This window comes from Shewanella insulae, assembly GCF_009831655.1.
In the GTDB taxonomy this organism is placed as follows: Bacteria; Pseudomonadota; Gammaproteobacteria; order Enterobacterales; family Shewanellaceae; genus Shewanella; species Shewanella insulae.
Genome location: NZ_WRPA01000008.1, coordinates 1 through 57,671 on the forward strand (window position 1 = coordinate 1; position 57,671 = coordinate 57,671).

General features: G+C 51.5%; 48 protein-coding genes (1 of these 48 running past the window's edge). 34 read left to right on the top strand and 14 right to left on the bottom strand.

All coding sequences use genetic code 11. The features are described from left to right. The first annotated feature begins 467 nt into the window (after positions 1 to 467). Together GNT65_RS10085 and GNT65_RS10090 are read left to right on the top strand one after the other, a co-directional pair. The gene (locus tag GNT65_RS10085; RefSeq protein WP_160795816.1) at positions 468 to 719 is read left to right on the top strand and encodes a hypothetical protein; all 252 of its coding nucleotides are present in this window, start codon (positions 468 to 470) and stop codon (positions 717 to 719) included. A gap of 54 nt (positions 720 to 773) precedes the next feature. Further along, positions 774 to 1,409 carry a hypothetical protein gene (locus tag GNT65_RS10090; protein WP_160795818.1) on the top strand — a complete coding sequence of 212 codons (636 nt, stop codon included), beginning with the start codon at positions 774 to 776 and terminating at the stop codon, positions 1,407 to 1,409. A 1,064-nt stretch (positions 1,410 to 2,473) separates the two neighbouring features. Here the strand turns inward: GNT65_RS10090 and GNT65_RS10095 are convergent. Genes GNT65_RS10095 through dinG form a run of 6 tightly spaced genes read right to left on the bottom strand, consistent with a single transcriptional unit; the run spans position 2,474 to position 7,940 of the window. Beyond that, the gene (locus GNT65_RS10095) at positions 2,474 to 2,752 is read right to left on the bottom strand and encodes a late competence development ComFB family protein (RefSeq protein ID WP_160795820.1); all 279 of its coding nucleotides are present in this window, start codon (positions 2,750 to 2,752) and stop codon (positions 2,474 to 2,476) included. Positions 2,753 to 2,802: 50 nt separating this feature from the next. Continuing rightward, on the bottom strand, positions 2,803 to 3,705 hold the full coding sequence (locus tag GNT65_RS10100; RefSeq protein WP_160795822.1) for a histone deacetylase family protein: 903 nt from the start codon (positions 3,703 to 3,705) through the stop codon (positions 2,803 to 2,805). Between the two features lie 7 nt (positions 3,706 to 3,712). Next, entirely contained in the window at positions 3,713 to 4,402 is a 690-nt protein-coding gene (locus GNT65_RS10105) for a DUF2057 domain-containing protein (protein ID WP_160795824.1), read from the bottom strand. 9 nt (positions 4,403 to 4,411) lie between these two features. Further along, positions 4,412 to 5,074, bottom strand: coding sequence for a primosomal replication protein (locus GNT65_RS10110; RefSeq protein ID WP_160795826.1), 663 nt, complete (start codon positions 5,072 to 5,074; stop codon positions 4,412 to 4,414). Beyond that, positions 5,071 to 5,844, bottom strand: a complete 774-nt coding sequence (locus GNT65_RS10115; RefSeq protein ID WP_160795828.1) for a sulfite exporter TauE/SafE family protein — start codon at positions 5,842 to 5,844, stop codon at positions 5,071 to 5,073. The genes GNT65_RS10110 and GNT65_RS10115 overlap by 4 nt, the downstream gene beginning before the upstream one ends. A 23-nt stretch (positions 5,845 to 5,867) precedes the next feature. Continuing rightward, positions 5,868 to 7,940 (bottom strand): ATP-dependent DNA helicase DinG, encoded by a 2,073-nt coding sequence (gene dinG / locus GNT65_RS10120; protein ID WP_160795830.1) that lies wholly within the window; start codon positions 7,938 to 7,940, stop codon positions 5,868 to 5,870. 138 nt (positions 7,941 to 8,078) lie between these two features. Here dinG and GNT65_RS10125 point away from each other — a divergent pair, with 138 nt between their 5' ends. From GNT65_RS10125 to GNT65_RS10170, 10 genes are all read left to right on the top strand, one after another. Then, positions 8,079 to 10,490 (top strand): DNA polymerase II, encoded by a 2,412-nt coding sequence (locus GNT65_RS10125; RefSeq protein WP_244952150.1) that lies wholly within the window; start codon positions 8,079 to 8,081, stop codon positions 10,488 to 10,490. Positions 10,491 to 10,724: 234 nt separating this feature from the next. Continuing rightward, on the top strand, positions 10,725 to 11,936 hold the full coding sequence (locus tag GNT65_RS10130) for a porin (protein ID WP_160795832.1): 1,212 nt from the start codon (positions 10,725 to 10,727) through the stop codon (positions 11,934 to 11,936). Between the two features lie 826 nt (positions 11,937 to 12,762). Continuing rightward, positions 12,763 to 15,393 carry a TonB-dependent receptor gene (locus tag GNT65_RS10135; protein WP_160795834.1) on the top strand — a complete coding sequence of 877 codons (2,631 nt, stop codon included), beginning with the start codon at positions 12,763 to 12,765 and terminating at the stop codon, positions 15,391 to 15,393. A 110-nt stretch (positions 15,394 to 15,503) separates the two neighbouring features. Next, a complete protein-coding gene (locus GNT65_RS10140; protein ID WP_244952151.1) occupies positions 15,504 to 16,478 on the top strand; it encodes a class I SAM-dependent methyltransferase in 975 nt (324 codons plus the stop codon). 488 nt (positions 16,479 to 16,966) lie between these two features. Next, entirely contained in the window at positions 16,967 to 17,749 is a 783-nt protein-coding gene (locus tag GNT65_RS10145) for a DUF3450 domain-containing protein (RefSeq protein WP_160795838.1), read from the top strand. Further along, the gene (locus GNT65_RS10150; protein ID WP_160795840.1) at positions 17,749 to 19,104 is read left to right on the top strand and encodes a MotA/TolQ/ExbB proton channel family protein; all 1,356 of its coding nucleotides are present in this window, start codon (positions 17,749 to 17,751) and stop codon (positions 19,102 to 19,104) included. The genes GNT65_RS10145 and GNT65_RS10150 overlap by 1 nt, the downstream gene beginning before the upstream one ends. Then, positions 19,104 to 19,631, top strand: coding sequence for a MotA/TolQ/ExbB proton channel family protein (locus GNT65_RS10155; RefSeq protein WP_081953751.1), 528 nt, complete (start codon positions 19,104 to 19,106; stop codon positions 19,629 to 19,631). Before GNT65_RS10150 ends, GNT65_RS10155 begins: the two co-directional genes overlap by 1 nt. Before the next feature lie 14 nt (positions 19,632 to 19,645). Further along, positions 19,646 to 20,050 carry an ExbD/TolR family protein gene (locus tag GNT65_RS10160; protein ID WP_033537693.1) on the top strand — a complete coding sequence of 135 codons (405 nt, stop codon included), beginning with the start codon at positions 19,646 to 19,648 and terminating at the stop codon, positions 20,048 to 20,050. A 1-nt stretch (position 20,051) separates the two neighbouring features. Continuing rightward, the gene (locus tag GNT65_RS10165; RefSeq protein ID WP_160795842.1) at positions 20,052 to 20,669 is read left to right on the top strand and encodes an energy transducer TonB; all 618 of its coding nucleotides are present in this window, start codon (positions 20,052 to 20,054) and stop codon (positions 20,667 to 20,669) included. 2 nt (positions 20,670 to 20,671) lie between these two features. Next, positions 20,672 to 21,919 (top strand): tetratricopeptide repeat protein, encoded by a 1,248-nt coding sequence (locus GNT65_RS10170; protein WP_160795844.1) that lies wholly within the window; start codon positions 20,672 to 20,674, stop codon positions 21,917 to 21,919. 55 nt (positions 21,920 to 21,974) lie between these two features. Here GNT65_RS10170 and GNT65_RS10175 read toward each other — a convergent pair whose 3' ends face one another. Further along, positions 21,975 to 22,484: a diguanylate cyclase domain-containing protein gene (locus GNT65_RS10175; protein WP_160795846.1), complete on the bottom strand. Its 510-nt coding sequence runs from the start codon at positions 22,482 to 22,484 to the stop codon at positions 21,975 to 21,977. Positions 22,485 to 22,563: 79 nt separating this feature from the next. Between GNT65_RS10175 and GNT65_RS10180 the strand changes: the two genes are divergently transcribed. The 6 genes from GNT65_RS10180 to GNT65_RS10205 all read left to right on the top strand — a co-directional run bounded on the left by GNT65_RS10180 (position 22,564) and on the right by GNT65_RS10205 (position 28,107). Beyond that, a complete protein-coding gene (locus GNT65_RS10180) occupies positions 22,564 to 24,405 on the top strand; it encodes a DUF885 domain-containing protein (protein ID WP_160795848.1) in 1,842 nt (613 codons plus the stop codon). Between the two features lie 91 nt (positions 24,406 to 24,496). Further along, positions 24,497 to 24,775, top strand: coding sequence for a peptidylprolyl isomerase (locus tag GNT65_RS10185; RefSeq protein WP_160795850.1), 279 nt, complete (start codon positions 24,497 to 24,499; stop codon positions 24,773 to 24,775). Positions 24,776 to 24,782: 7 nt separating this feature from the next. Next, complete coding sequence (locus GNT65_RS10190) at positions 24,783 to 25,328, top strand: GNAT family N-acetyltransferase (RefSeq protein ID WP_160796098.1); 546 nt, start codon at positions 24,783 to 24,785, stop codon at positions 25,326 to 25,328. Positions 25,329 to 25,376: 48 nt separating this feature from the next. Next, entirely contained in the window at positions 25,377 to 25,607 is a 231-nt protein-coding gene (locus GNT65_RS10195; protein ID WP_160795852.1) for an RNA-binding S4 domain-containing protein, read from the top strand. A gap of 33 nt (positions 25,608 to 25,640) precedes the next feature. Next, a complete protein-coding gene (locus GNT65_RS10200) occupies positions 25,641 to 26,027 on the top strand; it encodes a ribonuclease E inhibitor RraB (RefSeq protein WP_011866264.1) in 387 nt (128 codons plus the stop codon). 109 nt (positions 26,028 to 26,136) lie between these two features. Continuing rightward, positions 26,137 to 28,107, top strand: a complete 1,971-nt coding sequence (locus GNT65_RS10205) for an NERD domain-containing protein kinase family protein (protein WP_160795854.1) — start codon at positions 26,137 to 26,139, stop codon at positions 28,105 to 28,107. 3 nt (positions 28,108 to 28,110) lie between these two features. On the opposite strand, the gene gcvA is transcribed toward GNT65_RS10205, so the two are convergent. Beyond that, positions 28,111 to 29,034 (bottom strand): transcriptional regulator GcvA, encoded by a 924-nt coding sequence (gene gcvA / locus GNT65_RS10210; RefSeq protein WP_160795856.1) that lies wholly within the window; start codon positions 29,032 to 29,034, stop codon positions 28,111 to 28,113. A gap of 110 nt (positions 29,035 to 29,144) precedes the next feature. On the opposite strand from gcvA, the gene GNT65_RS10215 reads away from it, so the two are divergent. The 10 genes from GNT65_RS10215 to GNT65_RS10260 all read left to right on the top strand — a co-directional run bounded on the left by GNT65_RS10215 (position 29,145) and on the right by GNT65_RS10260 (position 45,367). After that, complete coding sequence (locus tag GNT65_RS10215) at positions 29,145 to 29,909, top strand: TSUP family transporter (RefSeq protein ID WP_160795858.1); 765 nt, start codon at positions 29,145 to 29,147, stop codon at positions 29,907 to 29,909. Between the two features lie 353 nt (positions 29,910 to 30,262). Next, on the top strand, positions 30,263 to 32,413 hold the full coding sequence (locus GNT65_RS10220; protein WP_160795860.1) for a hypothetical protein: 2,151 nt from the start codon (positions 30,263 to 30,265) through the stop codon (positions 32,411 to 32,413). 9 nt (positions 32,414 to 32,422) lie between these two features. After that, on the top strand, positions 32,423 to 34,246 hold the full coding sequence (locus tag GNT65_RS10225) for a toxin-antitoxin system YwqK family antitoxin (RefSeq protein ID WP_160795862.1): 1,824 nt from the start codon (positions 32,423 to 32,425) through the stop codon (positions 34,244 to 34,246). Positions 34,247 to 34,344: 98 nt separating this feature from the next. Continuing rightward, the gene (locus GNT65_RS10230) at positions 34,345 to 36,663 is read left to right on the top strand and encodes a toxin-antitoxin system YwqK family antitoxin (RefSeq protein WP_160795864.1); all 2,319 of its coding nucleotides are present in this window, start codon (positions 34,345 to 34,347) and stop codon (positions 36,661 to 36,663) included. 38 nt (positions 36,664 to 36,701) lie between these two features. Further along, positions 36,702 to 37,796, top strand: a complete 1,095-nt coding sequence (locus GNT65_RS10235; protein ID WP_160795866.1) for a toxin-antitoxin system YwqK family antitoxin — start codon at positions 36,702 to 36,704, stop codon at positions 37,794 to 37,796. A gap of 147 nt (positions 37,797 to 37,943) precedes the next feature. Further along, positions 37,944 to 38,237: a hypothetical protein gene (locus GNT65_RS10240; RefSeq protein WP_160795868.1), complete on the top strand. Its 294-nt coding sequence runs from the start codon at positions 37,944 to 37,946 to the stop codon at positions 38,235 to 38,237. 235 nt (positions 38,238 to 38,472) lie between these two features. Next, the gene (gene yghU / locus GNT65_RS10245) at positions 38,473 to 39,327 is read left to right on the top strand and encodes a glutathione-dependent disulfide-bond oxidoreductase (protein ID WP_160795870.1); all 855 of its coding nucleotides are present in this window, start codon (positions 38,473 to 38,475) and stop codon (positions 39,325 to 39,327) included. 342 nt (positions 39,328 to 39,669) lie between these two features. Continuing rightward, positions 39,670 to 40,812: an exonuclease SbcCD subunit D gene (locus GNT65_RS10250; protein ID WP_160795872.1), complete on the top strand. Its 1,143-nt coding sequence runs from the start codon at positions 39,670 to 39,672 to the stop codon at positions 40,810 to 40,812. Continuing rightward, a complete protein-coding gene (locus tag GNT65_RS10255; protein ID WP_160795874.1) occupies positions 40,809 to 43,865 on the top strand; it encodes an AAA family ATPase in 3,057 nt (1,018 codons plus the stop codon). The genes GNT65_RS10250 and GNT65_RS10255 overlap by 4 nt, the downstream gene beginning before the upstream one ends. A 245-nt stretch (positions 43,866 to 44,110) precedes the next feature. Beyond that, positions 44,111 to 45,367: a peptidoglycan DD-metalloendopeptidase family protein gene (locus tag GNT65_RS10260; protein WP_160796100.1), complete on the top strand. Its 1,257-nt coding sequence runs from the start codon at positions 44,111 to 44,113 to the stop codon at positions 45,365 to 45,367. A gap of 228 nt (positions 45,368 to 45,595) precedes the next feature. Here the strand turns inward: GNT65_RS10260 and GNT65_RS10265 are convergent, their stop codons facing one another. The 3 genes from GNT65_RS10265 to GNT65_RS10275 all read right to left on the bottom strand — a co-directional run bounded on the left by GNT65_RS10265 (position 45,596) and on the right by GNT65_RS10275 (position 48,212). Then, entirely contained in the window at positions 45,596 to 46,102 is a 507-nt protein-coding gene (locus GNT65_RS10265; protein ID WP_160795876.1) for a M48 metallopeptidase family protein, read from the bottom strand. A 75-nt stretch (positions 46,103 to 46,177) separates the two neighbouring features. Beyond that, positions 46,178 to 46,618, bottom strand: coding sequence for a DUF3010 family protein (locus GNT65_RS10270; RefSeq protein ID WP_160795878.1), 441 nt, complete (start codon positions 46,616 to 46,618; stop codon positions 46,178 to 46,180). A 250-nt stretch (positions 46,619 to 46,868) separates the two neighbouring features. Continuing rightward, positions 46,869 to 48,212: a DEAD/DEAH box helicase gene (locus GNT65_RS10275; protein WP_160795880.1), complete on the bottom strand. Its 1,344-nt coding sequence runs from the start codon at positions 48,210 to 48,212 to the stop codon at positions 46,869 to 46,871. Positions 48,213 to 48,454: 242 nt separating this feature from the next. Between GNT65_RS10275 and rssA the strand changes: the two genes are divergently transcribed. The 6 genes from rssA (at position 48,455) to ribA (ending at position 54,544) form a co-directional block, all read left to right on the top strand. Next, the gene (rssA, locus tag GNT65_RS10280; protein ID WP_160795882.1) at positions 48,455 to 49,402 is read left to right on the top strand and encodes a patatin-like phospholipase RssA; all 948 of its coding nucleotides are present in this window, start codon (positions 48,455 to 48,457) and stop codon (positions 49,400 to 49,402) included. An 85-nt stretch (positions 49,403 to 49,487) separates the two neighbouring features. Then, a complete protein-coding gene (locus GNT65_RS10285) occupies positions 49,488 to 50,210 on the top strand; it encodes a hypothetical protein (protein WP_160795884.1) in 723 nt (240 codons plus the stop codon). Positions 50,211 to 50,460: 250 nt separating this feature from the next. Beyond that, on the top strand, positions 50,461 to 52,578 hold the full coding sequence (gene nrdD / locus GNT65_RS10290; RefSeq protein ID WP_160795886.1) for an anaerobic ribonucleoside-triphosphate reductase: 2,118 nt from the start codon (positions 50,461 to 50,463) through the stop codon (positions 52,576 to 52,578). Positions 52,579 to 52,701: 123 nt separating this feature from the next. After that, on the top strand, positions 52,702 to 53,181 hold the full coding sequence (nrdG, locus tag GNT65_RS10295; RefSeq protein WP_160795888.1) for an anaerobic ribonucleoside-triphosphate reductase-activating protein: 480 nt from the start codon (positions 52,702 to 52,704) through the stop codon (positions 53,179 to 53,181). Positions 53,182 to 53,332: 151 nt separating this feature from the next. Then, positions 53,333 to 53,689: a YibL family ribosome-associated protein gene (locus GNT65_RS10300; protein WP_160795890.1), complete on the top strand. Its 357-nt coding sequence runs from the start codon at positions 53,333 to 53,335 to the stop codon at positions 53,687 to 53,689. 237 nt (positions 53,690 to 53,926) lie between these two features. Continuing rightward, a complete protein-coding gene (ribA, locus tag GNT65_RS10305; protein WP_160795892.1) occupies positions 53,927 to 54,544 on the top strand; it encodes a GTP cyclohydrolase II in 618 nt (205 codons plus the stop codon). Positions 54,545 to 54,694: 150 nt separating this feature from the next. Here ribA and GNT65_RS10310 read toward each other — a convergent pair whose 3' ends face one another. The 3 genes from GNT65_RS10310 to GNT65_RS10320 all read right to left on the bottom strand — a co-directional run. Continuing rightward, complete coding sequence (locus GNT65_RS10310) at positions 54,695 to 55,168, bottom strand: hypothetical protein (RefSeq protein ID WP_160795894.1); 474 nt, start codon at positions 55,166 to 55,168, stop codon at positions 54,695 to 54,697. A gap of 148 nt (positions 55,169 to 55,316) precedes the next feature. Further along, positions 55,317 to 55,667, bottom strand: coding sequence for a VF530 family protein (locus GNT65_RS10315; protein WP_160795896.1), 351 nt, complete (start codon positions 55,665 to 55,667; stop codon positions 55,317 to 55,319). Positions 55,668 to 55,768: 101 nt separating this feature from the next. Next, positions 55,769 to 57,671, bottom strand: the 3' portion of a protein-coding gene (locus GNT65_RS10320) for a S8 family serine peptidase (protein WP_160795898.1). 509 nt of this gene lie beyond the right edge of the window; only the last 1,903 of its 2,412 coding nucleotides appear in the window; its start codon lies beyond the right edge, outside the window; it ends in the stop codon at positions 55,769 to 55,771.

The following is a 57,671-nucleotide window of genomic DNA, read 5'->3' on the forward strand; positions in this document are numbered from 1 at the left end:
TTGGGGAAAGAAGTTCGGCGAAGGAAAAACTATCGAATAACAGCGCAGCATTTACGCTGGGCAATGCATGAATACATCAAGTTGGTTCACACTGCTGGGAGACCTGAATTATGAGGGGATCCCCCAGTGTCTTGCTTAGTTGTGCCTTTCAGGTGGCGATGGCTTTAATTAATAAGGTTGGCGTTCCACAATTAATCACAGGTCGATTGTAATATTTTCAGTAAGTTGTTTTATTGCGTGGCTTGGCACGGTAGATTAATGAGTCTGTGGAAGATGTAGATTTGATTATTAGCTACAAATCTAGTTAAGTTAAATTAGGAGGTGAAAAGCTTAAGGGTATGATTTTATTGTTTTAATGTTTGAATTACTGTCTGATAAAATTCAAATCGCAAAAGGGTTGCATAATACCCAGATATTTGCTAGTGTCGTTGGTTAAAAAATGGACTGACAAATTAAATGGAGTTTTTATGAGAGCTAGTATTAGTTTAATCGTATTTTTGTTGTTATTTTCCTATTCAAAAAATTCTTCTAGCCAAGAATTTGAAACTATTTATAATGATTTTATTACACAGGGGAGCTCAAAGGTAGACTTGGTTTGTACCAGTTCTACTTGCGATATTGACTACGAAATAATAAAGTATTTGAAAATAAGGAATTTATTTGATAATGATGATTTTATCTTTAACTTATATTCTGGTGGGGTAATTGTTGATACATAGTCACTAGGCGTTTTTATTAGCGAGAATACAAGCGGGGAATATGTTGATATAAACTTGAAGGTTTCAGGAGGAACTGTTGGCGGTGCACCAATAATGGAAGGGGGGCCAACTCCTGATTACGATATAATGGATGCGCCTTTAAATTGTAATGAAGACCCTGATTTCACATGTGAAGACTGGGACAAAACTATTCAAACTGCAAGGTTGTTAAACTATTTGAATAACTTGGATGGCTTTCAGATGGTTGTAGATCAGTCGCTCCTCGATACTAATTATCGAATCAAAATGTTTGTTGCCAATTCTATTTTAGCTGTACCAAGCGCTAGGATGGTTGCCATTATTGCTACATTAGGAAAAGATTTAGCAATGAGACTGATTTTACAATCAGTAATTACAGCAACTTTTGCTGATGTGATAGGTGAAGCATTGAATCAAGATAGTTTAGAAATAGGAGATATTATTGTTATTAGTGGAAATGGTGAAGTTAGTATAATTAAAGCTGGTGCCCCAGGAAGTTCTAATGATGATACAGAAAGCACTGGTACTGGAGGAGGTAGTTCTGGTGGAACAACTGGTTCAGGCGGTGCGCTAGTTGGAGGGGCTACTAACGGTTCAAATACGGGAACTGGTTCAAGAAGGGTTTGCACAGGTACTCAAGATAACATGAGATGTTTTACAGTTTATTATTAAAATTAACAGGTTTAAGAAAGGTATGGTTATACGTGTCTTGTCAGAAATATATCTAGAGCTGATTGCAATTGCTATTATCTTAGTGTGTTTGGTTATTAGAGGGTTTGAACTATTTAATATAAATGTGTTTATCCTTTTTCTTCTGACAATTGCTTTCTCTATATCTGGATATTTTTTTGAGAAGTGCAGTAAACCATTCCCCTTTATTTATCTTGTGGGGGCGTTCTTGTTTTTAATGTTAAACCTTTATCTAGGATTGGATGTAATACTTCTTGCCATTCTTCTTTCAGTGGTTTCGTTATTGGTCTTAAAAGTTAAAAATTTAATCGGCTGGTAAGTTATATAAATTGGCTAGATGTCGTTTGATTCTGAATTTTTGATGTGAAGGTGTAGTAAAGTATCGTGCTGCGTAAAAAATCACATATTAAAATATAAATGAAAAAGTTGACATGTTGAACATTATAGTTAGTTGAAAAATCCTGAACTGGCCTCAACATCGTTGAGGCCGAATTTTTATGTCTGAATTTTCTATAGAGTTACAAGTTACCGCCGAATTTTGCCAAGAGCACCATCTCATTGGATTAGGCAAACGTATTCCTTTAGAATGGTTACTAGAGGCTGATGATAAACAAACGGGCAGAGTTTATGTCCCTAAGTATAGGTTTTGCCTAGAAAACGCTATTTTCTATGGCTATATCAACAGATGGTAACTTTTCATTTGGAGCCTGTATAAAAATTACGACTGTCAGCTATATGTACAGAAAGCTCATTTAGTTTCGGTCGTCTAAACGGCAGCTTTAGGTAAACTCAGGAGATCCAAGTCTGACCGCCAAGCACCATTTAGTAAGAGACTTTATTACTCGTGTTATATAGAAAATTAGCAAGTGCCAGTATTTAAGTATGATACTTTATTTTTCTTAAGCTCTAAATTTCAACGAATAATCAGCGCTTGTGCATCGATTGGGATGACTATTTATTACTCGCCTTCAACCAGAGACAGATTCGAAGCTGCAGCATGTACATATGACGACAACCCACGAAGATTGTCTAGTCTTTCCCCTAGGTTATTCCGTCTGAGTCTGCTCTTCTGGCAGTTTTGACTTTAAGAAGGCGCGCGATTTTTCCAGTGCAGTCTGGATCTCTTCCTTCATCTGCTTGAGTTCGTTGTAGTCCTCGAAGAAGTAGGTATCGACTAAGTGGCGGATATAGCGCACCGGCAGTTGGTTTAGGGTCACGCAGCAGAGATCGGCAAGATAATCTTCGGGTAGCTCGTCAAACAATCCTTCATCAGACAGTATCTCCATCAACAACACTTCGTAATAATTGCGAATTTCCAGTTGCATAGCTTCTCCCTCGGGTTCCGTTGCGGTTTAACTAAGCATAATCTAGTTTGCTACCATATGGCATGAGCGGCAATAAAAACTTGTGCGTGTCGTTCGGCGAGTACTTCTATCGACTTGCTGTAACCCCCGCCAACGACGCAGGCGATGGGAATGTCGGCCGCCTTGGCACTGGATAATACATGCCTGTCCCTTTGGTAGATCCCTTCTGTGGTGATATTCAGGTGGCCTAACCTGTCATCTTGGTGCACATCGACCCCCGCGTCATAGATAATCAAGTCTGGTTGATAGAGTCGGATGGCGAGATCTAAGGTTTGGGCAACGGCCTCGAGATAATCCTCATCACCTACGCCACGGCTTAATTCCAGATCGAGATCTGAGGTCTGCTTACGGGCGGGGAAGTTTTCCTGGCAGTGGATGGAGCAGGTATAGATCTCGTCATGAGCCCGACCCATGGCGGCGGTACCGTCGCCCTGATGCACGTCACAGTCGAAGATGAGTACTGTATCGATTCCCTCAAGGGTCTGGGCGTGTAGGGCGGCTGAGATCAGGTCGTTGAATACGCAGTAGCCGCTACCAAATTGATAGTGGGCATGGTGATAACCGCCGCTCAGTTGCAGCGCTACGCCGTGCTTGACCGCAAGCTCACAGGCCAGATGGCTGCCGCCGACGGAGTATAGTGTCCGTTGAGCCAATCGCTGACTCAGGGGGAAACCCAGTCGGCGCACCGCCTTGTCCGGCAGGCGCTGCTCGATAAACTGCATGACGTAGTCGGGACAATGGAGCGATTTCAGCCATTCGAGGCTGACCGCCTGGGGCGCGTGAAATGCACTTGGGTCGACAATCTGCTTATCCAGCAGGTATTGGTAGAGCGCCTGGTATTTAGTAATGGGAAATCTGTGGTGTTGGGGTAACGCCAGCTGTGAGTAGCTGGCGTGGTAGACGAGTGGCACCATCTAGGGTTTACAGCTGTTTGATTGCCCAGCTCATAAACTCTTTACGTGCCTTCTCGTCGGCATGCAACCACCAGTATTGCAACATCTGCTGAGCATGATCGGCATCGCTCGCATTTGGATTGGCAGGTAGCGTAGCGGGGAGGGTAACGGCTTCGACAGTACTCGCTTGTTGTGCAGGAGCAGTTGCATTGGCGGCGACGGTTGTGCCCGTTGCGGCCGCAGCGGCGGTTTCGATATCCGGGCCCGAGTTGCCGTTAAACAGCTTGCTGACGAAGCTGTCTTCTGTGATGTCAGTCTGTGTCACCTTGTAGTTAACGACGCCGCCATCGACGCGGCTGATCATTACGGCTGGAGATTTAGCGAATGACTTGGGCTTCTTGATGATCTCGCCTTCTGCGGGCTGCAGGCGATAGTCATAATCGCCATCAACCGCCAGAGTCACGATGAAGGGTGATGATTTTACAAAGCTTTCGCTGTCGCTAAAGTCGTCCTGCACCATGTCGTGGTAACGGATAGCGATTTTATGTGTGCCTTGGCTTAATTCAAGATCAGATTTGTGATTAAACAGACTGCCTTCTATCTTCTTGCCATCAAGGGCAAGGTATTCAAATGCCATGGGGATAGTGAGGTTGGCAGCCATTGCCGATGAGGCACCAAGCAGAGCGATTAAAGCGGTGATTGGCTTGATTGATTTCATTGTTGCTCCTTAACGATTCTGATGCTTGTATGGGCGTTCGAACGCCTGAATACGATCTTCTATATAGCTGATAGCTTGTCGGCACTTGCCTAAGCGGCGATGGACCAAAAGTATTTCATTTTGCAGTGCAATTTTGTCAGCACTATGACAGTTTTCAAGCTTAGATTGCAAATGCGCAATTTTTTGTTCAAAGGTGTGAACCCAGTTCATATGTTTGTTCAATTCTTCATAGAGCTGGTGGCTGTTATTCATCACGCTAGCCGCGATCCAATTAAATCCGCTCTGGGCATGGCTCTTTTGTCGCCGTTTGCGCGCATGGGCGATGCGAGACGCCTTCTGTTGCTCAGCCGATTTCACCCCGAGTGTCGTGGTATTCAGGGCGCGCCTCAGGGCGGTAAATCTGTCCTGAATGCCTTCGCAGGCCAGGGCGACGGTTGTCGATGAGATGTTACCCTGAAGCAGCTTCTCGAGCTGAGTGATCTTCTTACTGAGCTGATTAATGCAGGGGCCGAGCTGAGCTCCCGCCTGATTAAACAGATTGTCATTAAATCGCTCGGTATCTTGCAGCAGCTTACGCTGACCCTTAGGCAATTGGCTGTCGTGTTGTAGCACCTCTTGCTCTAACTGTTTGAGTTGGACTCGCAGGCGATGGATAAGTTCATTTGTCTTCATGCCCAGGCTCCCCAGGCCAGATTGATGGCGATGAGTATCACTATGTTAATAAACAAGGGGCGAATGAAAGGCACGCCAAACTTAATGGCGGTGCGGGCGCCGATGAATGAGCCAAGCATCATGCACAGTCCCATCGACAGTCCGACTATCAGATTCACCTGGCCTAATGCCAGAAAAACACTCAGTGAGGTGAGATTGCTGATCAGCGTCATGGCTCTCGCTAGCCCGCAACTGTTAAGCACTGGGAGTTTATATTGGGACACGCTGCTGATGGTCCAGAAGGCGCCGGTTGCTGGGCCGGCAAATCCGTCGTAAAAGCCGAGCGGTAGTCCTTGGCGCCACTGCTTGAACTTAGAAGGCGCCTTTGTTGGCGGCTCATAGCTGGGGCAGCCCATGGCGTTAGGCTTGAGCAGGGTATAGAGGGCCACGGCGATGATAAATAGCGGCAGCCACTTCTCCAGCCATTGGTTGTCGATAAGATACACCACAAAGGTGCCTATGACCGCACCTATGAAGGTGGCGATGGAGGCGTGATACCAAAATCTAGGCGTGAAAAACTGCTTGCGATAATAGGTAAAGGCCGCCATGGAGGAGCCGAAGCTGGCCGCCAGCTTGTTGGTACCCAGTGCCGTGTGGGGCGGAATGCCTAGGGTGAGCAGGGCCGGGATCGACAGCAGGCCACCGCCACCGGCGACGGCATCGATAAAACCTGCGATAAAGCCGGTCGCAGCAAGAATCGCCCAGCTACCTGGGTCGAGTAATAGATCCAATGGTTATCCTATTCAGTGACTGTCTATTCGATGACTTGACGAAAGGGAGGCAGGGCATCCAGTAGGGACTTGCCGTAGCGTTTGGTTACTAAGCGGCGATCCAATATGGTGATCCTGCCATAATCCTCTTCTTTACGCAGTAATCTACCACAACTTTGGATCAGTTTACGCGAAGCATCTGGGATCGTCAGCTGCAAGAAGGGATTTCCCCCTTTTGCCTTAATGTATTCCGCGTGCGCCTGTTCCACCGGCGAGGTGGGGACGGCAAAGGGTAGTTTTGTGATAATAAGGTTCGTCAGGTAGTCACCGGGTAGGTCGAGACCCTCGGAGAAACTGCCGGTACCGAAGATGATGCTGACCTCGCCGTTATCGCAGCGCTGCTTGTGATCTTGTAGCAGCTGCTGACGGGAGGCTTCCCCTTGGATAAGCAGCGGCGACTTAATCTTACTTCTGAGTAGGTCGGCTACCTTTTCCATCTGCCAGTAGGAGGCAAACAGTACCAGGGTGGCCGTCTCGCCATCGATAAGGGTGAGGATCTGTTCAGCCAGCTCATCGGTATAGCGATCGTCCGTGGGTTCGGTGCGCATCTTGGGCAGATAGAGGGTGGCGTTCTGCTGGAAGTCGAAGGGGCTGTCCATGGCCAGATAGCGACTGCCATCGTTGATGGAGAGCCCCACCTGATGGGTAAAGTGATTGAAGTTGTTCAGTGCCCTCAGGGTCGCGCTACAGAGCACTACGCCGGCGGCCTTCTCCCACAGCAGGGTTTCGAGCATATAACCCACCTCAATCGGCGAGACACTAAACAGATAGTCGCTCTGTTTGCCCACAAGGTGTTCGACCCAGCGGGCCATGGGCGCGCCCTTGGCGCTGTCTTCCTTGGCCATCATCTTCCACAGCTTCTGCAGATTCTCCAGACGCTGTAACATGAAGCCTGTCTCACTCAGTAGCTGCTCCGATTGATGCTTAGGCAGTTCACCATCCTTAATCGCCTCGTTGAGTAGCGCCAGCATCTTGTTAAATTGCTTGAGTGCGCTACTGGATGCGGTAGCCAGGTTTTCCGCCAGCATGGTCAAGGCCGCGGGCAGCTTGCCGTGTTCGAAGCGGATTCGCCGCTCCGGGTTATCAAACTTCGCCGCCTGGCCGTCGCAATATTGGGCAACGCTGGTGAGCAGGCTGGTGAGATCGTTGATGTGATCTAACATGGCCTGGGCGGGGGCGATGATATGGTTGCTCTTGAGCTGATTCTGCAGCTTGGCACTGGTTTTGCCGACCTTTTCCAGCCAGTCGATGGCGCCTCTAAGGGTCGCCTGGGCGCTGGAGAAGTCTCTGGCCACCATGGGCAGGTGATGGGCCTCGTCGATCACATAATAGAGCTCTTCCGGGTCTGGTAGAATCACCCCGCCGCCCAGTTCGAGATCGGCAAACAGTAGGCTATGGTTGGCAATTAGCACATCCCAGCTGTCGACATCTTCACGGGCCTTATGGAAGGGGCAGTGTCTGTGGCTGGCGAGTTGCCTGTGACAGCTATGTTTATCGCAGGCTATCTGGTGCCACAGGTGATCGGGCAGCTGCTGAGATAGAGTGTCCCGCTCACCGTTCCAGCGACCCTCGTGAAAATCTTTCAGCAGGCCTTGCAAAAGCTCGACCTGGCTATGATCCGGCTTTGTCTGCCACATGGCCATCTGGGTGCCGTCATCGCCGCCGATCAGCATTTCAAGCTTGGAGAGACAGACATAGCGCTGACGTCCCTTTACTAGGCCGAAGGTGAAGTTAAGCCCCGATTGCTTGGAGAAGAAGGGCAGGTCCTTATTGAGCAGTTGCTCCTGCAAGGCAACCGTGGCGGTGGCGATACAGACCTTCTTCTTACTCGCTAACGCCAGCGGAATCGAACCTAAGATATAAGCCAGCGACTTGCCTATGCCTGTACCTGCCTCGACCACTATGATGCGTCTATGCTTGTCATATTCACCGGCGAGTGTCTTGGAGATCTCGGCGACGATATAATTTTGTTCCCGGCGCGATCTAAAGTTAGGCAGGGCGGCGGCAATCTCTTTGTAAATCGTTCGGATCTGGGTTTTAACGTCGGCAGATAACATGAAGGCTTAGTGCTGGCAAATAATGCTGTACATAATAACAGTGATTACATAGCCTAAGAAGAGTTGAAACGAGGAATTCACGACTTATTTGTTTTCGTGTTACCTAATTTATTGAAAATAATCGGATAATAGCCAGGCTTGCATGATTTAAACACCCCGCTGGTGAGCGTAAAAGGGCGGATCTTAACCCGTCACCACCAAGGCAGCGAATTACATTATTATCTTAGTACGGCTGATGGGCCGGCTCGGGTCATTGTGCCCAATGGCGAGCGCATCTGCTTCTGTCGCACTCAGGATGAGTTGCGGCTGTTCGAGGGTAACCAAGAGAGTGGAGTTCGCAGCGAGGCGCTTAACCTAACCACCTTCAACGATGAGCCGGTCAGCGCACTCTATTTCGCCAATAATCAGAGTTTTCGCCATTTAAGCCGTGTGGCCACAGATAAGGGGATTGCCCTCTATGAGTCTGAGCTGAGGGCCGAGCAGCGTTATCTCATCGAGCGTTATATGGCCTTAGATGTGGAGTTTATTGGCTGCTGGCAGAATCAAGCCGAGGAAACACCGACGCTCATCGCACAGCGAGGCAGACGCAGTGAGCTAGATGTTGAGCTAGACCTTAAGCTGGCTGTGGTCTCGCTGGATTTCGAATGTGCGATGGATGGCGAGCTTTTTAGTGCTGGCCTGTACGGGCAATCGGCCAGCGGTGAGCCCTATCAGCAGGTGATCATGGTGGGGGAGGCGTGTGATTCGTCGCCTGAGTATCTCGAGCTTGTGCCCAATGAGACGGCGCTGATTAAGGCGCTACTGGACTGGTTTAAGCTGCGTGACCCCGACATCATCATAGGCTGGGCGGTGGTGACCTTCGACTTGGCGCTCTTGTATCGTAGGGCCAAGGCGCTCAATATCCCGCTGACACTGGGTAGGCTGGGCACTCAGCTTTCCTGGCGCGTCGATAACAAATATCGACCCGAGACCTTAATCTTGCCTGGCCGAGTGGTGCTCGATGGCATCGATTGGCTCAAGGCAGCCTTCTATCAGTTCGAGAGTTTTAGCCTGGAGTCTGTCGCAAGAGAGCTACTGGGTGAAGGGAAGGCGATTCATGATGTGACTCACCGCGCCGAGGAGATAGCGACCCTGTTTCGAGAAGATAAGGCGGCGCTGGCCCACTACAATATTACCGATTGTCGCCTGGTGTGGGAGGTCTTTGTTAAAACGGATCTGCTGGCCTTCGTGATGGAACGTTCCCGTCTAACCGGCTTAGAGCTTGGCCGGGTTGGCGCCTCGGTGGCGGCGTTTAATAACCTCTATCTTCCCCATCTGCACCGCGCTGGCTATGTTGCTCCCAGCGTGCCGGTCAGCGATGGCATAGAGAGCCCCGGTGGCTATGTGATGGACTCCAAACCCGGCCTGTACCAACACATATTAGTGCTCGACTTTAAGAGCCTCTATCCCTCGATCATCAGAACCTTTTTAATCGATCCCAAGGGGCTGGTGGAAGGATTAAAAGAAGGGGCTAATGCTGGGGCGAAGGGAGAAAGTGAAGGCAGCGATACCGTGCCCGGTTTTTTGGGCGCCCAGTTTAGTCGCAACTCTCCCATTCTTCCTGAGCTAATCGCCAGCCTGTCCGATAAACGAGAAGAGGCGAAGCGCGAAGCCAATGCCCCCCTGTCGCAGGCGATAAAAATCATCATGAATTCCCTATACGGCGTGCTGGGTTCTCGCGGCTGTGTGTTTCACGATGCGCGCCTGGCAAGCTCTATTACCCTTAGGGGGCATGAGATCATGAAGCAGACCAAGCAATGGATAGAGGCGCAGGGCTTGAGCGTTATCTATGGTGATACCGACTCTACCTTTGTGCATATCTCATCGCCCGAGCGCGTCGGCGATATCGATGCCTTTGCCAGGGAGCTGGTCGCGTCGATCAACGAGAAATGGCGCCTCAAGCTCAAACAAGAATTTCAGTTAGACTGTTACCTTGAGCTGGAATATGAGCGTCACTTCGAGCAGTTCTTCATGCCAACCTTGCGCGGCTCCACCGAGGGCTCCAAGAAGCGGTATGTTGGCGCCTATCTGCAGGCGGATCAAAGTCTCAAGCTGGTGTTCAAGGGGATGGAGCAGGTGAGGAGCGACTGGAGTCCCCTGGCTCGGGAGGTACAAGCCGAGCTCTATTATCGTCTGTTTGCCAAACAGGATGTGCTCGGCTATTTAAAGCAAATTGTGGATGCGCTGCAGAAGGGAGAGTTAGATGACAAACTGCTCTTCTCCAAACGTCTCAGGCGCAACATTGAAGACTATACCGCCAAGTCATCACCTCATGTGAAGGCGGCAACCCTCTGGTGCCAGCGAAGCGGTGACAACAGCCATGGAAAACGGGGTGAGAAGATAAGCTATCTGATGACGCAACATGGCGCCGAACCCGTGCAACATATTCTTGGGAAGATCGATTACCAATATTACTTGGATAAACAGATCGCCCCCATTTCTGATCCTATACTTTCAATTTTAAACACTAGTTTCAATGATCTTGTGGCTAAGCAAATGTCGTTAATTTAGTTGTTTTCAGGTTGATGAGCTGAGCTGTAGTTGTTAACACTTGGTGTAATGTCTGTAGTTTGTGGGGCTTTGTAGTTAACTTGGTGAAAAATAGCTCGCTGAATGTGATATTCGTCTTTGAGGGAATGCTAATCTTTTGCTAGTCTTTAGCTGAAATTGGAACGAAATAAAACAACGGAATGTCGCATTAAAAAGATAAAGCAAACTGAACATAACAAAAGGTTAGACTAACAGATGAAGAAGAGTGTAATAGCAACAGCGTTAGCGGCTGTCATTTTTGTCCCCGCTGCATCCGCTATCGAGATCTATAAAGACGATAAGAATGCGGTAGAAATTGGTGGTTTTATTGATGCCCGTGTTATTAACACTCAAGGTTCAACTGAAGTGGTAAATGGCGCGTCACGGATCAATTTCGGCTTTACTCGTGAGATGAGTGACGGCTGGAAGGCCTTCACAAAGCTAGAATGGGGGGTTAACCCGTTTGGTAATAGTGAGATCGTGTACAGCAGTGAAAGTAATTTCGAATCTAAGAGCGGTGACTTTCTCAACAACCGCCTAGGTTATGTCGGTATTGCCCATGACCTCTATGGTAGTTTGACCATAGGTAAGCAGTGGGGTGCTTGGTATGACGTGGTTTACAACACTAACTATGGCTTCGTATGGGACGGTAACGCTGCCGGTGTATATACCTATAACAAGGCCGATGGTGCGGTAAATGGTGTGGGTCGTGGTGACAAGGTCGTTCAGTACCGTAACAGTGTCGGCGATCTCAGCTTTGCGGTTCAGGCGCAGTTAAAGCACGATACCTTCTATACCTGTGAAGCAGACCCTAACTTGCCAACAGATTGTAAAGAGCGTTGGGATAGCCAAGACCCTGTCTTAGATTCGGAAGAAGTTAAGTACGACTACACCTATGGCGCGTCGGCGACCTATCAGGTTAACGACAAGCTTTCTGTCTCTGCCGGTATCAACCGTGGTGAGTTCGACGTGACCTTCAGAAAGACCTCTGAGCAGATCACCGCCATCGATGTGATTTACGGTATGGGCGTGACCTGGGGTAACTGGGATGCCGACGGTTTCTATGGCGCGGCTAACTTCAACAAGAACGAGAACCACGATACCGATAATCTGGGTCGTCTGATCAAGGATTCATACGGTGTCGAAACTCTGTTCTCGTACAAGTTTGATAACGGTTTCCGTCCCTTTGTTTCTTACAACGTCTTAGATGCGGGTAAGGACTATGTGATCCAACCAAACAACGTCGATCCTAACTCTTCGTTCAAGCGTCAGTTCGTAGTTGTCGGACTGCACTATGTGTGGGATGCCAACACAGTTCTTTATGTTGAAGGCCGTAAAGACTTCAGTAAGTTTGAAGGTGCGGACGCTGAAGCGCAGGCTAAGTTTGAAGAAGACGGCGTAGCCATAGGTATTCGTTACACACTGTAATACAGCTTGTAATGACGACTGAAAGTCTGATCAATTTAAAGAAAAGCGCCTATTGGGCGCTTTTTATTTACCTATCTAAAATGCACAATCTGATCTGTTTGATGACGAGTGATATTTCTGCCTTAAGGTCATCTATTTATTCTGCTTAAGTGGTTATGTACGTGAGCATTCAAGCGTATATCAAGAGTCGAAGTTAGGTCTCATTGCCTGACTTAAGCCTAGTCTCAGTCTGTTCTCAGAATAAAATTAGTCCGAAGTGAGTCTGATACTAACTATCCCTGTTGCAACCGAATTCTGGTCTTATGTGAGAGAGTTTGTGATTTCCTCTCTATTGACTGACTAATTTGTAACCAATTCTTTACGTGTAATTGCCGATTTCACTCCATATGCAAAGTGATTCTTCAATTAAGCCTCTTTGTTACAACTACAACAATTTAACATCTTGTCGTCTTTTAGCTTGATGAAACACTAATTAATCAACTGGCTAATTTAGCCTTAGTTATATGAAGCCTGATTTCAAATTTAGAGTATCCTTTTGTTTTAACTAGATAATACCTTTGGCTCTCAGGGGCTGTTTTACCTGGCTGGGGAAATTTAGCCTTAAATTTGTCGATTAGTCATAGCTAACAAAAATCTGACTTATTGTGACGGGCGTCTACAAAATGAGCGATCGTCAATTAAATCTGTGAAAATAGTGATGCTATTGTTGATTAAATGTTTCACATGTGGTTCTATTTGTTGGCGAATGTGCACAAGTGTAACGGTTAATGTTTATTTGTGTTTACTTTCACAAAAAAATAAAAAATAAAGTCCAGGGAGAAACAACATGTATAAGAACAGCTTATTAGCTAATTCAGTGCGTTTTGCACTAGTTAGCGGTGCAGCTATGACAGCCTTTACTGCTCCTGCAGTATTCGCGGCAGACGAGCAAGCTGCAGATAAAGTTGAACGTATTGAAGTTACTGGTTCACGCATTAAGCGTAGTGATCTTGAAGGTGCTTCACCTGTAACGACAATCACTGCCGACGATATGAAAGTTGAAGGTAACTTTACGGTAGCTGATGCGCTACGTAACAGTAACTTAAACTCTTTTGGTTCATTCTCTGAGCGTTCAGGTAGTTCTGCTCAGTCTCAAGCGACAATCAACCTACGTGGTGCAGGTTCAAGCCGTACCCTAGTTTTGATCGATGGTAAGCGTTTCCCAGGTTCACCAACCCTTGGTGGATCTTCTGCTAACCTTAACGCTATCCCTATGGCGGCGGTTGAGCGTATCGAAATTCTAACCGACGGTGCTTCTTCTACTTACGGTTCTGATGCGATTGCTGGTGTTGTTAACATCATCATGAAGAAGAACTTCCAAGGTATCGAGTTTAACGTTGGTGGCGGTTCACGTGACCGTGACGGTGGCCTGACAAGTAAAGAATTCTCTGTGGTTGCCGGTTATGAAATGGACAAGGGTAACATTACCTTTGCATTCGACCATCAAGACCGTAAGGGCATCGCTGACGGCGACCGTGCTTTCTCTGCTCCTTGGATGCGTGACCTGAACGGTGACGGCGAAATTCAGGCTTACAGCGAAACGGATGGCTGGTCTATCTATGGTGCAACCATTGCTTCTCCAGACTTCTCAGAAGCTCAAGCTTCACCACTTTGTGATGACTTATCTGCACAATACGGCGACAACGTATTCAAGACTGTTAAAGCTGACGATGACTGGGGCCCAGGTTCAACTTACTGTATGTATGCATACGGTAACGTTTCTTACAACAAAGCTTCTGTTGACCGTAACACAGTATATGTAGATGCTAACTATGAAGTTGCAGAAGATGTTGAGTGGTTTGGTCGCATCATGTTCACTCAGAACAACTCTTTCGGTCGTTATGCGCCTCCAGCTGCTGCTTGGAACAACATGTCTGCCGATAACCCACATAACCCTTACGGCGAAGAAACTAAGGGCTACTTCCGTTGGGTTGGTATCGGTACTCGTGATGGTAACGTAGATGACTACAACCAAGACTACCTGACTGGTCTTCGTGGTTCTATTAGCGCATGGAACGATGCGACTTGGGAATTCTACTACCACTACAACAAGGCCGATAACAAGTCTATCGGTGAGTACTACCTGAGCTACTCAGGTCTTGCTTACAACGAAGCTAACGGAATCGACCTAGGTTCTGAAGCTGGTGTAAACAACATGAAGGCCACTACTCTGACTCAAGACCGTGCGACCTTCCACCAGTACAATGCTGGTATCGGTTTCGATGCGTTTGAGCTACCAGGCGGTGCTATTGCTCACTACTTCGGTATGGAGTACTTCGAGCAAGATTTCGCTTCAATCTATGACGCACAGTCTGAAGCGGGTCTAATCGGTGGTAGTGCGGGTAACTCTGCTGGTGGTGACCGTCAAGTTTGGGCTGCATTCTATGAAGCGGCTATGCCTCTTACTGACACCATCGAGCTGAACATCGCTGCTCGTTACGATGATTATAGTGATTTTGGTAACAACGTAGCGCCTAAGGCCTCTGTTCGTTGGCAAGCTCTGGATAATGTCGTTGTACGTGCATCTTACTCAGAAGCGTTCCGCGCACCTGCACTTGATCAGCTATACGCTGCAACAACGTTCAGTGCTGATGACGGTACCGACTATCCATACTGTGTATCTAATGGAATTTCTGATTGTCCAGAGAAACAGTACGATACATACATCCGTGCTAACAAGGATCTAGGTCCTGAGACTTCTGAGTACATTAACTTGGGTGTTGCATGGGATATCGTGGATAACTTTGGTGTTAAGGTTGATTACTTCGACCTGAAGATCGATGACGTAATCAGCCGTCGTTCTATCACTAACGTAATGCGTGGTATTGATAGTGGTAATTTGACTCCTTCAGATACCTTCTACGTAGTTCGTGCTCCAGGTGAAGCTGGTAAACTAGGTAAGGCTTTAGAAATCGGTACAGGTTATGGCAACAGCGATAAGCTACAGATCAAAGGTATCGACGTTGGCCTAAACGGTAACTTTGAGACTGACTTCGGTGATTTCGGTCTAGCATGGACTAACAGCTTCGTTCTTGAGTATGTTGAAGAAGTTGAAGGTGGTTCAGGTGCAATAGATACTGCTGGTTGGTCTGGACAGCCTGAGTACAAGTCTGTATTCACTACAACTTATACTATGGGTGATCACCGTGTATCTTGGAACATGAATTACACTGACAGCACTTACGAGTCAAGCAAGTCAGTTGGTGACACTATTGTTCCAGAAGGTAGCTTAGATTCATGGTTGATCCACAACATCAGCTACACCTATGATGCAGGTTCTTTCGGTGCAATCATGCTAGGTGTTAACAACCTGACTGATGAAGATCCAGTTCTATCTTCAGACGGTAAGTTCGAAAACGCTGACCTATACAACAACTATGGCCGCGAATATCGCGCAAGCTACACTCTTAAATTCTAAGAGTAAGCTAATAGTTTTAGTATAAATACCTGATAAAAAGGCCCTTAATTGGGCCTTTTTTTATGGTATTAATAAAAGCCGATAACGAAAATGACAAAAGGGCGAGCATTATGAGCCAACATTGGGACGAATACTGGCAGCAGGGTCATCTGACATCTTTTGGTGAGAGCTTCACAGGAAACTATTCTGGTATTTTAGAAACCATCTGGCATCAAGATTTTAAGCATTTACCAGACAATTTTAAGGTGTTGGATTTAGCGACAGGTAATGGGGCATTACCTCTATTACTCAATCAGTTTTTCAAAGACGCGAGTAAGAAAGGTACTGTGGTTGGTGTCGATCTGGCACAAATCAATACTGACCTCAGTAAGTTGGATCTAAGTGAGCAGGTAGAGGTTTCATTAGTTTCACACGTTGATTGCGCAAACCTACCATATGAAGACAACAGTTTTGATCAGGTGATTTCTCAGTACGGCTTAGAGTATTCAGATTTGACTCATTCAATTCCAGAGGCACTACGAGTATTGCGCCCTGGAAGACAGTTGAGCTTAGTGGCCCATCACAGCCGTTCTATGATCATTAATCGTAATCGGCGAATCTTGGCACTAATAAATCAACAAGCTACCTATGAAGTATTCGTTACCATGGGCAAACTCATCGAACAGATGGGGTCTTTAACAAATGGTGAAGACCTACAGCGAATTAAACAAGATGCCCATTGTGAGCGATTGCGCGGTGAGTTAAACCAAAGTATTTCACTCTTGGCACAAACAGATGAAGAAGCCTTAAAGGATAGTGAGTTATTGACTTATGTAGCTAGCTTGTTTCAGCAAGGCCTTTTTTGGCCAATTGAAAAAAAACGCCAATATCTCGATTTTGCTCGAACGCAAATTGATACCTTAAGGGAGCGACTTGGAGAATTAGTTCAGGCATCGATAGATGAACTGGCACTTTCTGCCATGTTAGCTAATCTAATTGAATTGGGAGCGAGCTTAAGTAGTGTTAAGCAGATTGAAGATGACAATAGTCAGGTTTTGGGCTGGAAGATTGTTATAAATAAACTATCTCGTGGTAACGGGCATTAAGTTGGCCATATGTATAGAAGATGTTTCTCACTGGCCTTCTGGTAATACCTGGGCAACATAATTTTATGTAGACATTTGTCGCTCAGTCATTTGGTTGTCAATTTGTTAATGATATATTTCGTTTTTGTTGTTATTTATATTTGTTGTAAATCATGATGTTAGGTTGTGGAGTCCGTTTAAATTACGAATAGTGAGATAAATTTGTAAATATTGACTTGTTTGAAAAAACACCTCTTGTGTTATTTTCATGCCCTAAGAGCTTTTTCTGCTAGTTTTAGCTATTTCCAAATGTTGACACAGGTCAACATTTTGTGAAATGATGCCTGCGGGTCTACACCTTGTACGGTGTAGAAAAAAGGAAGATAAAAACTAACAATCACAAGAGAAATGCACACTTATAGTGGCGGAATTCATGCAGATATAAGCAGAAACCCCGTGTTACTAATAAGTTAAACCTTTTATTTTTCACTTCAAATTGGTTGGGAACTATGTCCAAGGTAAGCAATAGAACTAAAATCGCTACGGCGCTCATTGGCGCGCTGGCCTTAGCAGGCAGTAACTTAGTGGTTGCCGATCCACTTTCTGATGTTCAGAAGGCGGATGCGAAAATTCACGCAGATGCAGCCGCATCTCAGAAAAAAGTCGATAAGTATTACGATCAAGCGCAAGACATGGCGTTTGAATATGGCCAAGTTGCAGACACTCGTGAGTCAACTAAGTCATACAACGATTATGTAGCCGGCCTGGTTGCAGACCAAGAAGCTACCATGAAGCTTATCCAAGACGACATCAATGGTGTTGATAAGCTACGTCAAGGCGTTGTACCGCTAATGTTTAAGATGGTTGATGCGCTAGAGCAGTTTGTTGCCCTGGACCTGCCATTCAACAAAGAAACTCGTGAAACGCGCATCAAGCGTCTTCGTGAAACGCTAAATACCGCTAACGTGACACTAGCGGAGAAATACCGTCTGATCCTCGATGCTTATAATATCGAGCGTGAGTATGGTTATAAGATGAACGTTGAAACCGGTAAGCTTCAGCTTGACGGTAAAGAGATTCTGGTTGATTTCATCAACTTTGGTCGCGTTGCATACTATGCACAAAGCCTAGATCAAAAGTCTGCATGGATGTTCAATCCTGAGACAAAAGCATGGGATAAGCTAGACGATAGCTACCTACGTAACATTACAAAAGCAATTCGCCAGGCTCGTGGCCAGGGTGCTCCAGATATGTTCGCGTTACCAATCCCAGCTGCGGAGGCTGCACAATAATGAAAAAGTTAATCTCTACAGCAATCGTTGCTGCAAGTCTGTCTTTAACTGCTGGTATGGTGAGCGCTGCAGATGCGCCTAAGAACATCGACCAGTTACTTAAGCAAGTTCAAACCGATCGTGCTAACGCGGCTAAAGTAAACAAGAAGCGTGAAGCCGAATTCCAAGCCGAGCGTGGCGACAAGGCTGCTTTGCTCAAGCGTGAAAAAGCTGCATTGGCTGCAGAAGAACAGCGCGGTAAAGATCTTTCTCAAGCATTCGCTGATAACGAGCGTAAAATTGCTCAGTTAGAAGAAGACCGTAAGATTGCTCAAGGTGACTTGGGTGAAATGTTCGGTGTTGTTAAAGGTGAAGCCGGTGATTTCGCTGGTAAGCTTGTTTCATCAAACGTTAGTGCTCAGTTCCCAGGTCGCGATGCATTCATTGCCGAGCTTGGTGCACGCAAAGAGCTGCCAAAAATCGAAGAGCTAGAAAAGTTCTGGGAAGAGCAGCTATTCGAGATGGCAGAGTCAGGTAAGGTAGTTACTTTTGACGCTGCGGTAACAGGTATCGATGGTAATGTTCACAACACTAAAGTAACTCGTGTTGGTGCTTACAACCTGCTAGCAGACGGCCAGTATGTTGTTTATAACGCTGATCTAGGTCTTATCCAGCAGCTTTCTCAGCAGCCTGGTGGCGAGCAAGTAGCAAGTGTTAAAGCTTTCGAAGGTCAAACTTCTGGCGTTCACAAGCTGTTTGTTGACCCTGCTCGTGGTGTTCTACTAAACGTATTCACTCAGAAGGCAACTATCGAAGAGCGTATCGAAGCCGGTGGTACTATCGGTTATATCATCATCGGTCTGCTAGTACTGGGTGCGCTAATCTCTATCGAGCGTCTGATCACTCTGTATGTTGTTGGCGCAAAAGTTAACGCGCAGCGTAAGAACATCGAGAACCCAGGCAACAACCCTCTGGGTCGCGTACTTAAGGCATATCACGACAACAAAGATGTTGACGTTGAGACCCTAGAGCTGAAGCTTGACGAAGCGATTCTGAAAGAAACTCCAGCACTAGAGACTCGTATCTCTATCATCAAGGTTCTAGCGGCTATCGCACCTATGATGGGTCTACTAGGTACAGTTACCGGTATGATTGCAACCTTCCAAAGCATCCAGCTATTCGGTACTGGTGATCCTAAGCTAATGGCTGGTGGTATCTCTATGGCACTGATGACGACCGTACAAGGTCTGGTTGCTGCACTACCACTAATGCTAATGCACGCTATCGTGATTGCACGTAGCAAGTCAGTTGTTCAAGTACTTGAAGAGCAAAGTGCAGGTATCGTTGCCGAGCACGCTGAGAAGAGGAACGCCTAATGATGCTATACCTGATGGACATCTGGGATTCCGTCAGGGGCTTCATGGCCTCCGGAGGCGACGTCCTCTGGTTGGTTGCGGCAGTGCTATTCCTCATGTGGGTGTTAATGCTTGAGCGTTATTGGTATCTCAATTTGATTGCGCCAAAAGAGCACAAAAACATTATCACCGCATGGGACAATCGAGAGGATTCTACCTCTTGGCATGCACACCGTATCCGTGAAGCTTGGGTATCCCAAGCGAAACAAGATATGAATGCTCGTATGCTGATTATCAAAACCTTAGTAGCCATCTGTCCGATGATCGGTCTACTAGGTACCGTAACCGGTATGATACAGGTATTCGATGTGATGGCAGTTCATGGTACGAGTAACGCTCGTATGATGGCAGCTGGTATTTCAATGGCAACCATGCCGACAATGGCGGGAATGGTCGCAGCACTATCGGGTGTTTTCTTTAGCACACGTTTAGATGCAAAAATGAAAATCAGTTTAGAAAAGCTCAAAGATAGCTTGCCACACCACTAGAGAGAGTATTGAACATGGCACGTAAAAAGCATTCAAGTATAGAAGAAGAAGCACAAATTGATATGACGCCGATGCTCGACATCGTGTTTATCATGTTGATCTTCTTTATCGTAACGACGTCGTTCATTAAGCCATCTGGCCTTGACTACAACAAGCCAGAAGCTTCTCAAGCGACAACTAAGAAGTCAGCAAACATCTTTATTGGTGTCAGCAAGACAGGCGTGATTAAGATGGAAAACCGTCAGGTTGACATCGAGCGTGTAACAGCAAACGTTGAGCGTATGCTTGCTGAAGCACCTGAAGCGGCTGTATTGATTGAAGCAGATAAAGAAGCTGAACACGGCATTGTTGTTAAGGTTATGGACAATGTGAAGAAAGCAGGTATCGATAAAATATCGGTTTCAGCGGGGAAAGACTAATATGCTGAGAGGAATAGTATCATTATTAGTTGGTGGTGCTGTTACTTTTGCCCTGTTTGTTTTCATGGCCTTCTTGGTCGGTGGCGGCGCTAAACGCGCCGACACCAAAACTGATTCTCCAGTTATCGAGATCAGTATGGATAAACAGGATACGAAAGTGCAGGACAAGCCTAGGGTAAAACCTAAGCCACCTACACCGCCTGAGCAGCCACCTTTACCAGATACGCCACCGCCAGATAGCTCATCTGACATTGACACCAACATGGCTTTCAACATGTCAGGTGTGGTTGCAGGTTCGGCGAATACCGGCTTTAAGCTGGGTAATATGATGACTCGAGACGGTGATGCAACGCCTATCGTACGTATCGAGCCACAGTATCCGATTGCAGCAGCACGTGACGGTAAGGAAGGCTGGGTACAACTTAGCTTCACCATTAACGAGCTTGGTGGTGTTGAAGATGTGAAAGTGATTAAGGCCGAGCCTAAGCGCATTTTCGACCGAGAAGCTAAGCGTGCACTGAAGAAGTGGAAGTACAAGCCAAAGATTGTTGACGGTAAAGCCCTTAAGCAACCAGGCATGACGGTACAACTAGACTTTAAACTTGATGGAGGCAAATAGAGATGCAAAAGGTTAATACGCTTGCAGCAGCACTATTGCTTGCCATCGGGGGAAGCCTAGCGGTCGCTCCGGTGGCTAACGCCGCCGAAAAGTGTCCCATTGAAAAGCGTCAGTCTAAAGCCGTAGGCCAAAGCTCGGCAAAGAAAGTCCAAAAGTCTTTCGAAGCTTATCAAGAAGGTAATATCGACGAAGCGATTGCCGTACTGCTTGAAGCCAGTCCACGTGATTCTTTTGATAAGGCCTATATTGCCCGTATGTTGGGTAACTTTTATGCCGAAAAAAATCAGATGGGCACGGCAATTAAGTATCTAAAGCAAGCCGTTGACGCTGACGTTCTTGGCGGTACAGACCATGGTGCAACCCTGCGTCTTTACGCCGACCTGTTGATTCAGGAAAAGAAGTTTAAAGAGTCTATCCCTTACTACTACGAGTGGATGAAGTTTACCTGTAAAGAAGATGCCCAGGTGTATCGTCGTATAGGTATCGCTTATTCAGAGCTTAAACAGTGGGATAAGGTACTCGGTGTTGTCGATAAAGGTCTGGCCATCAGTACTAAGCCTGATAAGGGCTTGTACCAGATGAAGCTGACCGCTTACTTCAACAAGAAAGATTATAAAAATGCGATTAAGGTCCTAGAGACTATGGTGCCTCTGTTCCAACAGGATGGCCGTCTATGGGTACAGCTAGCGCAGTTTTATTTGATGACTGAGAGCTATGATAAGTCATTAGCAACTTACGACTTAGCTTACAAGAATGGATTTTTGGAGACCGCGGGTAACATTACACGTCTGTCTCAGCTGTTGGCACAGAATGGTTCTCCATATCGTGCAGCAAAAATCTATGAGAAGCATTTGAAGATCGGCCTGATCAAGGAAGATGAGAAGACTTTGTCTATCCTTGGGGGCTTCTACCACAATGCTAAAGAGCTAAAGGAAGCTGCTGAATATTATGGTAAGGCTGCCGACGTTAATAACAGTGGTAAACTTTACCTTAAGCAGGCTCGTCTGCTCACTCTTCTCGAGAAACACAAGCAGGCAATTCCTGTGCTTAAGAAAGCACTGGCTGCCGGCGGTGTGAGTGCGGGTGAGGTTGAGTTCGAGTTGGCTCTGGCTTATCTAGGTACTAAGCAGTATAAAGCGGCATATAATGCCTGCCTTAAGGCTGCTAAGGACGAGAAGACTAAGCGTACAGCTAATAGTTATCTTGCCTATATCAAGGAAAAAGCGCGTATTTATAACGTCGCACTTTAAACCTGAAAATAAAAAGCCCCATAAGGGGCTTTTTTTATGCCTGTTGATAGACAAGCTAATTTAGGCAATGCATCGCCGTATGATGCTCCCTTTGTCCCTCCAGAGTGTGGGTCAGTGACCGCACATCCTCAAACAGGTTTTCGATGTTGAGATCGTCCTCAGGCTGGCAGAGACAGGCTGCCAACTCATAATCGATACGGTTGTTGTGCTTGCGCTGATAGTCTTGATTGAAGTCCGTGATTTTTTGTTCTATGCGGGCGATAACGATTTCGGTTCCTTCTCTATCTATGTTAAACAGCCCCAAGGCAAAGTTATCCTGATTCAGCCTGGCTACTAGATCCGTCGTTCTCAATATCGCTTCTTGAACCTGTTTCATGAATAATTCCAGTAAATGAGGTTGCTTTACTGTTTCATGAACGTGTGGGCAAAGATACAATAAGGCCAGCGTCTGGCGTTCGCGCATGTGGCGGTGCCACTCACGATTAAACACCTCCATAAAGTAGGTTTGATTGTAGACGCCAGTTTCGGGATCTCTGAATCCAGAATTACTAAATGAGTAAATCATTAGCTCGCTCCTCAGATACACCTAAGGTAATTATAGAAAATAACACTCACTTGCACAGAATATGAAGGATATAACTCGAATGAACAAAACGCTTCTCGCATTGACGATATCAGCTTTGGTGGCCATGGTGGGCTGCTCAGACAAGGAAACCAGTGCAAGCCAGGTGAATAACAGTGCGCCAGCAACAGAGCAAGCTGTGGCGCCTCAAGTACAAAGCGCCGAGCAGGAATACCTTGCCTTAGTCGATCGCTATTTCAAGGACATGCTCAAGTTAGAGCCCATGTATGCCACCTTCGTTGGCGTGAACGATTACAACGATCAGTTTGGTGGCGACCTCACCGAGGAATACCTCAAGGCGCGTCACGAGCTTAACAGTCGCTACCTGAAGGAGGTAAAGGCAATCGATCGCAGTGCCTTACCCGAATCGCTGCAACTTAGCTACGACATGTTTAGCTATGACAGAAACATGGCCCTAGTGTCAGAGACCTTCCCATCCTATTTTATGCCGATGAACCAGTTCTACAGCACTGTGATTACTATGGTGCAGCTAGGCAGTGGCGAGAGTGCGCAGCCATTTAACACGGTAAAAGACTATGAAAATTGGTTGTCGCGTCTAACAGGTTTCATTAAGTGGACTAAGTTGGCCCAGGCGCGTATGGATGAGGGGATTGCCAGTAAGGCCGTACTTCCACGCGTCTTGGTTGAGCGCATCATTCCTCAGCTTGATGCTCAGTTAGTTGAGCAGGCCAAAGATAGCCTCTTCTATGCGCCTATAACTAATCTGCCAGAGAGCTTTAGTGAAGAGGAGAAGCAGAAGCTCACCCAGCAATATAGCGACTTAATCAGCAAAGAGCTGATCCCTGCGCTGGCGTCACTAAAACAATATTTCCAAGAAACCTACCTGCCAGTGGCCCGAGCCAGCGACGGTTGGTGGGGACTGCCTAACGGTAAAGTTTGGTATCAACACCTAGCCAATGCCCATACGACGACCACTATGCCAGTCGATGAAATTCATCAAATAGGTCTAAATGAGGTGGCGCGCATTCTCAGCGAGATGGATAAGGTAAGAGAGCAGGTGGGCTTCAAGGGCGACCTCAAGGCCTTCTTTGCCTCACTCTCTTCCGAGCCGCAATACTTCTTCAGCGAGCGTCAGGGGCTGATAGATGGCTACATGGTGCTGAAGGACAAGATTAACGCCGTATTGCCTAACTATTTCAATGTGATGCCTAAGGCCGACTATGTGGTCAAGCCGGTTGAAAGCTTCCGCGAGCAGTCTGCCGCCGGTGCATCTTACGAAGCCCCTGCAGTCGATGGTTCGCGTCCCGGTGTATTCTACATTAACACCTATAACCTCAAGGCACAGCCAAAGTGGGGGATGACTACGCTGTCACTGCACGAGGCCGCGCCTGGGCATCACTTCCAGATTGCCATCAAGCAGGAGCTGACCGGGGTGCCAGAGTTCCAGCGCTTTAGCGGTTATACCGCCTTCGAAGAGGGCTGGGCCCTGTACGCCGAGTATCTCGGCATCGAGATGGGACTGTTTGAAGATCCATATCAGTATTTCGGTAAGCTATCCGACGAGATGTTGCGCGCCATGCGTCTGGTGGTCGATACCGGCCTACACGCCAAGGGTTGGAGCCGTGAGCAGGCGATTCAGTATATGAAGGACAACTCACCTATGGCCGAGACCGACATCATCGCCGAGGTAGAGCGATACATGGCTATTCCTGGTCAGGCCCTCTCATACAAGGTGGGACAGCTTAAGATCTTGGCTCTGCGCGCCGAGGCGGAAGAGGCCCTGGGTGATAAGTTCGACCTCAAGGGCTTCCACGATCAGATCTTAACCTCAGGCTCGCTGCCGATGGCGGTGATGGAGCAAAAAATCCACCGCTGGATAAAAGCTCAGGGCGGTAAGGCATAATCTGAGCGATACACCTTTTTAAACCCAGCAAATGTTTTATACTTGCTGGGTTTTATTTTATTCATTTTTAGGGAAATCAAAGGAGTGCCACATGGTACAAGCAACAGCACGTCATCTATTGGTTAGCAACGAAGAAGAATGCGCACAGATCAAACAGCAGATCTTGGACGGTGCAGATTTTGGCGAGATGGCTAAGGCGCATTCCTCTTGTCCGTCAGGGGCGCAGGGTGGCGACCTGGGCTCTTTCGGTCCAGGGATGATGGTACGCGAGTTTGACGAGGTGGTGTTCAGTGCGCCGTTAAATGAGGTGCAGGGCCCGGTTAAGACCCAGTTCGGTTACCACCTGCTCGAAGTCACCAGCCGCGGTTAATCTCTTGATCGTCGAGTTATATACAGACAACTTAAAGATCCGCTCGCTCATGCCTGAGGACTGGCCGCATTTTTTGTCGGTCCATCAGGATGAGCAGCAAAACCGCTATGTGAGAGCGCCCCAAACTGAAGGCGTGATACGGGAGAAGTTTGAGCAGCGCCTCGCGCCCTGGGATTACGAGTCTGGTGCGTGGCTGACCTTGGTGATTGAAACCATAGAGCATGGTGAGTTTATCGGCTTTACCGGCTTCTATGGCGTCGATATCAGCCTGGGTCAGGTCGAGGTGGGCTATATGCTAAGCAACAGTGGCCAGGGGCGTGGTTATGCCACCGAGAGCCTCAGGGCTGTGATCGATTGGGCTTGCCTGCAGTTTAAGGCCCACAAATTTATCGCGCTCTGTACCGATCAGAATGTGGCCTCGGCCCGGGTGCTTGAGAAGTGCGGTTTTCTCCTCGAGGGCACCTTAAGGCATAACTTTAAGCTAAATGATGCCTGGGCGGACGATCGTTATTATGGCTTGCTGGCCTCGGAGCGCACCGATAGCCCGCAATAGGCCAGAGTGATATACTCCCGCCGACTCAGTTAAATAAAGGTAGTTAGTGTGACCACAGAATCCCAAACCTTGGCCCTGTTGCCGGGTGAAGAGTTTATCGAACTCTATAAAGTATTGAAGGTGCAATCAATGACCTCAGGTGGCGGCGAAGCCAAGATGGTGATCAGCGAAGGCCTGGTGACCGTCGATGGTGAAGTCGAGACCCGTAAACGTAAGAAGGTGATTGCCGGCCAGGTGGTCAGCTATAACGGCGAAAGCGTGACAATAGTCGCTGAGTGATTCGTCGCTTAGAGATCCAGAAGGAGTCAAACTATGCAGTTTCCAGATGATGATAATGGCAAGATGTTAGCCGCCATGGCCGAGGCCGGTATCGATTTAACCAAGGCCTTGGATGTGGATTTTTTCCTGATCTTTGACGATCAGCGTGACGCCGAATCTGCGGTGGAAGAACTTTCCCAATCAGAGCTCGAAGGTGAGTTGGAGTTACACCTCAACGACGAGCTTGGCAAGTGGGAATTGATTGTCTGCATCAACATGGTGCCGGAATATCAGGCCATCGTCGATCAGGAGGTTGAGCTCAACGAGTTTGCCGCCGAGTTCGGTGGGGCGACTGACGGCTGGGGCGTGATGCAGCATCAGGAAGGTGACGATGAGTTTGCCGACCATGATCATGAGTGCGATGACGACTGTCATCATTAATCGCGACTAATTTTAAAAGCGACTAATTTATTAAGCCACTATTTATAGTGGCTTTTTTTTGCGGTAACGTAAGCAACAGGATAAGCAAGCCAGGAATTAGGGAGAGCAGATGGCGAAGCAGATTAGTTTTGGTACCCCAGTCAACGACGCCGAGCGCTGGGCATTTGCCATGCTGGCCGACGAGTTGCCTGACAACTACATCTTGCTGACCAATGTGGAGATCCCCACCAAGTCGGGACAGGCGATGGAGGTCGATGCACTGGTGATCGGTGAGTGGGGCGTCTATGTGGTCGATGTGAAGGGCTATATCGGCCGCCTGGACGCCGGTCTGCATGCCTGGTCGCTCGATGGCCGTCAGGTAGATAACAGCCTGGCCAAGGCCAACTATGTGGCCCGTGTGCTGGCGGGCAACGTCAAACACAAGATCCCCGTGGGCGTCTATGCCCCCTGGTGCCAGGGGATGGTGTTCGTCACCGGGCGAAAAGGCGAGGAGATTGAGCTTGAGAAACAGCAGGGCTCTTTGAGCATCTATACCCCGAGTCAGATCGTTGCCGCGCTGACTAAGGAGTGGGGTCTGACGGCGCCGCATAAGCATCAGGTGACCGACAAGCAGAAACAGATGGTGCTTGAGACCATAGGCCAGGTAGCTCTGGTTGAGCAGCGCAACAATAAGATCCAGGATTTCGTTAAGCTCAAGTGTCTCTTCATCCAGAGCGGCCTCGAGGTGTGGCAGGCGGAGTACAGCCCCGGCGGTTGGACGGCGCCCTGGCTGCTCAAGGTATTAGTGCCGACTCAGTTTGAGAACAGCGATGAGTCACTGCAATATGAGCTGCGTCTGCGCGACGAGTTTAAGCGCTTGCAGACTCTGGCGGGCTGTAGCGGCGTGCCGCAATGCGCGCCGCTTATTCAAGATGGTGAGCAGTTGGTGTTGCCGATCAGAATGCCACGGGGCGTACCGCTGGATGTGCTCGAACACGAGCAGTTAACCACCTATCAGCTACTGGAGATCCTGCGCCGCGCCGTCTCTGGCCTGCAGCAGATCCATCGCCGAGGAGTCACGGTTGGCGGCTGGCAGAGTAACTGTCTGTTCGTCTCGGATCTCGGCGATGTCGAGTTTATCGATATCAAGGACAACCTCAATGCCAGCCAAGATATCGCCGCCTTCGCCGCCAGTTTTCTTTCATTGGCGGAGCAGACTCGTCAACCGAGGATCTATCAATGGTTTCGCCAGGCCGCCAGTGGAGGTACCACAGATCTGGACATGATCCGCTGTGATATCGCGGCATTGATCGACAACGGCGTCTGCGACACCCTGCCGGAGAGGATCGAGATCGCCAGCGGCGCCATTATCGATCATCACTATCAGCTGGAGCAGTTCATCGCCGCCACAGAGCACAGCCAGTTCTGGCGCGCGCGCCATCTTCAGGGCAATTATCCCTGCGGCGTCTCCATCTATGCCAAGGTGGAGACCGACTGGCTGATGCTCAGCAGCCTCTATCGCAGCCTGTCGAAACTCTATCACCCCCATGTGGAGCAGGTGCTGAATTTCGGTCAACTGCCCCAGAGCGATGAACTGTTTATCAGCCGCGCCTGGGAGCGCGGCGTGTCGCTGGATGAGCTAAGGGATATTCAACTTGGGCAACCGGCAACCTGGTTTACTCAGTTATTGTCGGCGCTGCAGTATCTGCATCAGATGGATATCTATCACGGGGCCATCTGTCCGAAAAACATCATCTGCAGCGACGATAAGGCCGTACTGGTGAACTTCGGCATAGGGCTGGATATCGCCACCAGTCATTACGCTCGCCGTTACGCCGACCCTCAGCTCTGGGCCGCCGAAGGGGAGGCGGAGAAGGACCTCTACGGTCTGGTGGCAAGCTTTATCGCCACCCTGACGCCGGTCAAACTCCAGGGGGATGGCGGTCAGGCCGGGATCATCAAGGCGCTGCACGCCTTCGACCGGGAGTGGTTTGGTGAGAAGACCTTCGATACCTGCCTCAAGGTGCTCAACTTCGAGTTCGATGTGGGTCAGGGCGTTAACTATCTCGAGGCCTTCGACGCGAGCGATCTGCTCGAGTAAGTTCTAGCTTAGATCGTCGCTTTGGTGGCGGTATGGAGCAAAGATCTCCAGCAGCCAGTCGATAAAGGCCTGGACCTTGAGTGGTCGCTCACTTTGCTTTGACGGCGGTAGATTAGGCGTCAACACATAGTAGGCGTAGGGGCTAGTAAATTGGGTCGCTAAGGGGATCACCAGGCTGCCCTCTGCCAGCTCCTTTTCGATGAAGAAGCGGGGGATCAACGCCAGTCCCATGCCACTGACCGCCGCCTGACTTAGCATGTAAAAGTGCTCCATCCCCAACATCTTGTCTGTGGTCAGCTTAAGTCCCACCTTCTCGGCCCACAGTGGCCAGAGCTCGGGGCGGGTGGTGTGCTTCAGTAGCGTCTGGCGGTTGATAGCTTGAAGGCTGTCTATCTGCTCGGCAAGCTGCGGCGCGCAGACCAGGCAGAGATCTTCATCCATTAGCTTAAGCACATGGCAATGGGTCGGGCGCACCGTGGCGCTACGAATGGCCACATCATACTTATCCCGTTTGAAATCCACCTGAAAGTCGCCGATGGAGAGATCCACATAGAGGTGGGGATGGCGGGCCTTAAATTCCTCTAGTCTCGGGATCAACCAGTTGATGGTGAGGCTGGGCAGGACGTTGATCGACAGTGCCTGCGCGATAGCCGGTTGTGACCTTAGCTCCTCTGTGGCCTGGCTGATGCTTTGCAGTGCACTGCTGATATGGCGCAGGTAACGCTCGCCCTCAGGCGTGAGACTGAGCTGTCTATGCTGGCGGGTGAACAGGCTGACATCTAAGTAAGACTCTAGTGTTTTTATCTGCTTACTGATGGCGCCATGGGTGACAAAGAGTTCGTTCCCGGCGCGGGTAAAGCTTAGATGCCTTGCCGCCGATTCGAAGGCGCGTAGCGCATTGAGGGGTGGGAGTGTCAGTTGATTCATGATTTATCTGTGAGTTTATTTCACGCTAAGGCGAGGATAACTCCTTTGCCAAATGGATGCAAAGCGCGTTTAATAGCCGCCAATTGTGAATGAACCTTTAAAGAGTCGCTATGTCCCTCGAACTAAGTTACGAACTGATGGCACTGCTGTTTGCCGTGGCCGCCCTGGCCGGTTTTATCGATGCCATCGCCGGAGGCGGCGGCCTGATCACCATTCCCGCACTCATGTGGGCCGGCCTGCCACCCACGGCGGCGCTGGCGACCAACAAACTACAGGCCTGTGGTGGCAGTTTCTTCGCCAGTTTCTATTTCGTACGTAAGGGGATGGTAGATCTCAACAAGATGAAGTTGGCCATCTGCTGCGCCTTTCTGGGCGCGGCGCTAGGAACGGTTGCGGTGCAGTTGATCGATACCAGCGTGTTAAAGCTGCTGCTGCCTTTCTTAATTCTGGCGATAGGTTGCTATTTCTTGTTTTCAAAGTCCATCAGCGAAGAGGATAAGCATCAGGTGATGTCGCCAACCCTCTTCGGTCTTACGGCCGCCTTAGGCGTGGGATTCTACGATGGCTTCTTCGGTCCGGGCACCGGCAGTTTCTTCGCGCTGGCTTTCGTGTCGCTTGCTGGATACGGGCTGGCGAAGGCGACGGCTCATGCTAAGGTGCTCAATTTCTCCACTAACATCGCCTCGCTGATCTTCTTCGCCCTAGGCGGCAAGGTACTCTGGCTGCTGGGCGGCATCATGCTGCTCGGTCAGGCCATAGGCGCTACCTTAGGTTCTCGTATGGTGGTGACCAAGGGCAGTAAGATCATCCGCCCCTTGGTGGTGACCATGTCGATCGCCATGAGCGGCAAGTTACTGCTGGAGCATTATCTCTAGGGAAGGGGACTCAGCATGAGCGTTAGGTCTAGGCAATTGGGTTAGGCGAAAGCGTTTCGAAACTGATTGCTGTGTATTTCACCGGGCTTTTGTGTAGAATGGCTGCAAGGTTAGTTTAATCTCATTACATTTCAGTAACATGCAAAGCCAGGGAAGTTAGGATGGCCTTTAGCCAGAACAGGATTGTTTGTACGGCATTGACGCTCTGTTTGAGTCTGTTCGCGTCGCAGAGCCATAGCTGGGAGGCGAACAGTTGGAAGGCGAATAGCTCGGAAATAGCTAGCCGGGAAATAGTTAGCCGGGAAACAGCTAGTCGGGAAACGGACACCCGCCCCCAAGAATATCAAGTCACTATGAGTACCCTCTACGCCCATGGTGACAGCCAGCAAGTCGGCGCACGGGCCCGGGCGCTCATCAAGTATCAAGTAGATTCTGCATCGAGTAACGCTGAGACAGCCAGTCTGTCGGTCACCCCGACTATGCTGCAGTATCAAGACCCTGCCTATCGACTCAATATCAATAGCTTCGATGATGCTGGCCGCGGCGCGGCGCTGGCCAAGATAGTGCGCCAGGGCGTGCAATTAATCGGTGATGGCAAGGAAGTCGCTACCAGCCAAAGTCTGGCGCGTTTCAAGGCCCAGGATGAGTGGGAAGCTTATCTGGCTAAGCAGGGAAAAGAGGCAAGGAGGGCGCTGGCACCGCTGAAATCCCTGTTCACGCTCAATCCGCTCATCCCCTTGGCTCAACGAGCAGATAATGCGCCTAGGGTGGGCGACATGCTAAGGCTTGGTGACTTCTTTCAAACTGGCGCCAGTGAGTTAGCCCCCTGGCGAATTACGGCCGTCGAGGGGCAAGGTGTCACGGCGAGTCTCGAGCAGAGCAGTGTGCAACAAGAGATCGAATTTAGACGCTTCGGCCAGTTGAGGTTCGATAGCGAGACTGGTTGGCTCGACAGCCTCTTGTTGGTGGAGCGACAACAAAAAGGCGACAGGAGGCAGACGCGTCGCTGGCTGCTGGCGCCGAAATCGACTCTCTATGTGAGCGACATGCTATGGCAGGATGAGGGCGACTCGATCGATGACCTTGAGCACGACTTGTATGAGATCCCTACCTTGCCCATGACGCCGGATGATAGAGACGCTTCTATCTCTATGATGGAGCCAGACCAAGGGATCATGTCAGCCGGATGGGGGAGCGATGATATCGAGCTGCGCTATATTCATGGTCTAGTCGCGGGAGATTACGCCACTTCGGTCGAGTACCAAAATATCGAGCTTATCGACTGGCAGGGCAGAGTGATCGACTTGCCCTTGTGGCGTCACAGTGCCCGCGGAGCCAGCGCCATGGGGGGCGTGGTCAGCTCAGGGGTTAATCTGCTGCCTGTCGGTTGGGGAGAAAGCAGGGCAAATCTGGAGGAGCTCTATCAGATCCGCGCCGAGCTGAGTTTTACCCCGGTACGCACTTACACTGAGCAAGTATCCTGGCAGAAGCTGCTGAAACAGCCTTATCACTTCGGCGAGGCGAGGCTAACGCTTACCTCTCTTAGCGAACCCGGCCGTTATCGCCTGGCCGTGTCTAACGGCGGGGTCAACAGCCTGTCGCCTGATCTTAACGGCCTAAACGGCAAGTTGGGGTTTGAAACGCCAAAAGGTCTGGGGCCTAAATGGTTGTCTCTTACAGAGCAGCTGCTGCTCGGTGAGCTATTTTTTCGTGAGCAGGCTTCCCGCGAGCAGGCCTCGCAGGTCTATATCTTGCAGTTAGCTGAGATGCCTGAATCACTCTCAATCTTCCATGGCGAGCAGTTAAGAGATAAGACGACTACTAAAGCGATCACCTTGGTGACTCAGTCGGATTATGAGGCGAACCTCGCCAATCCACCGCTAACGCCTGCCTCAAGTGGCATAGCTGACAGCAATGCATCTGCAAAGTCCGAAGAGAAATGGCAGTTCACCGAGCCATCGACTGTCTCACGCACTGGGAACGATCTGTACATTCCCATGCCGACGGCCCTAGCCCAGGTGTGTCGGCCCCGGATAGATAAGGGGTTTAACGAGGGGGGGAAGCCGGTTCAGTGGCGCCTCATCGATAACGGTCAGGGGCAGAGCGCCTTCGTGCTGGCTAGCCTGGACGGCCGTCGGCGCTATTTCTACGACAAGAGTATCCAAGGCAGCATTCATTGTCAGGGCCGTCCCCAATGGCAGAAGGTTGGGAAGGGCGATAAACGCCGCCCCTGGCTGGTGGATCTGACTCCTTGGCTAAAGACCTTAGACAAGCGCAAGGCCCAGGTAAACCGCCTGTATCGAGAGCTTTCAATCACAGACGCCTTTGGCCATCGCCTGTCGCCGCGTTTGCCTAAGGACGCCGAGGGGCAGGGCCTAGAGAAGGCCTTGGTCGAGGGACGTTACCTTAGCGTCGATGGCGCGGCCAGTAGCGCCGCATATTTAGCCATCGGTGATGAGCCGCTGACTACCCCCTATCAATTCACGTTTAAGCCATTGCCCTAGGAGATAAGGTTGCAGCGTATCTTACTGTTTCTGCTGTTCTTGTGTGCAAGCTTAGCTGTGTGCCAAGGGGTGAGTTTCGCGGCGAACTCGCGTGCCGCCGAGGCAGTTATCTGGCTCGATAAGGACTGGCAACCGACCGAGAGGAAGAGCGAGGCCGAGTTTTACCTCAAGGGGCCGCTCGAGCCTTTGACCGGCTCTTTTCAGGGGCCTTTTCGTTTCGAGCCCTATTATCTCGGCTCCAAGCTCAAGCAATTTAGTGGCGCCCTAAGCAGTGACCGCCTGGGTGATGAGGGGACTCATCCCGTGGGGTCTTATCGCTTCTTTGCAAGCGACGGCAGCTTGGTTGAGCAGGGCGAGTTTAATGAGCTGGGCCAGCGCCAAGGCCTGGTCAAGATTTACGATGATGGAAAGCTTAGCTGCGACTGCCGATTCGATAAGGGAGTGAGAGAGGGGCCGCAGAAAGAGTATTACCCCGCAGGTGAGCTTAAGCGTGAGTCTGTCTATCATCAGGGCGAACCCGTGCAGCAGGAGACTGTCTATACGCCGACCGGGGAAACGGTGCGGGTGCTTTGTCATACCGGGCAGTGCAGTGACCGCTTCTATAACCAGCAGGGGCAGCTGACCATGGAAAGCCAGAAGCGCGATGGGCGTAAGCATGGCACCGAAACCTTCTGGCAGGATGGCAAGGTGGAGGTGACCCAGGACTATCGTGATGGCAAGGAGGAAGGCGATTATTTTGCCTATTTTCCAGCGGGTCAGATCAAGCAACATCATAGATGGAAAAAGGGTATCAAGACGGGCGAGCAGCTGCGCTACTTCGAAGATGGTCGCCTGGCCAAACGCGAAATCCTCGATGAGCGTGGCCGCACCCTGAGCTTGGTCGAGTATCGCGACAACGGCGAACGCTATCTGGAGGCGGAGTATCGCTACCTCGCCGACGGTGACCGCCAAGAGGTGAGACGCTTCTATCAAAAAGATGTCTTGGTCAAACAGATAGAAAGGCACAAGCTGAGGCAGTGGCGTCTGGTGACTCAATATCATCAGGGCGAGACGATAGGCCGCGAGGAGACTCTGGCAGGCAGGCTAACCGGATTAAAAATTGAGGCCAAGCTTGGTGGTAACCATAAGGTTAACGGTAGCAATAGGCAGGGCGGTAACAGTCGCCTTAGCCATCACAATACAACAGGCCGTCAAGAGAGGCTCGCCTGGATAGAGAAGATTCACTATCTCGATGGTGTAAAGCATGGCCCCGCCGAGAAACGTAGCGGCGATGGCAGGCTTATCTATCAGGGAGAATATGTCCAAGGTAAGCAGGTGGGTGACTGGCAGATGCAGAGCCGCGAGATGCGCACCCAATGTCACTATAACCGCCATGGCCGACTCGATGGCGAGTATCTCTCCCTGGGGGAGGCGGGTCAGGTGTTGGAGCGCATCCATTATCGCGACGGCGAGCTCACCGGAAAGTATGAGCGTTACTATAGTGACGGCGAGGTCTATGCGCGCGGTCAGTATGTCAACGGTCAACGTGACGGCGATTGGATAGTGCCGCCGAGCGAGGATAATTATTCGCCGCGCCCAGTGGCTCGGCGCGAGTTCTGGCGAGGTCGATTTCGGGCGGGCAAGCAGGTGGGGAACTGGCTGCGACTCAGCGCCGAGGGTTATCGGCTGGCGATTGCAAGCTTTGATGGGCAGGGGCGTCTGCATGGCGCTCAGTATGCGTTTTATGACGATGGTGCCCTGCGCCAGCGTAGCGAATACCGCCACGGTGAGCCTAGCACACCGGAGCAAAGCTGGCCCTATCGCACTCAGCATGAGCTGATCTTCCGGCGATAGGCGCCATAGCGTCAAGGCGGCGCTCAGCCTTTACTCAGTAGAAAATGCTTTTTGGAAACGTTTTTAGGTACATATTGTTAGGGATAAGGGAAGCTCATATGCATTCTATTCGCGCTAATTCTGGGTTGTTGGCTGGGATCGGCCTGGGCGCGTCTACTTTTATCGTTTGCCCTGCGGAGGCGAGTCAGAATCTTTCCAGCCTGATGGTGGAGATCCGCCAGCAGGAGGGGATCGCCACCTACTACAATCTGGCCACCGGTATGGCGCTGAACGGCCAGGTGACCCTAGTGCGAGACGATCAGGGCTATACCCTGGGGGAATTTTCCCAAGGCGTGGCCAATGGTCGCTGGCAGGTCTATCTGCCCAACAATCAGAAGTTGGTGGACGGCGAGTATGTGGGCGGCTTGCAATCGGGGCGCTGGCAGCTGTTTAGCCCAAGTGGCGAACTAAGTGAGGAGCAGTTCTATCTCAACGGCGTGCCAAGCGGCGAATGGGCCGAATATGATGACTTGGGTAACCTGTATCAGAAAACGGTTTATGAGGCTGGGGCGAAGACCCAGGTGCTGCGCTATTTCGCCAGCGGCAAGCTTAAGGCCAAAGAGACCTATGTGGATAATCTGCGCCACGGGATTTGGGAAACCTACCACGCCAACGGCGTGCTGGCTGAGCGCCAGCAGTATGCCAACAATCAGTTGTCGGGCCCTTATCTTGCGCAAAATAGCGAGGGGCAGGTGATAGAGACTGGCACACTAGATGCCAACGGCAAGCGTCAGGGACGCTGGCAGACGTTCTATGATGATGGTACGCCCGAGCGCGATGAGCATTACGCCGCCGGTCGCCTCCACGGCGAGAGGCTGAGCTACTACCCCAATGGCCAGTTATCGTTGCAGGGGCAATACAGTGAAGGCCTACGTCAGGGCACTCTGGTGCATTTTAGCGATACGGGCGTTAAGCTCGAGGAGGAAAATTACCTCGACGGTGAACATGACGGCATACAGCGCTATTTTAATCGCGCCGGCATCTTGGTGAGTGAGCTTAATTATAAGGCGGGCCTGCAGGCTGGTGTGCAGAAGACCTATTTTGACGACGGTAACCCCAAGAAGGTGATTCGTTATCACGATGAGACTTTGGCCGACAATGGGCAGTATCCCTTGCATGGCCTTCAGGAGCGATTCGACCCGGCGGGTAACCTGGTAGCCACCGAGCATTACGATTTGGGGCTTAAAGATGGCACCTTCGAGCACTATCGCCGAGGCAAGTTGCAGCGTCAGGAGCAGTGGCGTCAGGGGGCGCGTCATGGGGAGTTCATCGCCTATTACGATAACGGCAAGCTACGTAGCCTGGATCAGTATCAGGACAATCGCCAGACAGGCAAGGCCGAGCGCTATTTCGACGATGGCACTGTCAAGGAGCGCGGGACCCGCATCAATGGGCAATGGGTGGGCAAGTATGAATCTTTCTATGAGACGGGCAAGCCCAGAGAGCTTATTCACTATAGAGATGAGAAGATCGCAGGCCGTAGCCGCTATCCGCTCCATGGCAAGTTTTCTCGCTGGTATGCCAACGGCGATCTTAACGAGGAAGGCGAGTATAAAAATGGCGAGAAACAGGGAGCCTGGCGTCAATATCGTCGGGGCATAGTGAGCCGGGAGATGAACTTCGAGGCGGGCAAGCTAAACGGGCCTTACCGCGAGTTTGATAATGGCCGGCGCCGGGTGACCGGCAGTTACCAGGCAGATCGTAAAGAGGGTAAGTGGACCGAGTATCGCTATCAGGAGAAGGACCCCAGCTTCGGGCCGATTCCCGAGGGTAACATCTATCGTGTTAGCCACTACCATGAGGACAAACTCGAGGGCGAGCGGGCATATTACAGCTTCAAGCAGGTGCGTTATCGCAGCGAGCAGTATCAGGCGGGAGAGCTCAGTGGCCACTTCAGCGAGTATTATCCGAGCAATGGTCAACTCAAGCGCGAGGGCAAGATGCTCAAGGGCAGCCAGGAGGGCCTGTGGCAAAGCTGGTTTGAGGATGGTGTGCTATCGGAAAGCGCCGAATATCTAGCCGGTAAGCTTAACGGTGAGTACGCCAAATATTACCCTAATGGCCAGTTAAAGGTGCTTGCCCACTACCAGAGAGACAAGCTTAACGGCGAGCAGTTGAGCTATTTTCAAACCGGCAAGCCTAAGGCCAAGGAGCTCTGGCTCGACGGTCAGCGCGAAGGCGAGGCCAGCTATTTTCATGCTAACGGCAAGCAGGCCGAGCAGGGGGCATTTCTGCGCTCATGCAAGGAAGGGTTGTGGCGCGCCTACTGGCCTAACGGCGAGCTGCGCAGTGAAGGAAGTTATATTGCAGATCGCGAGGCCGGTGATTGGGCCTTCTACGACCAATTTGGCAAGCTGATCAAGACGGAGCATCATTAGATGAGGAGGGGAGATACGTGCCATTTATCCGAAGGAAGATGGAACTAATCAATTCGAGCGAAGCAGGAAGAAATTGGAGCTGGGATAAGATGAAGCCAGGCGTCAAGCTTATCTCTACGGCATTCTTGGCCTTCTTGCTGTTACCCGGCTGCCATAATGCGCCTCAGCTGCCGGTGGATGAACAGGAACTCACATCTATCGATTGCAGCAAGCAGCAGGTCTATGGCATCTGGGTCGAGACCGATTGTCTCACAGGCTATCGCGGTAAGCCCTTTAGCGGCATAGCGACTCGGGGCGAGCCTGCGCGTTATTTTAGCGCCAATCAGTACCTAGAGGGTAAACGTCATGGATTTAGCTTCTCGGCCGAGGGGAGTCGTATCCTGTCCCACAGTTGGTATCGCCAGGGGATAAGAGAGGGTGAACACCTAGATTATCATGGGCAAAGCCAGCGGCCGAAACGTCAGGCCATCTATAAGAATGGTGAGGAACAGGCCGTCGCCCTGTTCGATGAGACTGGCATCATAGAAAGTTATCGCCGCCTGGAGGGCGGTAAGACTGTCGAGTCGATCACCTATGAGCAGGGACGCCCCTGGACGCATCTCTTCTTTCAGGATGGCGAGCAGCGTGAGCGCCTGCGTCACTATTTCCCTGACGGCAGCTTGGCCAGCGATGCCCTGTTTCGTAAACAGGATCTTAAGCGGCTCAGCGAGATCACCTTCTATGCCAGCGGTAAGGTAAAGACGCGTTATGCCTATGATAGGGAGAGCAACCTGGCGTCGCTGCAGACCTACTGGCCAAACGGTCGACGCCAGTCGCAGCAGCAATATGGTTTCGATCCGCTTATCGTGCGCCACGGTGAGCAGCGCAGTTTCTGTCAGGCTAACGGCGCGCTGGAAGAGCTCGGCCATTATGAGATGGGCGTCGAGCAGGGACGATTCGAGTCGTATCACTGCAATGGCCAGCTGATGACAGCCAAGGAGTTTCGACAGGGTGTCATGGTGGATACAGAGGTGAAGACCTTCGATGAATCGGGCAACTTGATAAAGCGTGAACGTTTCGACGGCCAGGGGAAATTACTCGAGGCGTTTTACTTTAACGCTGCGGGCCAGCAGATCTATCACGAGCGCCTTTGATCCAGGTCCAACATTGATCTGGGCCCTACTTTGATCTAAGCCCTACTTTGTTATCTCAGGGAAAGGTAATATAGCCGTCTCATTTTTCGTCAGATTCTATGCGAGACTTTAATTCACGTGACGCGTAAGCCAGATAGCACCACTGCCATGTTGCAGCTTATAGATCAGGTCAGGCAGGCGATGCCGCTTAATGAGCCCGAAACCTTTGTCTGTGGCCCAAAGGGATCCTGCATAGGTTGCCCTAAGAAGTTACTCGAGCTGGTCGACACCGAGATAGGCTATTGGGAAAGCGCCATCGAGCAGGGAGAAACACCACTATTAGGAGAGGTGAGCCGCTTCGCCAAGCTGTGCCGCAACGTACATCGCGGCCTAGCCCGCAGCGGTATCCTGGAGAGGTATCAGACAAAGCAGGCTGGCGAGTCTGATACAGACTCCGCCTGACTCTTGCCTCGGCGATAATATCGTTACGCTTGCCTTGCCATGGTTGCTGCGGTTAAGTGCCAGTTTTCTTTCATGCCATTTTTCTTGGCGCTATAGCCAAAGGTTCTATCCAATTGACCTCACGGGGGTTTAAATTGAACTCAATCGCCCCGAGATAGATAGGGAAGCTATCAGGCTCCCACAGGCAAGGCCAGAATGAGTGAGGGGCACAAACGAATAAGATAAAGGAAGCAGTATGTCTGAAACCTATATTCCCCCAAGAGTGTGGACCATGGACAGCGAAAATGGCGGTACCTGGGCCAGTATCAATCGTCCCTATGCGGGCGCCCGACATGAGGCACAACTGCCCCAGGGTGAGCATGACCTGCAGCTCTATTCCCTGGCGACACCCAATGGTCAGAAGGTCACCATCATGCTCGAGGAGTTACTCGCCCTCGGCGCGGACGCCGAGTATGACGCACATCTTATCCAGATAGGTGAGGGCGAGCAGTTCTCCAGCGGTTTCGTGGCGGTCAACCCTAACTCTAAGATCCCCGCCTTGCTGGATAAGTCGGGCGAGGTTAACGTATTCGAGTCGGGCGCTATCTTGCTCTACCTGGCGGAGAAGTTTGGCCACTTCCTGCCAGAGAAAGGCCCTGAGCGTACTCAGGTGCTTAACTGGCTCTTCTGGTTGCAGGGCTCGGCGCCTTATCTCGGTGGCGGCTTCGGCCATTTCTATGCCTATGCACCGGAAAAGTTTGAGTATCCCATCAATCGCTTCTCCATGGAGGTAAAGCGTCAGCTGGACCTGCTGGACAAGCAGCTGGCCGAGCATACTTATATCGCCGGGGACAACTACTCCATCGCCGACATGGCGATCTGGCCTTGGTATGGCAATCTGGTACTGGGTCATGCCTATGACGCCGCTGAGTTCCTCGATGTCGACAGCTATGTGCATCTCAAGCGCTGGGCCGAGCAGATCGCTGCGCGGGACGCGGTGAAGCGCGGTCGCATAGTCAATCGCACCTGGGGCAAGCCATGGGAGCTGTTGGCCGAGCGCCACAGCGGCGCCGATATCGACGCCGTGCTGGCCATGACGCCTGAGAAGTAACGCACACGCTTGATAATATGAGCTAGCAATACTGGAAAGGCCCACCGCTTAAGGTGGGTCTTTTTTTACCTTTTCTATCTGTTTATCTTTTGCCTTTTTATCTATTTTGCCTAGGAATAGACAGAGTACTAGCGCCTGTTGAGCTTGCGCGTTCATTTCTGCAGCTTTCTGCATCGATTTTGTACAAGGAAGAGCGATTGCTGTGTATGTACTAGATCAACGAGCAATAACGCGGTAGAAAAGTGATACAGATACAGGCCTGCATTGCCTAATGGGGTGACATTTCTTACTATAGCCAGCAATGGCTTCGCTCCTATCCTCCTCATTTTTAAACGAGAAAAGATGAAATTTATCCATACCTCAGACTGGCATATCGGCCGTCAGCTGCATAATCAGAGCCTGCTCGACGACCAGCGCCATGTGCTCGATCAGATAGTCTCCCTGGCTAAGACCTATGAGGTCGACGCCCTGATTGTCGCCGGTGATATCTATGATAGATCCGTGCCGCCGGCCAACGCGGTGGCCCTGCTCGATGAGGTGCTCAACGAATTTATCGCCCTTGGGATCGACGTCATCATGATCGCCGGTAACCATGATGGCCATGAAAGGCTGGGGTTTGCCGCACGCCAGATGCAGGCCAGCGGTCTGCATATCATAGGCCCCTTGGCGCCCAAGGTGAGCCCCATTAGATTAAGCTCAGGCAGCGGTGATGCCATCTTCTATCCGCTGCCCTATGCCGAGCCTGCCACCGTCAGGCAGATACTCGATTGCGAGGCCAGCAGCCATGAGGCGGCGATGGTCGAGCTGCTTAAGCAGGTGCACGAGCACGACAGTCAGGGATTGCCTAAGGTGGTGATAGGTCACTGCTTCCTCGATGGCGGCAGCGAGTCGGATTCGGAGCGGCCACTGAGTATCGGCGGGGCGGACAAGATCTCGCCCAAACATTTCCAGCCCTTCGCGTACACGGCGCTCGGCCATCTTCATGGTCCCCAATACAAGGGGGCGGAGCAGGTGCGCTATTCGGGTTCCATCCTCAAATATTCCTTTAGTGAGCAGCATCAGCATAAGTCGGTGACCCTTGTGGAATTGAATTCGGGCAGCCCGGCGAGCATGACGCTACTGCCACTCAGCCCTCTGCGAGACGTGCGCATCATAGAGGGGGCGCTCGATGACTTGCTAAAGCAGGGTGTGAAAGATCCCGGCCGAGAGGACTATCTGATGGTGCGCCTGCTCGACAAGCACGCCATCTTGGATGCCATGGGCAAGCTCAGGAGCGTCTACCCCAACGTACTGCATCTGGAGCGCACCGGCCTGATGGCCAATAACGAGCAGCTGGCCATCGCCTCGGATCACATCAAGAAGGGTGAGCTTGAGATGTTTAAAGATTTCTTCACACAGGTCTCTGGCGACCCGCTCAATGAGGCGCAGCTTGAGCTGCTCACCCAGACCCTGGATGAGCTACACAAAGGGGAGGCGGAGCGATGAGACCACTGCGACTGACCATGACCGCCTTCGGGCCCTTCGCCGATGAGCAGACCATAGATTTTGCCGCGCTTGGTAGCAACCCGCTGTTTCTGATCAACGGCCCCACTGGCGCGGGTAAGACGACGATTCTCGACGCCATCTGTTTCGCCCTCTATGGCAAGACCACGGGGGATGAGCGCGAAGGCACTCAGATGCGCTGCGACATGGCCGATGAGCAAAGGCTGACTCAGGTCAGTTTCGAGTTTGAACTGGGGGCGATCCGTTACCTGATTCGCCGTGTGCCCGAGCAGCCCAGAGCCAAGAAGAGTGGTGACGGGGTAACGCTGCAAAAGAGCGAGGCCCAGCTGTCTCGCTTCGACACGGATGGCTGCGAGACCCTGCTGGTGGCGGCCAAGGTGTCTGATGCCACCGCGCAGATAGAGCAGTTAACAGGCCTGGATGTGGATCAGTTCCGTCAGGTCATGGTGCTGCCCCAGGGCAAGTTTCGTGAGCTCTTGATGGCCGACTCCAAGGCCAGAGAGAAGATCTTCAGCCAGCTGTTTCAGACCCACATCTACCGCCGCATCGAGGAGAGGCTCAAACAGCAGGCAGCCGGTATTCGCCGCGACGTCGAGGCGATGCGTAATCGCCGCGGCGGTATCCTGGAAGGCGCTTCGCTTGAGAGCGACCAGTCGCTGGCGGACGAGCTAGAGAGTATCGCGCCCGAGTTGGCACTTGCCCAGACACAAAAGCAGCAGAGCGAGCAGAGCCTGCTGGCGGCTAATCAGCATCTGGACAAGGGATTGAAGTTACAGGGCGATTTTAATCGCTTGCAGCAATTACAGAGCGAGGGTGAAGCCTTGAAGGCCCGTCAGGTCGAGGCGAACCAGTGGCAGCAGAGATTGCAGGCGGCGGGCCGGGCAAATAATCTGAGTCCCCTGTACCGGGCGATGCAGTCACGCCTCGGCGAGCAACAAAGCGCCACCCGGCATCTAGAGATGTGCCAGCAGACCCAAGCAAGTGCCGAGCAGGCATTAGTGCAGAGCAGGCATGCATTTGATCGGCTGGGTGAGCTTGAGCAAGAGCAATTGAGCCAGCAGCAGCGCCTGGCTCAGCTAGAGGCCTTGACCCCTCAGCTTGAGCAGCTGAACTTGCTGAGTCAGAAGCTTACGGATGGTCAGGCCAAGATGCAGGCGGCCGAGGCCAGTGGTAAGCGCAGTGCCAAGCAGCTGGAACTGCTGAATCTGGACCGCCAGGAGATGGTGAGTCGTCGTGAGAGCCTAAAACGTGACGCCGAGCCGCAGCTGGCGTTGCAACAATCCCTGAGTGACGGCCGGGCACAGCTCAAGGTATTTGAGCGCTGGCAGCAGCAAGGGTTGGAGATAGCGGCCCTCGAGCAGAAATTAAAGGTGGCTAAGGCCGCTGGCAGTGAGCTGGCCGAAAAACACAAGCAGGCAATCGATGCCCATAAGCGTCTGGAGCTTAGCTGGCATCGCGGTCAGGCGGCGCGCCTGGCGGCCGAGTTATCGCCGGGCGAGCCTTGTCCTGTCTGCGGCAGTCTGGAACATCCAGAGCCCGCCATGGGCGAGTTTGACCTGCCGAGTGATGAGGCGCTGGCCCAGGCCAAGCAGTTAGAGAGCGAGGCGCTTAATCAGCTGCATCAGGCCAGAAGCGATTATAAGTTGCTCCAGCAATCTCTTTCGAGCCAGCAGCTAAGTGCGGCTCAGCTACAAGAGGAGCTTGGTGAGGCGGCAGGCTTGTCGCTCGAGGAGCATCAGGCGCGACTCGCCGAACTTAGCGACGGATTTGAGCGGGCCAAGGCAGCGCAGCAGTCACTTGCCCAGTTAGAGACTCAGCTTGAGCGCAGCGAGCGCCAGGGACGAGAGCTACAAACCGCGCTGGATGAGGCGCGCGCCCACTACGGCAAACTGGCCGAGCAGCTGGCCAGCGATAAGGGACAGTATCAGCAGATAAGCGCGGCCATTCCACAAGGCTTTAGCGATGCGGCCGCGGTGAGTGCCGCTATTGCCGATCTTACCAAGACGATCTCCGAGCTTAAGTCGCGCCAGCAAGCGGTGAGGGCGGCCCACGCCAAGGCGGAGCAGGACAACGCGGCGGCCAAGGCCTCGCTGGAGGCGGCGAGCCGTCGTCTTGGTGAGGTGAATGCCCTTGTCGAGCAGGAGACCTTGAGTTTCCAACAGGCGCTATCGACTTCGGAATTTGAAAATCTTGCCGCCTTCGAACAGGCCTGCCTGACCGAGGCCGAGCAGGCCGAGCTAACAGGTAAGATAAAGGCGTTCGAGCAGGCGCTTATCACTCATCAGGCCAACTTGTCTCAGCTCAAAGAGGCGTTAGCTGGTTGTGATGCGCCGGATATTAGCGCGCTCGAGCAGCAAAAAATGGACGCCGAACAGATGATGCAGCAGGCACTGGCTCAGTGGCAGAAGGTGAGCGCCAGGGCGACTCAGCTCAGCCAGACCCAGGAGCAGCTCAAGGCGCTGGATCTCAAGGCTGGCGCCCTCGAGGAGCAGTACGGCGTGGTTGGCACCCTGGCCGATGTGGCTAACGGCAACACGGGCAACAAGATTAGCCTGCAGCGCTTCGTGCTGAGCGTGTTGCTGGACGATGTCTTGCTTGAAGCCAGCCACAGGTTGCAGTTGATGAGTAAGGGGCGCTATCGCCTGCTGCGCAAGGAGGAGCGGGCCAAGGGTAACAAGGCCTCTGGCCTGGAGCTGGAGGTGGAAGATGCCTACACCGCCAAGGTGCGCTCTGTGGCGACCCTGAGCGGCGGCGAAAGTTTTATGGCGGCACTGTCTATGGCCCTGGGATTGTCGGATGTGGTGCAGGCCTATGCCGGCGGCATCAAGCTCGATACCCTGTTTATCGACGAGGGGTTCGGCAGCCTAGATCAGGACTCTCTCGAGCTGGCCATCAGAACCTTGATGGATCTGCAATCTGCGGGTCGCATGGTGGGGGTGATCTCCCACGTGACCGAGATGAAGGAGCAGATTGGTAGTCGTATCGATATCCTCAAGAGCGCCGAGGGCAGCGAGATTAAATTAGTTTTACCTTAGGCTAGATTTCAAGAGTGCTGATATCAGTGGGATTTTCAGCACCTTTTTAGATTTTTTGTCTGTTTGGTGGCCGAAAACCTCTGTTTATTCCATTAAATTGTGTTGTCGATCGGTTTGTAAATGCCGTTATTTTTGATATAACTTGGCATCAGCCCCATGTTTTATGGGGTTTTGGGGTCTAATGATAAGCATAATAATGAAAAATGAGGCACAGGTTGCGCGCAGGTAAAATTTCTTTTTTGAGCATGTCTCAATCCCGTATCACGGCGTTACCCACGCCCCATAAGAAGATATTGTTGGCGGCGGGCCTGGTATTGGGCGCGGCGTTGCTTTGGCCTAGCCAAAAACAGACTCTGCCACAGCGCATTCCGGTGGCACTTGATATTGAGTCTCTGGTGACTAATCTGCAGATGAGCGACGAAGGGGCTGAAACCCTGTCTCATCCCGATTTTGTTAAGACCATAGTATCCGGTGATACCCTAAGCGGACTGTTTGTCGAGGCTAATGTGGATCAGCAGACCATGTATAAGGTGTTAGAGGCGGATCTGAATATCCTGGCCCTCGATACCCTCAAGCCCGGCAACATCATACGTTTCTGGCTCGATGACACGGGTCAGCTGGATAAGCTCGAACTCTACTTCAATGCGGCGCGCCAGGTGGTGTTTAGCCGTTATCAGGAGGGGGGATTCAGTGTCGATGAGATCAATGTCGAGGGGATCTGGCAGGACAGAGCCTTAAGCGGTGAGATCCATGGTTCCTTCTATTTGTCGGCCCAGCGTATCGGCCTGAATGCCGGTGAGATCCAGCGCATCGAGACCCTGTTGAAAGAGAAGCTTAATTTTGCCCGGGATCTGCGCGCGGGCGACAGGTTTTCTGTGCTTAAGAGCGATCAATATATCGAAGGCGAGGTGACAGGTAACAGCGATATTCTCGCCGTCACCATCCAGCGCGGCCGCAGCACCATCAATGCCTATCAGAACAGCGACGGCAACTTCTATGACGATCAGGGCCGCAGCTTGGCAAGGGCATTTCAGCGTATTCCGCTGGCAAAGAACTACCGCATCAGCTCGCGCTTTAATCGCCATCGTCATCATCCGGTCACAGGTCGCACCGCGCCCCATAACGGTACCGACTTTGCGACGCCAATTGGCACTAAGATAATTGCCCCAGGCGATGGCATAGTCTCTTTGGTGACCGACCATAGATATGCGGGTAAGTATGTGGTGATCGATCACGGCAACAAGTACCGTACCCGCTATCTGCATCTCTCCAAGGCCTTGGTGCACAAGGGGCAGCGGGTGTCCCGAGGTCAGGTGATCGCCCTGTCGGGCAAGACGGGCCGCATCACAGGACCACATCTGCACTATGAGTTTCATATCAATGGCCGCCCAGTGGATCCTATGAAGGCGAACATCCCTATGGCGAGTAAGCTGTCGAAGAAGCAGATGGGCGAGTTTGCCAAGCTGGTAAAGGTGCGTCAGATGATGATGGGCCAGAGTTAATACCAATCGTAGTAAATAACTGATCATTCTAGCTTGTTAAAACATTCGATAACTACGTTACTATTTTTGATTGTAGAATAACTACTTATCGAAAAATACTGCCTTGTTCTCGAACGTTTTTCCTGCGCTATTTCTGATCACTTACTTACCGTGATTGGTATAATACCGATTGATATAACTGCTTATCGAATATAGAGAAAACGCCACATGATGTGGCGTTTTTTATGGTCAGGCTTTCTCTTGTGCCTCGAGATCCAGCATGGTGAGCCACAAACGCAGGTCAAATTCCAGCTGGTGATAGTCGCCCTGCATATGACAGCAGAGCTGATAGAAGGCCTTGTTGTGATCCTTCTCTTTGAGATGCGCCAGTTCGTGTACCACTACCATGCGCAGTAGGGGCTCGGGCACCTCCTTGAGGCGGGCGGCGATGCGGATCTCATTCTTCGACTTAGTCTTGCCACCGTGATTCTTGGCCACATAGCTGTGCAATCCCAAAGCCTGCTTCTTTAGGGTGATCTTATCGTCAAATATCACCTTGCTCAGGGGGGAGGACTTCTTGAGATAGCGGTTCTTCAGCGCCATGGTGTAGTCATACAGAGCCTTGTCGCTGCGGATCGCGTGACTGTCTGGGTAGCGACGCTCGAGGACACTCCTCAGGCGATTGGTCTCGATGAGTTCATAGACCTGGCTGATAAGCTCGGGCCGATAGCCTTGCAGATAGGGCAGTGATGACATAAGCGAAAGCCTAGTGGATGACGGCTAAGGTGAAGCGATTAGATAACGCCGGGCGCTCTGCGCCCGGCAACAAGCTTAATCTTGCTTGGTGAAGATGCACTTGTTCTGATAGCAGTAGGCGACCTCGAAGGCGTTCTTCTGGAAACGCTTGAGATCCAGCCCCTCGAAATCCACCATAGGCGGATTGCGCTTGAGCTGCTCCTTGATGTTGACCGGTGAGATCAGGTGCACAGGTAGGCCGCAAAGCTGAATTGCCGCTTCCATCTTGAAGCTGGTGGCGCTGCCCGCCAGTTTACCTTTCTGCTCGCGCTCTATGATGGCGACCTGATCGACCTTGTAGTCTTGCATCAGCTTGCTAAAGGCGAAGTGGAATTCTTTGATCGACTCTGTGCTGGCCGAATTAGAGATGGTCAGTGAGCGAGAACGGCAATCTGGGATGTTAAAGGTCTCACCCTCATAGCTCAACAAACAGATGATGGCTTCGCCACCTTTTAACTCAACGCCACAAACTCTCATGATAACCCTAATATAAAAAAATCAATGGCGGCTATTGTAACCTTAATTGGTTCGATTGAGCACTAGTTGTTGCGTGAAAATCGCCGGACTGGCTTTGGCTTGGCTTAGAAAGTGGCGTTTGATGCATAAAGAGCTGGCTGACGCGATTAGCGCTGGCTAATCGATAACCGCTTCTCGAAGGCAATAAAAAGCGGCCATCTGTGACTGCTAAGAGGCCGCTAATCATAGGTTTTAGGCTCGGGGCCTTGAGTTAATCTTCGGGCGTATCCTGAAGTTTAGCCTTGGGCTTTCGCAGCATAGGCGCATCGCCCACGTCGACCCCCGTAATGAAGCGCTTATCTCGCTGCTGTTTCGGCTTGGCGCTGCGGGCAGTCTTCGCGGTCTTGGTCTTAGGCTTCGTTTGCTGTTTGCCCTGACGCTTATCCTGGCTCGGCTTGTCTTTCAGTCCCTTAAATTTGGGGGCGAGATCTTCAATTTCACTGAATTCGAAGCGCTTTTGCAGGAAGTTTTGCACCTGCTTGAAGTTGGCCCAGTCTTTTGGCCCCACCAGGGAGATGGCATCGCCCTTGGCGCCCGCGCGGCCGGTACGGCCGATACGGTGGATATATTCTTCGGCAAATTTTGGCATATCGAAGTTGATCACCAGGGAGACGTTGAGCAGATCCAAGCCGCGAGAGGCCACATCTGTGGTGACCAAGATCTGTTGCTGACCCCGGCTGAACTGATCCATGATCTGGTTGCGTGCCGCCTGCTTAAGCTCGCCGCTAAGAGACGCTGTGCTAAAGCCCTGTTCGGCCAGCAGGCCGGCCAGACGCTCGGTATCGCCGCGGGTGGCGGTGAAGATGATCACCTGTTTGTGGGGCTCAAGCTGTAGCAGGCGGCTGAGCAGCTGCTCCTTGTGGCTGAGGTTATCGCACAGGTAGATCTTCTGGGTGATATCCTGATTCTCCACATGGGAGGCGCCTATGGCCACATGCTCGGGCTCCTTGAGCAGCTCGGCGGCAATCTCGTTGATCTGGCCGTGATCCAGTGTGGCCGAGAACATCAGAGTCTGACGACGCTTATGATCGGCCGCCTGGTTGATCGCCTTGAGTTGCTCGGCGAAGCCCAGATCCAGCATGCGGTCGGCCTCGTCCAAGACAAGCAGCTCGAGTCCGTTGAGAAACAGGTGGCGTTGGGCTAAATGATCAGCCAGACGGCCAGGGGTCGCCACCACGAAATGCGGGTCTTTGGCCAGGGCCTTGGCCTGATCGTTAAAGTTTTCACCGCCGAGGATCTTGATCGCCTTGTATTGGGTGTTGGCAACCAGCAGACGCAGCTGGCTGTAGACCTGAGTGGCCAGCTCTCGGGTCGGCAATAGGATCAATACCCTAGGATCGCGCTTACTCAGGGCCTTGGTGGCGATGACGCGCTGCATTGCTGGCAACAGGAAGGCCAGGGTCTTGCCCGAGCCCGTCTTAGACGATGCCATAAGATCTCTTCCCGATAAGCCAACGGGTATCGATTGCGTTTGGATCTCGGTCGGCGTGTCGATGCCCATGTGTTCAAGGCTGGTCAATAGACGTTTATCGAGTGAAAAATCTGAAAATTGCAATGCTGTGCTCCGAAATATAGATAGGGGCGCATTATACATCGCCGCGAGCGATTCAGCCATGGCTTGAGCATATGCGGCCTATCGAATAAATTTTTATAGCCTGTGGGCTGTGCAGGCGCCTAGTTTGGCTTATGATGAAAAGTAAAGACAACATGGCGCGGCTTGCTCAAGCGACTTAGTCAGACGGCTTAGTCAAATGACTTAGTCAAGCGGCTCGCGTTTCAGGGAGAGTAAAAGAGAAGATGGCGAATATCGGCATTGCACTTGGCAGTGGTGCGGCGAAGGGATGGGCCCACATTGGGGTGCTTAACGAGCTGGCAAGCATGGGGGTATTTCCCAATAAGATTGCCGGCTGCTCTATCGGCGCCGTGGTGGGCGCCGCCTATGCGCAAGACAATCTTGGGGATTTAGAGAATTGGGTGACCAGCTTCTCCAGCTGGGATGTTTTGGGGCTGATGGATCTCAGCTGGCGTAAGGGCGGGCTGATTGGCGGCGAGAAGGTGTTCGACGTGATGCAGCAGCATATAGGCGATCTTGAGATCGAACAGATGCAGATGCCCTTTGCCGCGGTGGCGACCGACCTCTATACGGGCCAGGAGATCTGGTTTAAGCAGGGGAACCTGCGCCATGCGGTACGAGCCTCATGCTCCATGCCGGGGATCCTGCAGCCGGCCCGTATCGGCGATCGCTGGCTGGTGGATGGCGCCGTGGTCAATCCGGTTCCCGTCTCGGTCAGCCGCGCCATGGGGGTCGACCTGGTGATTGCCGTGGATCTTAATGCCCACAGGAAGACCCGACATCAACAGCTGCCCGTGGCCATCTCTTCCGATGTGAAGCCCAGCCAGGCCGAGCAGATTAAGGCCGAGAAAGAGTTGGAGAGCGGTTTCATGGATCTACTGGCCAGGGGACGAGACTATGTCAGTGGCCTGACCGATAAGTTCTCCCTCGGTAATCGTAGCGAGCCCGGCATGCTGGCGGTGATGTCTCAGTCGATGGATATCCTGGAGCAGCGTCATAAGCGGGTGCGTCTGATGGGGGACCCGCCAGATATCCTGATCACCCCTAACGTGATGGAAATTGGCACCATGGAGTTTCATCGTGCCAGCGAAGCCATTGAGGCGGGAAAGGAGGCGGTGAGACAGGTGGCCCATGTAATTCGCGCCCATATCGATGAGCTGGAGAATCACTAGTTTTTTAATCAATGCCTGAGCTTATCTCTGGCCTGGTTTTTGCTGCTTGCTTGAATATTTCTCTGCAGTAGTCGAAAAATTGACAATGAATTCAGTAAGCCAGGCCATTAATGGCTCACAAGCCAATCTGATCGCCAATAGCTATGGCCAAAACACACACGGCCCAGATACACATGCTCAGGACACACGCGATGTCGATGGGTCATCGGCCAGCGACAGGGTGACGCTGTCAAATCAAGCTTCCAAGGCGCAAACCACTGGCCCAGAGATCCCACAGGAGTCGGTGTTTCTCTCGCCCAGGGCCGAGCGTGCCCAGAAAATAGAGGCGATGGCCAAGGACTTCTTTTCCAAGGGACAGTTTGGTCTCGGCGATATTCCCAAATTAATTCAGCGTCTGCATCAGGACGGCATCTTGTCAGAAAACCAGCTCAATCGATTGGGGCAGGCAGGATTTGATATCCCAAGGGGCAATGGGGAGCAGCCTTCCCTGCTCGAATTTATCGCCAGCCAGCGCGAGCAGCTCAAGGAGAGTAAGCCTGATAGCCTGATGATTGCCATGCTCGATGACGCCGAGTCAGTGCTTAAGCAGATGGATAGCCTGGACAGCCATGGTCTGAACCAGAAGGCGGCGCGGGTATCGGCGCAACTCGCGGTTCTAATTCAAGGAGATAGCGGCCTGACCAGCGGCGACAAGGCGATGTGGCAGGGGCTGAAATCGACCATGCAACTGGCGGCCGCATCGGGAAGTTCGCAACAGGCTTCCGGGCAATTACAGCGTTATCTGTCACTATCTAAAGGAATTACGTAATTTATTCACAGTTTGTCCCATTTTTATCCCGCATCTAGCTCCCTTTTCTGACTGGGTCAAGGCAAGTTTTAACGATAAGTGGCCCAGTTTGCAGTAATCTTGTGTCACAAAATTCCATCCGCAAATTAATGATCTGGATCAAGGTACTCGAGTCTAACTTGTAGCTTAATGCGCTACATATTGTGTTCATCGTCTATATTAACACTATATATGGTGTTAATTTGGCCGTTACTTGAGGAGATATTAAACAATGCCAGTGGTTATTAAGCGGGATGGTTACCGCACGCCTTTTGACGAAACAAGGATTCGAGATGCAGTAGTTGCTGCAGCAAGTTCGGCAGGTATTGATGATGTTGCCTATGCCACTGAGGTGGCCCTAAAAGTGCGCCAGTCGGTGGCCGAGCTCGAGCAGGTGGATATTCATGATCTGCAAGATGCGGTCGAAAACCAGTTGATGGAAGGTCCTTATAAGCAGCTTGCCAGAGTCTATATCGAGTATCGCCATGACAGAGATATTCATCGTGAGGTGAGCAGTCGCCTCAACCGTGAGATCCGTGGGTTAGTGGAGCAGAGTAATGCCTCGCTGTTGAACGAGAACGCCAACAAAGACTCTAAGGTGATCCCGACCCAGCGTGATCTGCTGGCGGGTATCGTGGCCAAACACTATGCCACCCGCCATATTCTGCCAAAGGATGTGGTGGCGGCCCATGAATCGGGTGAGATCCATTATCACGATCTCGACTATGCGCCTTTCTTCCCTATGTTTAACTGCATGCTGATCGATCTGGCCGGCATGTTGACCCATGGTTTCAAGATGGGTAACGCCGAGATCGAGACGCCTAAGTCTATCTCCACCGCCACGGCGGTGACGGCGCAGATCATCGCCCAGGTGGCGAGCCATATTTATGGCGGCACTACCATCAACCGTATCGACGAGGTGCTCGCACCTTTCGTTGCCAAGAGCTATGACAAGCACTATCAGGTTGCGTTGACTTGGGGGATCACAGATGCCAAGGCTTTTGCCACCGCGCAGACAGAGAAGGAGTGTCACGACGCCTTCCAGTCGCTGGAGTATGAGGTTAACACCCTGCATACCGCCAACGGCCAGACCCCTTTCGTAACCTTCGGCTTCGGTCTGGGTACCTCCTGGGAGTCACGCCTTATTCAGTCATCCATGATGAAGGTACGAATGACAGGCCTGGGTAAGAACCGTAAGACGGCTGTCTTCCCTAAGTTGGTCTTCGCTATTCGCGACGGCATCAACCATAAGGCTGGCGACTGTAACTATGATATCAAGCAGATGGCGCTCAAGTGTGCGTCGATGCGCATGTATCCGGATATCCTCAACTATGAGCAGGTGGAAAAGGTCACAGGTTCCTTTAAGACCCCTATGGGTTGCCGCAGCTTCCTCGGCACCTACGAAGAGGATGGTGAGCTGGTGCACGAAGGGCGTAACAATCTGGGCGTGGTTAGCCTGAACCTGCCGCGGATCGCCATCGAGGCCCAGGGTGACGAGACACGCTTCTATCAGTTGCTCGACGAGCGTCTGGCGGTGGCCCGCCGCGCCCTGGACACTCGCATCGAGCGCCTACAAGGCGTGAAGGCAAGGGTCGCGCCTATCCTCTATATGGAGGGGGCCTGCGGCGTACGTCTGCGCGCGGATGATGAGATTAGCGACATCTTTAAGAATGGTCGCGCCTCTATCTCCCTTGGCTACATAGGTCTGCATGAGACCATCAATGCCCTCTATGGCAACGAGACTCATGTATATGACAACCAGGCCCTGCGCGGTAAGGCGCTCGCCATTATCGAACACCTCAAGGCGGCGACCGTGCGTTGGCGTGAGGAGTCTGGCTACGGCTTTAGCCTCTATAGCACGCCGAGTGAGAACCTATGTAGCCGCTTCTGTAAGCTGGATACCAAGGCCTTTGGGGTGATCGACGGGGTAACGGATCGCGGATACTACACCAACAGCTTCCACCTGGATGTAGAGAAGAAGGTCAATCCATACGATAAGTTGGATTTTGAGCAACCCTATCCGGCGCTGACGAGTGGTGGCTTCATCTGTTATGGTGAATATCCCAACATGCAGCACAATATCGAGGCGCTGGAAGATGTGTGGGATTATAGCTATAGCCGAGTGCCTTACTATGGCACCAACACGCCGATTGATGAGTGTTACGACTGTGGCTTTACCGGTGAGTTCAGCTGTACCAGTAAGGGCTTTACCTGTCCTAAGTGTGGCAACCATGAGCCGAGCCGGGTCTCGGTGACACGCAGGGTGTGTGGCTACCTGGGCAGTCCGGACGCCAGACCCTTCAACTATGGTAAGCAGGAAGAGGTTAAACGCCGGGTGAAGCACCTCTAACAGAAGCACCTCTAATACGGGAACGGCGGCGAAAGGCAGTTTTTAGCCGTGCTGCCAATGCAATAAATTAAGTCTAAGATAGCAGGCGCCCTAGGGCACTTGCTATCTTTGCGTGAGGGACACATGAACTATCATCAGTATTTTCCCATCGACGTCGTTAACGGCCCAGGTACTCGTGTGACCCTGTTTGTCTCGGGCTGCGAGCATCAGTGTCGGGGCTGCTATAACCAGTCGACCTGGAATCCTGGCTCGGGCCATCTGTTCGATGAATTGATGCTTGAGCTGGTGATCAAGGATCTCAAGGATACCCGGGTTAAGCGTCGCGGCCTGTCGCTCTCTGGCGGCGATCCACTGCATCCGGGCAATCTGGACGCTATCCTGACGCTGGTTAAGCGGGTAAAGGAGGAGTGTCAGGGCAAGGATATCTGGCTATGGACAGGCTATACCTTAGGGGAGTTGAGTCCGGCTCAGCGAACCGTGGTTGCCTATGTGGACGTCCTGGTTGATGGTAAGTTTGAGCAGTCGCTGGCCGATCCTAGCCTGGTGTTTCGCGGCAGTAGCAATCAGGTGATCCATTACCTTACTAAAACGAGCCGACCATAGCGGCAGCTGACATTGGTCTAGAACGCATCCGGGGCTAGATGACTTGTCTGCACCTTCCTCAATAGTGGTATAATGTTCGCCAATCTTACGGATGCAGCCTATTTTTATCTAGGTTGTCTCTGTGTATTCGCTAGATTTTTAAGGCAAGTTAATGAATTTAAAGCAAGAGTTACAGCAGTTAAACGATCGTCTCGACAAGTATCGTCGTAAATTGGATGCGGCTGAGAAGCGTGGCGATCAGGCGGTGATTTTGCAATTTAAGCAAGAGATCAATGCGGTAACTAAGCAAATTACCCATGTCAAACAGCAGCAGAGCCGTCAATTGAACAAACGCGGTAGCGAACTGAGCGAACTTGCCTTTAGCCGCGTGTTGACCAAGGCCGAACAGGCTGACATGGGTAAGCTCAAGCGTGCGGTGAAGGGATTAGTGGTGGTTCATCCCATGACGGCGCTCGGGCGTCAGATGGGTTTGACTCAGGTGACCGGATACGCGCCTAAGGCCTTTTAATTTAAGGGAGAGAATTTTGATGGCGGCGTGAGCGACTTCATAGCCTTGCCGCCAGTCAGCGCGTATCCTAATAGGCCAAAGTGGTTGCGGTGAAGCAATAACCGATTTCAACACTCGGGTATTTCACTGTTAGGCAAAAACACATAGAATGCTCGGTCTGAGAAAGGGGAGAGTCCCTCCACCTGGTTTTCATTTTTCATTCGCATCTCAGACAGAGCGAGTTGTAAAGGTTATTTCATGTCGATTAAGTATGTCGCCACCTCTAAACTTCCCACCCCTTGGGGAGTGTTTGCCATGCATGGTTTCGAAGATACAGAGACGGGCAAAGAGCACGTGGCGCTCACCTTTGGCGAGTTAGATGCGAGCCAGCCCATGTTGGGTAGAATTCATTCAGAGTGTCTGACCGGCGATGCGTTGTTTAGTCTGCGTTGTGACTGTGGTTTTCAGCTACAAACCGCGATGCAAAATATTGCCGAGGCGGGGCAGGGATTTATTCTCTATCTGCGTCAGGAAGGCCGTGGTATCGGTCTGCTCAATAAGATCCGTGCCTATGAACTGCAGGATCAAGGTGCCAATACGGTAGAAGCCAATGAGCGTCTGGGCTTTGCCGCCGATATGCGCAAATACGACATGATCAAGCCCATGCTGGAGAAGATTGGTGTACAGCAGGTGAAGCTGATGACCAATAACCCCCGCAAGGTCAAGGCGATGAAGGAGCTGGGCATAGCGGTTATCGAGCGTGTGCCACTGCAGGTAGGTAAGAATCGTTATAACGAGGCCTATCTGAAGACCAAGTCCACCGAGCTGGGGCACATGATGTCTGAATATCACTTTAACGAAGAGCACCAAGGCTAACTCAGCTTATGCCTTGGTTAAGTTCACGGCACAGGCTCTGGTGTAACTCTTAAATATGAGTTAGCGCCGTGGTGACCTTAATGTGTCACCACGGCTTGAATACTCGCTGCTACTCTGCTTATTTAGCTATTTTAGCTATCTTGCCAATAACTACTCTCTGGGTTGAACCTGTTTCTCCTTGGCTTTTAGCAATGCCATTAGCTGATTGGTGGTGATGGCTATCTGATCTTGCAGCCGCTTACGCTCGAGCTCGGCGGCGTCGGAATCATCCCCCTGCAACGCCTGTAGTTCCAGTCGTAACTCTTCGAGTTTCTGTTTCAATTCTTTGATCTTCTTGTCGATCTCGGAGAGGTTTTCATCCTCTTCTGTCTCCTCAGCCTTACGCGCCTTATCCGTCTTGGCGGCTTCGCTATTGTGCAGCGACTTGCCGGTCGCGTCGGCGAGGGCCTTACGCCCAGCCTCAGACAGGCTGACCCTGTCGCCGCTTAACTGAGCTTGTTCACTGTCGCTTTGAGTTGGTTGTTGAGCCGCCTCGGGCGCATTGGGGTCGCGTACATCGAGAGAGCTCAGGCTCTGGGGGCCAAGAATCTGGGTCTCAAAGGGGTTTATACCGTTCACATTCATCTGCTTAACCTTCCTTGTTACTGGGTAGACCTAAATAATTAGGATGAAGAGTGGCCTAACATAGCTATCGGCAGGCTGAGTAGGAGCTTAAGCGGGTTTTGGCGCTATTTATCTGAGCTGGCTCGCAAATTCAGTGAGATCAACTGACTTAGTCGTCAGATTTACCCCAAATGTGTTGATTGACGCCGCTAGTGCTCGTTTTTTCCGCTTTGTCGTTGGTGTTGCGTTTAGGCTGAGTCGATTCGATAGGACGGCCGGCATCGCCGCGCAGGTGCGCAGGGATAGGCTCGCCGATCATCTTGAGGTAGAGGCGCTCCACCTTTTCCCTGGCCCACTGGGTCTTACGCAGGAACTTGAGGCTGGACTTGATGGAGGGGTCGTGGTTGAAACAGCGTATGTCGATGCGTCTGCCCAGCTCCTCCCAGCCGTAGTGGTCGACGAGGTCTGTGAGTAGGGCTTCGAGTTTGATGCCGTGTAGTGGGTTATTCGCCTGAGTCATGGTGATGCTTGATTAAACAAATTTGCCTTATTATACCAAGATACCCGAGACGTGTTCGATAAAAAAAGGGGACCTTGAGGTCCCCTGTTTAAATGATGCCTTTACTGGAAGCTAAGCTGCCACGCATCGATAGTGCCGGTGTCGCGACGGGCGCTATCTACGGCCTTCAGTGTCCAGGTGCCGGCAGATTCAACGCCAGACATGTCGACTGTGTAGCTCTTGATGATGTTGTCAGCGCTGCCGCCGCTGTTGTCATGTAGCACGGCTACCTGGCCACTTGGGCTGTGCAGTTCGACCTGCAGATCGCCGATGTAGGTGTGGGTAATGTTAACCGTTACCGTTACCGTGCCTGAGTCGCCGCTGCGAGTCACATCGATTGGGCTGCTGATGCCTGCTGGATCATTGTCTGGAATCGCATAGCCGGTGTTGTTGGTGTAGGTGGCTGCGCCGCCCGTGCTACCGCCAGAGCTCTGCTCTGTGTAGCTGGCCGTCAGGCTGACACCGCTAAAGTCGCTGTAACCTTGTACCATCACATAGTAGGTCCCCGCCTGTGGTGTGCTCACAGGGCAAGACTCGCTGTTACCGCCTTTCCATGGACGACAGTCGTAGCTGCTCAGGGTAGGCGCGGCGCCGTACTGCATGTAAAGGTCAGCATCGCCTGTACCGCCGCTCATGGCAAAGTTCAGATCGCTGGCACCAGCAGGTACTTCGATTGAGAAGTGTAGCTCGTCACCTTTCACGCCAGTCAGGTTGGTCTTAGCCACGCCATTTTCCAGCACGTTATCGCCGCTACCTGTTCCCGGATCGGTTGGGCCGTTACAAGAGGCATCTAGGTACTCTTTGGCAGCAACCGCGTCAACCAGACCATAACCTGTCTTGTCGTCGCGACCGGCAACATCGAGATCTTCAGCCGTTGCAGTCAGTGCGGCACGCACCTGAGCGGCGCTACACTCTGGATGATAGCTCCATACCAAGGTAGCAACACCCGATACGTGTGGTGTCGCCATAGAGGTACCATTGTAGTACTCGTAGTCTTCACCATCGGTGTTGGCTACTGTGACGTTTGTGCCTAGGTGAGCACGTAGTGCCTGACCTGTGGTGCGGTCGACAGATACCGAAACCATTGGAGCTTCGTTGTTGGTGTCAACCAGGAAGGGGTTTTGCAGACCTGGCAGCGCAGTGTTACTGAACACTATGGCTGCTTGGGCGCCGGCGTTGTTACATGCCTTCACCGCATCGATCTCTGGGTAGCTGGCACCTTGGTTACCAACACGCTCAACCAGACAGACTTTGCCTGTCATGTCGCCACAGTTAAAGACACCGCCCGATACGCTACATTCGGCCAGCTCGGCAGTGACAGAACCAGAGATTGGGGTGCCAACATAGTTGCCGCTGCTGTCTTTCACATAGCGGTTATGGGGGACTACGCCATTATCGAAGTATGACTGACCACCTGCTGTGATGTTAGCCAGGCGACCTTCACCCAGTGTAACGGTTGATAGGATAGCTTCACCCGGACCCGAGATCTCCACCTGATTGGTGTACTGAGAGAAGGCGGCGTGATCTTTATTGTTATCGACCGCAGCTACTGACATAACGGCATCGTATGATGCAGGGTAGCTGTGGGTGTTGTTACCGTCATTACCCGCGGCGGCGATCAGCAGAACGCCGTTGTTGGCGTGAGCCGCTAGGGCGTTTTTCTCTGTGGTGGTTGATTGAGAGCCACCCAGAGACATGGTAACTACGTTGGCGCCGTTGTTCACACAGGTGTCAACCGCCGATACCAATGAAGAGGAGTAGCCCCAACCGTCAGAGTTAAACACCTTCACCACGTGGATGTTGGCGTTCTGGTTTGGCATCACACCGACCACGCCGTCGCTGTTAGCGATAGCGGCGATGGTGCCCGCTACGTGAGTACCGTGGGCGTTGTGGGCACCTGGCTCATACCAGTTGCCTGTACCTGAGTTGTTGGTACCAGTCACATTGTTGCCACTCAGCTCGCTG

Bases quoted from the DNA above. Each gene is read 5' to 3' on its own strand.
- GNT65_RS10085 (WP_160795816.1), top strand. From the start codon at position 468: ATGAGAGCTAGTATTAGTTTAATCGTATTTTTGTTGTTATTTTCCTAT.
- GNT65_RS10095 (WP_160795820.1), bottom strand. From the start codon at position 2,752: ATGCAACTGGAAATTCGCAATTATTACGAAGTGTTGTTGATGGAGATA.
- GNT65_RS10100 (WP_160795822.1), bottom strand. From the start codon at position 3,705: ATGGTGCCACTCGTCTACCACGCCAGCTACTCACAGCTGGCGTTACCC.
- GNT65_RS10105 (WP_160795824.1), bottom strand. From the start codon at position 4,402: ATGAAATCAATCAAGCCAATCACCGCTTTAATCGCTCTGCTTGGTGCC.
- GNT65_RS10110 (WP_160795826.1), bottom strand. From the start codon at position 5,074: ATGAAGACAAATGAACTTATCCATCGCCTGCGAGTCCAACTCAAACAG.
- dinG (WP_160795830.1), bottom strand. From the start codon at position 7,940: ATGTTATCTGCCGACGTTAAAACCCAGATCCGAACGATTTACAAAGAG.
- GNT65_RS10130 (WP_160795832.1), top strand. From the start codon at position 10,725: ATGAAGAAGAGTGTAATAGCAACAGCGTTAGCGGCTGTCATTTTTGTC.
- GNT65_RS10135 (WP_160795834.1), top strand. From the start codon at position 12,763: ATGTATAAGAACAGCTTATTAGCTAATTCAGTGCGTTTTGCACTAGTT.
- GNT65_RS10140 (WP_244952151.1), top strand. From the start codon at position 15,504: ATGAGCCAACATTGGGACGAATACTGGCAGCAGGGTCATCTGACATCT.
- GNT65_RS10145 (WP_160795838.1), top strand. From the start codon at position 16,967: ATGTCCAAGGTAAGCAATAGAACTAAAATCGCTACGGCGCTCATTGGC.
- GNT65_RS10150 (WP_160795840.1), top strand. From the start codon at position 17,749: ATGAAAAAGTTAATCTCTACAGCAATCGTTGCTGCAAGTCTGTCTTTA.
- GNT65_RS10155 (WP_081953751.1), top strand. From the start codon at position 19,104: ATGATGCTATACCTGATGGACATCTGGGATTCCGTCAGGGGCTTCATG.
- GNT65_RS10160 (WP_033537693.1), top strand. From the start codon at position 19,646: ATGGCACGTAAAAAGCATTCAAGTATAGAAGAAGAAGCACAAATTGAT.
- GNT65_RS10165 (WP_160795842.1), top strand. From the start codon at position 20,052: ATGCTGAGAGGAATAGTATCATTATTAGTTGGTGGTGCTGTTACTTTT.
- GNT65_RS10170 (WP_160795844.1), top strand. From the start codon at position 20,672: ATGCAAAAGGTTAATACGCTTGCAGCAGCACTATTGCTTGCCATCGGG.
- GNT65_RS10175 (WP_160795846.1), bottom strand. From the start codon at position 22,484: ATGATTTACTCATTTAGTAATTCTGGATTCAGAGATCCCGAAACTGGC.
- GNT65_RS10180 (WP_160795848.1), top strand. From the start codon at position 22,564: ATGAACAAAACGCTTCTCGCATTGACGATATCAGCTTTGGTGGCCATG.
- GNT65_RS10185 (WP_160795850.1), top strand. From the start codon at position 24,497: ATGGTACAAGCAACAGCACGTCATCTATTGGTTAGCAACGAAGAAGAA.
- GNT65_RS10200 (WP_011866264.1), top strand. From the start codon at position 25,641: ATGCAGTTTCCAGATGATGATAATGGCAAGATGTTAGCCGCCATGGCC.
- GNT65_RS10205 (WP_160795854.1), top strand. From the start codon at position 26,137: ATGGCGAAGCAGATTAGTTTTGGTACCCCAGTCAACGACGCCGAGCGC.
- gcvA (WP_160795856.1), bottom strand. From the start codon at position 29,034: ATGAATCAACTGACACTCCCACCCCTCAATGCGCTACGCGCCTTCGAA.
- GNT65_RS10215 (WP_160795858.1), top strand. From the start codon at position 29,145: ATGTCCCTCGAACTAAGTTACGAACTGATGGCACTGCTGTTTGCCGTG.
- GNT65_RS10220 (WP_160795860.1), top strand. From the start codon at position 30,263: ATGAGTACCCTCTACGCCCATGGTGACAGCCAGCAAGTCGGCGCACGG.
- GNT65_RS10230 (WP_160795864.1), top strand. From the start codon at position 34,345: ATGCATTCTATTCGCGCTAATTCTGGGTTGTTGGCTGGGATCGGCCTG.
- GNT65_RS10235 (WP_160795866.1), top strand. From the start codon at position 36,702: ATGGAACTAATCAATTCGAGCGAAGCAGGAAGAAATTGGAGCTGGGAT.
- GNT65_RS10240 (WP_160795868.1), top strand. From the start codon at position 37,944: ATGTTGCAGCTTATAGATCAGGTCAGGCAGGCGATGCCGCTTAATGAG.
- yghU (WP_160795870.1), top strand. From the start codon at position 38,473: ATGTCTGAAACCTATATTCCCCCAAGAGTGTGGACCATGGACAGCGAA.
- GNT65_RS10250 (WP_160795872.1), top strand. From the start codon at position 39,670: ATGAAATTTATCCATACCTCAGACTGGCATATCGGCCGTCAGCTGCAT.
- GNT65_RS10255 (WP_160795874.1), top strand. From the start codon at position 40,809: ATGAGACCACTGCGACTGACCATGACCGCCTTCGGGCCCTTCGCCGAT.
- GNT65_RS10260 (WP_160796100.1), top strand. From the start codon at position 44,111: ATGTCTCAATCCCGTATCACGGCGTTACCCACGCCCCATAAGAAGATA.
- GNT65_RS10265 (WP_160795876.1), bottom strand. From the start codon at position 46,102: ATGTCATCACTGCCCTATCTGCAAGGCTATCGGCCCGAGCTTATCAGC.
- GNT65_RS10270 (WP_160795878.1), bottom strand. From the start codon at position 46,618: ATGAGAGTTTGTGGCGTTGAGTTAAAAGGTGGCGAAGCCATCATCTGT.
- rssA (WP_160795882.1), top strand. From the start codon at position 48,455: ATGGCGAATATCGGCATTGCACTTGGCAGTGGTGCGGCGAAGGGATGG.
- GNT65_RS10285 (WP_160795884.1), top strand. From the start codon at position 49,488: ATGAATTCAGTAAGCCAGGCCATTAATGGCTCACAAGCCAATCTGATC.
- nrdD (WP_160795886.1), top strand. From the start codon at position 50,461: ATGCCAGTGGTTATTAAGCGGGATGGTTACCGCACGCCTTTTGACGAA.
- nrdG (WP_160795888.1), top strand. From the start codon at position 52,702: ATGAACTATCATCAGTATTTTCCCATCGACGTCGTTAACGGCCCAGGT.
- GNT65_RS10300 (WP_160795890.1), top strand. From the start codon at position 53,333: ATGAATTTAAAGCAAGAGTTACAGCAGTTAAACGATCGTCTCGACAAG.
- ribA (WP_160795892.1), top strand. From the start codon at position 53,927: ATGTCGATTAAGTATGTCGCCACCTCTAAACTTCCCACCCCTTGGGGA.
- GNT65_RS10310 (WP_160795894.1), bottom strand. From the start codon at position 55,168: ATGAATGTGAACGGTATAAACCCCTTTGAGACCCAGATTCTTGGCCCC.
- GNT65_RS10315 (WP_160795896.1), bottom strand. From the start codon at position 55,667: ATGACTCAGGCGAATAACCCACTACACGGCATCAAACTCGAAGCCCTA.